This window comes from Pseudomonas abietaniphila, from assembly GCF_900100795.1.
Lineage (GTDB): Bacteria > Pseudomonadota > Gammaproteobacteria > Pseudomonadales > Pseudomonadaceae > Aquipseudomonas > Aquipseudomonas abietaniphila.
In genome coordinates, this window is record NZ_FNCO01000002.1 from 1 (window position 1) to 57,671 (window position 57,671).

Annotated in this window: 37 protein-coding genes and 4 pseudogenes (1 of these 41 running past the window's edge); 18 read left to right on the top strand and 23 right to left on the bottom strand. The window is 58.8% G+C overall.

The window, feature by feature from the left end:
- Positions 1-478: 478 nt before the first annotated feature.
- A complete protein-coding gene (locus tag BLS87_RS03390; RefSeq protein ID WP_074750274.1) occupies positions 479-1,408 on the bottom strand; it encodes a LysR family transcriptional regulator in 930 nt (309 codons plus the stop codon).
- A 477-nt stretch (positions 1,409-1,885) separates the two neighbouring features.
- On the opposite strand from BLS87_RS03390, the pseudogene BLS87_RS35070 reads away from it, so the two are divergent.
- Positions 1,886-2,473, top strand: a pseudogene (locus BLS87_RS35070) (methyl-accepting chemotaxis protein); the annotation flags it as partial.
- A 249-nt stretch (positions 2,474-2,722) separates the two neighbouring features.
- The gene (locus BLS87_RS35075; RefSeq protein WP_425262197.1) at positions 2,723-3,031 is read left to right on the top strand and encodes a PDC sensor domain-containing protein; all 309 of its coding nucleotides are present in this window, start codon (positions 2,723-2,725) and stop codon (positions 3,029-3,031) included.
- A 199-nt stretch (positions 3,032-3,230) separates the two neighbouring features.
- Here the strand turns inward: BLS87_RS35075 and glgX are convergent, their stop codons facing one another.
- From glgX to glgA, 6 genes are all read right to left on the bottom strand, one after another.
- Positions 3,231-5,417, bottom strand: coding sequence for a glycogen debranching protein GlgX (gene glgX / locus BLS87_RS03400; protein WP_074750278.1), 2,187 nt, complete (start codon positions 5,415-5,417; stop codon positions 3,231-3,233).
- A gap of 187 nt (positions 5,418-5,604) precedes the next feature.
- Positions 5,605-6,021 carry a DUF2934 domain-containing protein gene (locus BLS87_RS03405; RefSeq protein WP_074750280.1) on the bottom strand — a complete coding sequence of 139 codons (417 nt, stop codon included), beginning with the start codon at positions 6,019-6,021 and terminating at the stop codon, positions 5,605-5,607.
- 17 nt (positions 6,022-6,038) lie between these two features.
- The gene (locus BLS87_RS03410) at positions 6,039-8,837 is read right to left on the bottom strand and encodes a malto-oligosyltrehalose synthase (RefSeq protein WP_074750282.1); all 2,799 of its coding nucleotides are present in this window, start codon (positions 8,835-8,837) and stop codon (positions 6,039-6,041) included.
- Positions 8,834-10,903: a 4-alpha-glucanotransferase gene (malQ, locus tag BLS87_RS03415; protein ID WP_074750284.1), complete on the bottom strand. Its 2,070-nt coding sequence runs from the start codon at positions 10,901-10,903 to the stop codon at positions 8,834-8,836. The genes BLS87_RS03410 and malQ overlap by 4 nt, the downstream gene beginning before the upstream one ends.
- Positions 10,893-12,707: a malto-oligosyltrehalose trehalohydrolase gene (gene treZ, locus BLS87_RS03420; protein ID WP_074750286.1), complete on the bottom strand. Its 1,815-nt coding sequence runs from the start codon at positions 12,705-12,707 to the stop codon at positions 10,893-10,895. Before treZ ends, malQ begins: the two co-directional genes overlap by 11 nt.
- A 26-nt stretch (positions 12,708-12,733) precedes the next feature.
- Complete coding sequence (glgA, locus tag BLS87_RS03425; protein WP_074750288.1) at positions 12,734-14,320, bottom strand: glycogen synthase GlgA; 1,587 nt, start codon at positions 14,318-14,320, stop codon at positions 12,734-12,736.
- Between the two features lie 601 nt (positions 14,321-14,921).
- Between glgA and BLS87_RS03430 the strand changes: the two genes are divergently transcribed.
- Together BLS87_RS03430 and BLS87_RS03435 are read left to right on the top strand one after the other, a co-directional pair.
- A complete protein-coding gene (locus tag BLS87_RS03430) occupies positions 14,922-15,413 on the top strand; it encodes a GNAT family N-acetyltransferase (RefSeq protein WP_074750290.1) in 492 nt (163 codons plus the stop codon).
- Positions 15,414-15,873: 460 nt separating this feature from the next.
- On the top strand, positions 15,874-17,421 hold the full coding sequence (locus BLS87_RS03435; RefSeq protein ID WP_074750292.1) for a TerC family protein: 1,548 nt from the start codon (positions 15,874-15,876) through the stop codon (positions 17,419-17,421).
- Between the two features lie 127 nt (positions 17,422-17,548).
- On the opposite strand, the gene BLS87_RS03440 is transcribed toward BLS87_RS03435, so the two are convergent.
- Positions 17,549-19,294 (bottom strand): phosphoethanolamine transferase CptA, encoded by a 1,746-nt coding sequence (locus BLS87_RS03440; RefSeq protein WP_074750294.1) that lies wholly within the window; start codon positions 19,292-19,294, stop codon positions 17,549-17,551.
- Positions 19,295-19,631: 337 nt separating this feature from the next.
- Complete coding sequence (locus BLS87_RS34100; RefSeq protein WP_167362028.1) at positions 19,632-19,805, bottom strand: DUF6026 family protein; 174 nt, start codon at positions 19,803-19,805, stop codon at positions 19,632-19,634.
- Positions 19,806-20,080: 275 nt separating this feature from the next.
- Between BLS87_RS34100 and gnd the strand changes: the two genes are divergently transcribed.
- The 4 genes from gnd to BLS87_RS03460 all read left to right on the top strand — a co-directional run bounded on the left by gnd (position 20,081) and on the right by BLS87_RS03460 (position 25,445).
- Entirely contained in the window at positions 20,081-21,097 is a 1,017-nt protein-coding gene (gene gnd / locus BLS87_RS03445; RefSeq protein ID WP_074750296.1) for a phosphogluconate dehydrogenase (NAD(+)-dependent, decarboxylating), read from the top strand.
- Positions 21,097-22,620, top strand: a complete 1,524-nt coding sequence (gene zwf, locus BLS87_RS03450; RefSeq protein ID WP_074750298.1) for a glucose-6-phosphate dehydrogenase — start codon at positions 21,097-21,099, stop codon at positions 22,618-22,620. Before gnd ends, zwf begins: the two co-directional genes overlap by 1 nt.
- Complete coding sequence (locus tag BLS87_RS03455) at positions 22,617-23,435, top strand: Cof-type HAD-IIB family hydrolase (RefSeq protein WP_074750300.1); 819 nt, start codon at positions 22,617-22,619, stop codon at positions 23,433-23,435. The genes zwf and BLS87_RS03455 overlap by 4 nt, the downstream gene beginning before the upstream one ends.
- 195 nt (positions 23,436-23,630) lie before the next feature.
- A complete protein-coding gene (locus BLS87_RS03460; RefSeq protein ID WP_074750302.1) occupies positions 23,631-25,445 on the top strand; it encodes a glycoside hydrolase family 15 protein in 1,815 nt (604 codons plus the stop codon).
- 128 nt (positions 25,446-25,573) lie between these two features.
- On the opposite strand, the gene alkB is transcribed toward BLS87_RS03460, so the two are convergent.
- The 3 genes from alkB to BLS87_RS03475 form a co-directional block, all read right to left on the bottom strand.
- Positions 25,574-26,251, bottom strand: coding sequence for a DNA oxidative demethylase AlkB (gene alkB, locus BLS87_RS03465; RefSeq protein ID WP_074751330.1), 678 nt, complete (start codon positions 26,249-26,251; stop codon positions 25,574-25,576).
- Between the two features lie 29 nt (positions 26,252-26,280).
- Positions 26,281-26,460 carry a hypothetical protein gene (locus BLS87_RS03470; protein WP_074750304.1) on the bottom strand — a complete coding sequence of 60 codons (180 nt, stop codon included), beginning with the start codon at positions 26,458-26,460 and terminating at the stop codon, positions 26,281-26,283.
- 79 nt (positions 26,461-26,539) lie between these two features.
- Positions 26,540-26,845, bottom strand: coding sequence for a DUF1883 domain-containing protein (locus tag BLS87_RS03475; protein ID WP_074750306.1), 306 nt, complete (start codon positions 26,843-26,845; stop codon positions 26,540-26,542).
- Between the two features lie 169 nt (positions 26,846-27,014).
- Between BLS87_RS03475 and BLS87_RS03480 the strand changes: the two genes are divergently transcribed.
- Positions 27,015-27,371 carry a hypothetical protein gene (locus BLS87_RS03480; protein ID WP_074750308.1) on the top strand — a complete coding sequence of 119 codons (357 nt, stop codon included), beginning with the start codon at positions 27,015-27,017 and terminating at the stop codon, positions 27,369-27,371.
- Between the two features lie 30 nt (positions 27,372-27,401).
- On the opposite strand, the gene BLS87_RS03485 is transcribed toward BLS87_RS03480, so the two are convergent.
- Together BLS87_RS03485 and BLS87_RS03490 are read right to left on the bottom strand one after the other, a co-directional pair.
- On the bottom strand, positions 27,402-27,683 hold the full coding sequence (locus tag BLS87_RS03485) for a hypothetical protein (RefSeq protein WP_074750310.1): 282 nt from the start codon (positions 27,681-27,683) through the stop codon (positions 27,402-27,404).
- A 149-nt stretch (positions 27,684-27,832) separates the two neighbouring features.
- Positions 27,833-28,012: a hypothetical protein gene (locus BLS87_RS03490; protein WP_074750312.1), complete on the bottom strand. Its 180-nt coding sequence runs from the start codon at positions 28,010-28,012 to the stop codon at positions 27,833-27,835.
- Between the two features lie 358 nt (positions 28,013-28,370).
- On the opposite strand from BLS87_RS03490, the gene galU reads away from it, so the two are divergent.
- From galU to BLS87_RS03505, 3 genes and pseudogenes are all read left to right on the top strand, one after another.
- Positions 28,371-29,213: a UTP--glucose-1-phosphate uridylyltransferase GalU gene (galU, locus tag BLS87_RS03495; RefSeq protein WP_074750314.1), complete on the top strand. Its 843-nt coding sequence runs from the start codon at positions 28,371-28,373 to the stop codon at positions 29,211-29,213.
- 137 nt (positions 29,214-29,350) lie between these two features.
- Positions 29,351-30,706 carry a glutathione-disulfide reductase gene (gene gorA / locus BLS87_RS03500; protein WP_074750316.1) on the top strand — a complete coding sequence of 452 codons (1,356 nt, stop codon included), beginning with the start codon at positions 29,351-29,353 and terminating at the stop codon, positions 30,704-30,706.
- 170 nt (positions 30,707-30,876) lie between these two features.
- Positions 30,877-32,529: pseudogene (locus BLS87_RS03505) on the top strand (hybrid sensor histidine kinase/response regulator); the annotation flags it as partial.
- Here BLS87_RS03505 and BLS87_RS03510 read toward each other — a convergent pair.
- On the bottom strand, positions 32,526-33,242 hold the full coding sequence (locus BLS87_RS03510; RefSeq protein WP_074750318.1) for a DNA-binding protein: 717 nt from the start codon (positions 33,240-33,242) through the stop codon (positions 32,526-32,528). The pseudogene BLS87_RS03505 and the gene BLS87_RS03510 overlap by 4 nt on opposite strands.
- Positions 33,243-33,591: 349 nt before the next feature.
- Here BLS87_RS03510 and ahpC point away from each other — a divergent pair, with 349 nt between their 5' ends.
- A complete protein-coding gene (gene ahpC, locus BLS87_RS03515; RefSeq protein ID WP_062381274.1) occupies positions 33,592-34,155 on the top strand; it encodes an alkyl hydroperoxide reductase subunit C in 564 nt (187 codons plus the stop codon).
- Between the two features lie 138 nt (positions 34,156-34,293).
- A complete protein-coding gene (ahpF, locus tag BLS87_RS03520) occupies positions 34,294-35,856 on the top strand; it encodes an alkyl hydroperoxide reductase subunit F (RefSeq protein WP_074750320.1) in 1,563 nt (520 codons plus the stop codon).
- A 159-nt stretch (positions 35,857-36,015) separates the two neighbouring features.
- Here ahpF and gloA read toward each other — a convergent pair whose 3' ends face one another.
- On the bottom strand, positions 36,016-36,537 hold the full coding sequence (gene gloA / locus BLS87_RS03525; protein WP_074750322.1) for a lactoylglutathione lyase: 522 nt from the start codon (positions 36,535-36,537) through the stop codon (positions 36,016-36,018).
- A gap of 112 nt (positions 36,538-36,649) precedes the next feature.
- Between gloA and BLS87_RS03530 the strand changes: the two are divergent.
- A pseudogene (locus tag BLS87_RS03530) lies at positions 36,650-37,238 on the top strand (DUF4946 domain-containing protein); the annotation flags it as partial.
- A 456-nt stretch (positions 37,239-37,694) separates the two neighbouring features.
- On the opposite strand, the gene BLS87_RS03540 reads toward BLS87_RS03530, so the two are convergent.
- From BLS87_RS03540 to mexE, 5 genes are all read right to left on the bottom strand, one after another.
- Positions 37,695-38,057, bottom strand: coding sequence for a histone-like nucleoid-structuring protein, MvaT/MvaU family (locus BLS87_RS03540; protein ID WP_074750326.1), 363 nt, complete (start codon positions 38,055-38,057; stop codon positions 37,695-37,697).
- A 368-nt stretch (positions 38,058-38,425) separates the two neighbouring features.
- Complete coding sequence (locus BLS87_RS03545; RefSeq protein ID WP_074750328.1) at positions 38,426-39,523, bottom strand: tetratricopeptide repeat protein; 1,098 nt, start codon at positions 39,521-39,523, stop codon at positions 38,426-38,428.
- Between the two features lie 154 nt (positions 39,524-39,677).
- The gene (locus BLS87_RS03550; protein WP_074750330.1) at positions 39,678-41,075 is read right to left on the bottom strand and encodes an efflux transporter outer membrane subunit; all 1,398 of its coding nucleotides are present in this window, start codon (positions 41,073-41,075) and stop codon (positions 39,678-39,680) included.
- Positions 41,075-44,266, bottom strand: coding sequence for an efflux RND transporter permease subunit (locus BLS87_RS03555; protein ID WP_074750332.1), 3,192 nt, complete (start codon positions 44,264-44,266; stop codon positions 41,075-41,077). The genes BLS87_RS03550 and BLS87_RS03555 overlap by 1 nt, the downstream gene beginning before the upstream one ends.
- 12 nt (positions 44,267-44,278) lie before the next feature.
- On the bottom strand, positions 44,279-45,523 hold the full coding sequence (gene mexE, locus BLS87_RS03560; protein ID WP_074750334.1) for a multidrug efflux RND transporter periplasmic adaptor subunit MexE: 1,245 nt from the start codon (positions 45,521-45,523) through the stop codon (positions 44,279-44,281).
- 609 nt (positions 45,524-46,132) lie between these two features.
- On the opposite strand from mexE, the pseudogene BLS87_RS03570 reads away from it, so the two are divergent.
- Together BLS87_RS03570 and BLS87_RS03575 are read left to right on the top strand one after the other, a co-directional pair.
- Positions 46,133-46,573 (top strand): annotated as a pseudogene (locus BLS87_RS03570) (transposase); the annotation flags it as partial.
- Between the two features lie 279 nt (positions 46,574-46,852).
- Positions 46,853-48,043, top strand: a complete 1,191-nt coding sequence (locus BLS87_RS03575; RefSeq protein WP_074750338.1) for a hypothetical protein — start codon at positions 46,853-46,855, stop codon at positions 48,041-48,043.
- Positions 48,044-48,523: 480 nt separating this feature from the next.
- On the opposite strand, the gene BLS87_RS03580 is transcribed toward BLS87_RS03575, so the two are convergent.
- Both BLS87_RS03580 and BLS87_RS03590 read right to left on the bottom strand, forming a co-directional pair.
- Complete coding sequence (locus BLS87_RS03580) at positions 48,524-49,444, bottom strand: hypothetical protein (protein WP_074750340.1); 921 nt, start codon at positions 49,442-49,444, stop codon at positions 48,524-48,526.
- A 1,193-nt stretch (positions 49,445-50,637) separates the two neighbouring features.
- Positions 50,638-51,228, bottom strand: coding sequence for a hypothetical protein (locus tag BLS87_RS03590; RefSeq protein WP_074750343.1), 591 nt, complete (start codon positions 51,226-51,228; stop codon positions 50,638-50,640).
- A gap of 186 nt (positions 51,229-51,414) precedes the next feature.
- Between BLS87_RS03590 and BLS87_RS03595 the strand changes: the two genes are divergently transcribed.
- Positions 51,415-57,671, top strand: partial view of a phage tail tape measure family protein gene (locus BLS87_RS03595; protein WP_074750345.1) — the 5' portion only. It continues 1,021 nt past the right edge of the window; the window shows 6,257 of its 7,278 coding nt (coding positions 1-6,257); its start codon is at positions 51,415-51,417; the stop codon falls past the right edge of the window.

The following is a 57,671-nucleotide window of genomic DNA, read 5'->3' on the forward strand; positions in this document are numbered from 1 at the left end:
CCAGACCGGGCGGACCAAGGTGTCATGACCGCCGCAAGACCTGTAGGAGCTGCTGGAGGTTACGACAGTGGCGAATGCGGTGGGACAGGTACATCGGCGGTGACTGATACACCGCGTTCGCTGCCCTCGTAACCTCGGACGTCTCCTGCAGGGCCTGCGTTGCACCCGAGCTCTGTGGCATACATCAAACAGTTGGAAGTCTCCCGCCCAGACCGGGCGGACCAAGGTGTCATGACCGCCGCAAGACCTGTAGGAGCTGCTGGAGGTTACGACAGTGGCGAATGCGGTGGGACAGGTACATCGGCGGTGACTGATACACCGCGTTCGCTGCCCTCGTAACCTCGGACGTCTCCCACAGGAACCGCGTCGGCCCACTCATCAGTGTCCAGGCTTCAACTGTTAGCGAAGCGAATGGTTGCACAAACAGGTGCCCATACTTCCGATCGGTGAGCGCCTGCTCGCTGGCCATCGGGCGGTGTCAGCCTTCCCCGATCCAGCTCGCGCCTGGCCACTGTTGCTGACTGACCAGTTGCCGGGCGACGTCGGTGATGACCACGCGGGTCGCCAGTGCCGCCGGTGAGAGTTCATCGTCGGCCAGGGTCGCCAGCAGATTACGTCGTCCCACATGCTCGTCGGCGATCTGTACCAGCGAAAGCCCTGATTCACCCGTGAGCGCCGCCGCCGCGCCCGGCTGGATGGTCGCTGCATGCCCGGCACGCACCGCGTTCATCAACACAGCCAGGCCGTCGATCTCCATGATGATGTTCGGGACGACACCGGCACGTTCGAACGCCGTCATCAAGGTCGAGCGCAAGCCATGCTGCGCACTCGGCGCCACCAGCGGCAGGTGCCCGAGTTCAGCCAGATGAACGCTGTCGCCGCGGGGGGCATCGGGCAGCGAAGGCGAGGCGATGACGAACAGTTTTTCGTCGAGCAGTGGGGTGACACTCCAGCGCTTCCCGCCTTCGAGTTGAAACAGGATCGCCAGGTCGATCTGCCGTGCATTGAGCTGTGCGGCCAAGTGTCCGGAGAGCATTTCCACCAGATGCAGTTGAATGTCCGGATAGCGCTCGCGCATGGCATTGATCAGCGGCAGTGCCAGGACAGTGGCGGTGGTGGGCGGCAGACCGACGCTGACGTAGCCGCTCATGCGCCCGCGATGGGCCGCGAGCACCGCGTTGTCAGCCTGGCGCAAGGTCAACTGCGCGTGGTGCAGAAACGCCAGGCCCGCGCTGGTGGCGGTGACGCCGGTGGTGGTGCGATTGAGTAGACGCGTGCTGAGTTCGCTTTCCAGCTTTGCGATCTGCTGGCTCAGCGCCGAGACGCCAACGTCGAGCTCCAGCGCGGCGCGGCCCAGGCTGCCGAGTTCGACGATCTTCACGAAGTAACGCAGTTGGCGTAGTTCCACAGGGACGGGCTCCATAAGCGTTGAACACGCTGTAGCGTAGAAAAGCGCACAGAGTGTACATGCACAGGTCATCGCCATTTCCGATGCAATGCACCAATACGCGCCTGCCGGGCGCGTCTGACGCCGCAATTCGGGCATTTTTCTGGGCGGATTTTCGATGAGCCAGCGCAGACCCACGAAGAACATTGATGGCACTCTGCTTGCAGTGCTCCCGCTACACACGGAGGGAGATGCCGAATGTTTTCACTGCGCGCCAACAAACGCCGGGCTCATGACGATGATGCCTTGAACCTGTTGTTCGATGACCTGGACCTGACGGTACAGCTCTCCGGGCATTCGCCGCTGAATGCGCGTTTGAACGGCTTCAGCAAGACGTTGCACGAGCGTCTGGCCGAGAGCCTGGCGGCGTCGGTGGACATCGCCGCCCACGCGCCGGAACTGGCGCGGATCGCCCGGGCCACCGAGCAGAGCGGGCAGATGCTCGCCCAGGCCTCAGAGCTAATCGCCAGCGCCAGCGAACAGGTCAGCACTTCGCTGGACACCGAGCTGGTTCCCGGCGCGGCACAGGTGGCCAAACTGTCCAGCGAAGTGACGCTGACCTTGCGCCAATGCCAACAGACGGGCGAACAGGTACTGGATCAGGTTGACGCCATCGGCGCGAGCGAGCAGAAGCTGGAGTCGGTGATCGGGCAGTTGTTCGGTCAGCTCGAGGAGGTCAGCCAGGTGCTCGGTGTGATCGCCCGCATCTCGCAGCAGACGAACCTGCTGGCGCTCAATGCCGCCATTGAAGCGGCGCGTGCCGGTGAGCATGGCCGTGGGTTTGCAGTGGTCGCCGATGAGGTCAGGCGGCTGGCTGGACACACCACAGAGTCCACTGCCCGTGTCAGCCAGATCATCGAACGCTTCCGTGGCGACATGGACCAACTGGGCGCTGCCGGCAAGACCATGCACGCCGCCGTGGCCGATGGGCGCGAGGGCATGACCCGTATGGGCGAGGACCTGCTCAGCACTCAGGCGGCGATGGATCAACTGGATCAGCGGGTCGGTCACATCGCCTCGGGCACCGAGCATATCGGCATCGCCGTTCACGCCATCAACCGCGACGTGCAGAACATCGCCGGGGTGGCGGCCGAGCTTCTCGGCAACGCAGGTCAGGTGTTGACCCACAGCGATGCCGTGCGCACCAGTGGTGATCACCTGTTGAATGGACTGGGCGGGTTCCGCCTGCAGATGCACAAGGCAATACAGGCCAGCGTCGAGCGTCTGGGCAGCGAGGCGGCGATGCACGGCGACGTGCAGGCCGCCGAGCGCTTCATGTCTAACACCCTGCAAAGCGATCAGCGTTTCGAGTTGTTCTACATGGTCGACCGCAACGGCACGCAGATCAGCGAGAACATCGGGCTGGAGAAGGACAGCGCGTCACCCAGTTGCAAGGGCCGTCACTGGGCTCAGCGGCCGTGGTTCCGGGAAGTCGCCGAACAGCTCACCAGCCACATCACGCCGGTTTACCGGTCTTCGGCAACGGATGCGTTCTGCATAACGGTGTCGGTGCCGATCTTTGCCGCGAACGGGCAATTGCACCGGGTGTTGGCGGCGGACGTGAGGCTGTCGGCGTTATTGTGAGACGGACAAACGGGACTTGGCAGGAGGGATGCAAAGCTTGTGGGAGCGAATTCATTCGCGATGCGTCAATACAGACGACAACACTGTGTCGTCTGAAAGCCTTTCGCGAATGAATTCGCTCCCACAGGGTGACAGGAGATGCCGTCGGAACGGTTCTTGAACCCAAGAAACTCTTGAACCCAAAAAGCGTGCGAAGGTGTTAAGCCTGGTCTTCCTTCTGCAGTTCAAACAGCAGCAGTGAGCGCGGCGTCACGGTGTACTCGGTGCCGAATTCAAACGTGTCCTTACCTTTGATGTCGGGCTGATTGGTGTCGATCAGGCTAGTCCAGTTCACACCTTCCGGTACTTCCGGCAGGGTGAAATTGACGCCTTCATGGTGCGAGTTCACCACCAGCAGCAAGGTCGCTTCCGAGCCTCGACGACGAATCCCGGTTTCTTGCGCGCGGCCGTCCATCAGCATGCCCAGGCAGCGACCATTGGCGTCTTGCCACTGCTCGATGGTCATCTCATCGCCACTGGGCGACAGCCAGGTAACATCTTTCACGCCAAGGTCTTCGTTGTAGTCACCGACCAGGAAACGCCCGCGACGCAGAATCGGATACGCCATGCGCAGCTTGATCAGCCGTTTGACGAATTTGTGCAGCGCCTTGCCGTCTTCATCCCAATCCCAGTTGACCCAGCCAATCTCGCTGTCCTGACAGTAGGCGTTGTTGTTGCCGTGCTGGGTGCGGGCAAACTCGTCACCGGCCACCACCATCGGCGTGCCTTGCGAGAACAGCAACGTCGCGAAGAAGTTGCGCATCTGACGCAGGCGCAAGGCGTTGATGTCCGGGTCCTCGGTCGGGCCTTCGACGCCGTGGTTCCAGGAGCGGTTGTCGTTGCTGCCGTCCTGATTGTTCTCGTCGTTGTCCTCGTTGTGCTTGTCGTTGTAAGACACCAGATCGTGCAAGGTGAAACCGTCGTGTGCCGTGACGAAGTTGACCGAGGCGTACGGCCGACGACCGCGCTGGTTGAACATGTTGCCCGAAGCCGTGAGGCGGCTCGCAAGGTCGGCCAACTGACCCTCGTCGCCTTTCCAGAACGCGCGCACGGTGTCGCGGAACTTGTCGTTCCATTCGGCCCAGCCCGGCGCGAAGTGGCCGACCTGATAGCCACCAGGCCCGCAGTCCCAGGGCTCGGCAATCAGCTTGACCTGACGCAACACCGGGTCTTGGCGACAGGCCACAAGGAAGCTGTGGCGCTCGTCGAAACCGTCGTGATAACGGCCGAGGATGGTTGCCAGGTCGAAACGGAAACCGTCGACATGCATCTCGCTGGCCCAGTAGCGCAGCGAGTCAGTGACCATCTGCAAGACGCACGGGTGGCTCAGGTCGAGGGTGTTGCCGGTGCCGGAATCGTTGATGTAGAAACGCTTGTCGTCCGGCATCAGACGGTAGTACGAGGCGTTGTCGATGCCGCGCATCGACAGGGTCGGGCCGCGTTCGTTGCCTTCGGCGGTGTGGTTGTAGACCACGTCGAGGATGACCTCGAGCCCCGCATGGTGCATGTGCGCAACCATTTCCTTGAACTCGGCGATCTTGCCGTGGGCCAGGAAACGCGGGTCAGGCGCAAAGAACGCGATGGTGTTGTAGCCCCAATAGTTCGTCATGCCCTTTTGCAGCAAATGCTGGTCGTTGACGAACGCATGGATCGGCAGCAGCTCGACCGACGTCACGCCAAGGCCTTTGATGTGCTGGATGACATCGTCGACCATCAGGCCTGAGAACGTGCCTTTGAGCTCTTCCGGCACGGACGGGTGACGCATGGTGAAACCACGGGTGTGGGTCTCGTAGAAAATGGTTTTTTCCCACGGCACATTCACTCGCTGATCGCGGCCCCAGGTGTAGGCAGGGTCGATGACCTTGCACTTGGGCACGAAAGGCGCGCTGTCGCGTTCGTCGAAGCTCAGGTCATCGTCCGGGTGGCCGATGGTGTAGCCGAACAAGGCTTCGGACCACTTCAGTTTGCCCACCAGTTGCTTGGCGTAGGGGTCGATCAGCAGCTTGTTGTGGTTGAAACGGTGGCCGTTCTTCGGGTCGTAAGGGCCGTACACGCGATAGCCGTAAACCAGGCCTGGGTGAGCGTCGGGCAGGTAACCGTGGAAAATCTCGTCGGTGTATTCGGGGAGCTCGATGCGCTCCAGTTCCTCTTCACCCGTGGAGTCAAACAGGCACAGCTCGACCTTGGTCGCGTTGGCCGAAAAAATGGCGAAGTTGACGCCCAGACCATCCCAGTTAGCGCCGAGCGGGAAGGGCAGGCCTTCACGAATGCGTGTCGCATTGACCTGCGGGCTGTCAGCCTGGGCGGATTCATTCTGGGGTGTAGTGTTCTTTTCTTGCTTGCTCATGTGTATTCCTGACGTGCGAATGATTTCCTGAGGGCGAACAAAGCCTGTGTCGCAGGCTGGGACTGCGCCATTCCTGATCCATTGATAAAAGCAGGCGGATGGTTGCCGCAGGGGGTAACGATCGTTTTCAGGCGATCCCTGCGGCAAAGGTGTTGCAACGCGATGGTGATTCGTCGAGGACGAATGCTCAGGGCGCGGGTGGCTTGGCAGCCGGTGGTGCTTTTTTCGCTGCCGGCTTGGCTGCAGGTTTTGCAGCAGGCTTGGCGGCGGTCGCCTCAGCGCCGCTGGCGGCTACTTTTGGCTTGGCAGCAGGTTTGCCCGGTGCCTTGGCAGCAGGTTTTGCCGCCGGTTTAGGTGCGGCTTTTTCAGCGGGTTTGGCTGCAGCCTTCGGCGCAGGTTTTGCTGCAGAAGCCTTAGGGTCGGCCTTGCTGTCTGGCTTGGCCTTGGCGGCTTTACCGGCGGCCGGTTTCTTCGGCGCTTTGGCCTCGGCATCTGCCAGTTTACGGGCCATTTCCCAATGACGCGCATCCTGACCGTGCGGCTTGCCTTCCGTTTCCCAGATCTGGTGGGCTAGCTCGCTGATTCTCTTTTCGTCGGCACTCATCTCGACACTCCCGGGTATTACAAGGTTTGAATAAGCAGGTTTACAGAAAATTCCTTGAGCGCTGCGCTGAGCGACAATTCCTTGTTGGTTGTGACTGTAGCCTGCGAAAAAAGTCCCTTCCAATTTGGATTTGAATCAGCGAACGGCAGGAGGATTCGTGTATCGCCCCAATGTGCTGCGTTGATCAATGGAGTTTGCGCGGTGCCCATTAGTTCAGCCGGCAAACGTGGAACCACAACAATAGCCCGCTTACCTCCTTTTTCCCGGGCAAATGCCAGGACGTGCGCGGCCTGTTCGCCGATCACGTCGAGCGGTTGGTATCGACCTTCACTGAACAGGTCAGGGTATTGATTGCGCAGCATGAGCACCTGCGCAATCAGGGCCTGTTTGATCCGGCCGTCCTGCCACTGGGCAAGCAACTCGGTGAGCGCTACGGACTCGCTCAAGGCGCGTTCGCGAGCGGGGTAATCCACCGGACGACGATTGTCCGGATCCACCAAACTGAAGTCCCAGAATTCAGTGCCCTGATACAGATCGGGGACACCGGGCACGGTCATTCGCAGCAAAGTTTGCGCCAGACTGTTCAAGGCGCCTGCCGGGGCGATTCGATTGGCCGTGGCACCAATGGACTGACGCAGCGCGAGGCCGTCGGGGCTCAACAACAAGTGCTGCAAGAACTCACGACAGGCCGTCTCATAGGCTTCGTTGGGCGCACTCCAGCTGCTCTGGAGTTTGGCTTCGCGCAGGGCTTTTTCCTGCCACTGCGTGAGGCGTTTGGCGTAGTCCTGAAACGCGCTTTCACCTTCCAGCCCCAGCGGCCAGCTGCCCAGTATCGCTTGGTACAGCATCATTTCGTCGCCAGGACTGATGGGGGTGTCGCCGGCCTTCAGCGGTGCGGACAGTTGCTGCCAGCGCTCGACCTGCTCGGCGTACCAACCCGCCTGTTCACTGAGCACAGCAAGGCGCGTGCGGGTATCCTCGCCGCGCTTGTGGTCGTGGGTCGCTGTGGTCAGCAGGTTGTCCGGAAAGTGTGCACCGCGTTCGATGCAGACCTGGTGGAACGCTTCCACCGGTGCACTGAAATGTTGCGGATGAAAGCCCACGTCGTTGCGCGACAGCAGCACTGCAGAACGATAGAACGAGGTGTCTTCGACCGACTTGGCCGCGACCGGCGAGGTCAACTGCTGGAAGCGGTTATGGGCTTTTCGGCGCATTTCGCGAAGAGGACCCGTTGGGTAGTCACGCAGGCGCTCGCCCCCCAGCCAGCGCTGAAGGTAATCGAGCACCGGCCAGTCGCCCTCATTGAGCATCTCCCGCGCGCCTGCCATCGCTTGCTGGAAGAACCGCTCATCTTCCTCGGAACGTCCGCTGGCGGTGATGTAAGTGCGATACACCGGGAAGTTGCTGACCAGCGCCAACAAACAACGGCGGATCGCGCCCAGCGTCAGGTCGCGGCTCATGACGTCACTGCGCGCCACTTGCAGCAACGCCTGCGCCAGGTTCTCGAAGTCGCCGGCCAGCGTCCCGTGGAGGACCAGATCGCGAGCCTCCAGCACCTCTTGGTTGAAGTCGGCCGTGCGCCTGCTGACCCGGCTCCACAGCTCGCCCAATACGGCTTCGCCTTTCGGGTCGTGTTGCAGCAGCGAGACCTGGTTCATGAACTCATACCCGGTGGTGCCATCAACGTTCCAGTCCTGGCGCAACGGCTCATCGGCGCCGAGGATCTTCTCGACGAAGATCGGCACATGATCCAGTTCGGTGCCTGCCGGGCGCTGACTCAGCAGGCTGTCGACGCGTCGCCGCAGCTTGCGGCAATAGCCACGGGGATCGGCGAGCCCGTCGATATGGTCAATGCGCAGGCCGTCTACCAGGCCCTCAGCGATGAGTTCGAAAATCTTCGCATGGGTGGCTTCGAACACCTGCGAACGCTCGACCTTGAGGCCGCCCAGTTCGTTGATGTCGAAGAAGCGTCGCCAGTTGATGTCGTCGCCGGCAGTCCGCCAGCTGGCCAGACGATAATCCTGATGCTCCAGCAGGCGGTGCAGCGTGTTGAAGCCTTCCGGCTGACAAGCGTCGAATTGCGCCAGGCCGGTGTCGATGGCGTGCGAAAGGTCCGGTTTGGCCTTGAGCAACTTCACCAGCTCCGCTTTGACGTTCAACGCTTCTTCATAGGCGTCTGAACGTTCGTCGAGCCGCGCGAAACGCTCAGCCAGTTGATCGAGCTCCGGACGGTTGGCGGCCTTTAGCAACGGGCCGTAGGTGCCCGGGTTGATCGGGAAATGATGCTGGTAATGCTCGACGCGGAAACTGCCGTGCTCACTGTCGAAACGCAACGGAACCTCGCCGTTCTGCAGCACGGTGCCGTAGTCGGTGCTCAGAAACGGCAGCAGCAATTGCCCCTTGAGCAGCGGGTCAGGTGAATTCCACTGGATGTCGAAGAACTTCGCGTATGGGCTGCGTTGGCCCCATTCCAGCAGGTCCAGCCACCAGGGATTATCCGCGCCACCCACGGCCATGTGGTTGGAAACGATGTCCAGAATCAGGCCCATGCCGTGTTCACGCAGCGCGGCAACCAGGCGGCGCAATGCCGGTTCGCCACCCAGTTCAGGGTTAATGACCCTCGGGTCGACCACATCGTACCCGTGCATCGAACCCGCTCGGGCCTTGAGCAACGGCGAGGCGTACACGTGGCTGATGCCGAGCCTGGCGAAGTAGGGCACCAGCTTCGCGGCATCGTCCAGTGTGAAGTCCTTATGAAACTGCAGACGTTGTGTCGCACGCAGGGACTTGAGCGATGGATTGACAGACTGACTCATTGATCACGCTCCGCTGCCTGCTGGCGCGCCGAGGCAAGGATTTCCAGGCGTCGTGCAGCGTTGGTGTTGTCCAGCAGGGATGCGCTGTCGCCGGGTAATCGACGACGCCAGTTGGGGTGGCTGTCGATGGTGCCGGGCAGGTTGGCTTGCTCCTCGATACCCAGCGCATCTTCGATGGGCAGCAGCACCAGCGGCGCACGGGTGTGGCCCAGGTAACGCACGCTACCATCGATGAGGTCGCTGTCGTTGCTGTCGTGCATCCCGTAGTTTTCCTTCAGCGCCGCGCGCAGGCCATGACGCTCGCGTTCGCGGCCTTCACGCCAGTGACGTTCAGTGTCGTCGTCGATATGGCCCAAGGTTTTGTTCCATTCGATGTCCAGCTCGCTCAGCCAACCGGTCAGCGTGGGCAGGTCGTGGGTGCTGGTGGTCGCCAACGCGTCGTCAGACCATTTGATGATCGGCTTGAACTGCCCGTTGTCTTGTTCAAACAGCAGCACGCGCATGCCCAGGATGCCCCGGGTAGAGAGTTTCTCGTGCAGGCCTTCGGGCACCGTGCCGAGGTCCTCACCCAGCACGACGGCCTTGTGGCGCCACGATTCCAGGCACAGCAGGCGCAGCATGTCGTCGAGCGGATAGTTCAGGTAAGCGCCTTCGCTGGGCGGCGAACCCAACGGCACCACCCACAGGCGTTGCAGGCCCATGACATGGTCGATGCGCAGACCGCCGGCATGGGCGAAGTTGGCCCGGAGCATTTCGATGAACGCCCGGAAGCCGTTGCGTTTGAGGCCCGTGGGCGAAAACGCAGAGATGCCCCAGCTCTGACCTGAACGATTGAGGATGTCAGGTGGCGCGCCGACGGTGAGCGCCGACAGTAACTCGTCCTGACGGCTCCAGGCCTGACTGCCCGCACCGTCGGCGCCAACCGCCAGATCGCCGATCAGGCCGACGCTCATGCCGCTGCTGCGTGCAGCCGTTTGCGCACGCTCCAACCCTCGGGCGATCAGCCACTGGGCGAAGGCATGGAAGCCGATCTGTTCGCTGTGGCTGGCGGCGAATTCGTCAATCGCCGGGCTGCGAGGGCTCTTGTATTGCTCTGGCCACTCGTGCCAGTTGCCGCTGATGCCAAGTAATTCACACTGATCACGCATGGCCTCGAACCGGCAGTGGTTCTCCAGCGCTTCGCCGCCCGCATGGCGAAAACTGTTGAAATCTTCGTGCAGCGGATGGTCGCTGCCGATAAACGCAGCGTACAGCGCGCGGAACATCTTCCACTTGGCCGCGGCTGCGGCGGGCCAGTCGATCAAGGGCAACGTTTCGAGGCGCTTGAGCTCTTCGCCAAGGCCGGTCTCCTCAATGGCGATGCGCACGGCGCGCTCACCCAGGATTGCACCCGGTGCGGCGTACAGCGCGTTGAGGAACAGGCGGCTGGAAGGGGAATACGGACTGAAGCGTTCGCTGTCATTGGCGAACATGGCGTGGACCGGACTGATCGCGATCGCCGACGCGCCACGCTCACCGGCCGAGCGGGCAAAGGTTTCCAGGGCCTGAGTATCGCCAAACCCGCCATCGCCCTCGCGGCGCAAGTAATACAACTGCAACGTCAGGCCCCATGCACGGGGCACGGTGACGTCGGTGGCCATGGCCAGGGTGTAGGCGGAAGTCGGGGCGACAGCGATGGTCAGGTGTTGGCCATCGATCGCCAGTTGCTGATAACCCACGGTCGCCAAGGCGGGCAACTCGGCCTTGGCGGTGAGTTTTGCATCGAGGCGAGCGCCGTCCGCAAGCTCCAGCACGAAGGGCGTTTCAGGCTTGAACCAGGGTGAAAGGTCAAGGTTGGAACCGTGGTCGACCGTCAGCAGCGGTGGAGGGGTTGTGGAAAGGCTCTGGTCTTGCAGACGCTTGAGGCTTGCGGTGATCTGTTCATCGTTTTCAGCCGGGTAACCGAGGCCGTCGAGGACTTTGCGTAACACCTCTGGGCTCACCCGTTGCGGTCGTGCGTTGGCGTCTTTCCAGTCGACCGACAATCCTGCCTCGGCCGCCAGCATTTCCAATTGCTCATTGCTCATCCTGTTCCTCCACAACGTCACTCGATATCAGGCTGACAATGGCCGTGTATGGATTGAGGTTGCCGTGTTGGGAAAGTTCTGCCGATTTTGGATGGGATTCATGAAGAACATGCTGCACCTGATGCTCGTCGATTTTCACCCCGTGAGCTCCGAGGTTGAGATCGATGCGCAGGGTGCTGCCATCGCCCAGCTGCCAGCGTGCGCTGACGGCCTTGTCTGCGAGTACGTCGGCACCGAGGGCCTTGGCGCCCGGTAGACGCGGCACGATGTGCTCGCGACGGATGTCCAGCAGCGTTCGATACAGTTCCAGCCAGCTGCGATGGTCCTGACCCTTGTCAGTTTCCAGCAGGAGGGCATCCACGGCAGGGCGTGACGCCTCAAAGGTCTGCTCCGCGTTCGGGTCAGGAATGCGTTCGCGCTGGGCCGGGTCTGCGAAGGCCGCGAAGTCGGCGAATTCCCCGCGACGGCCTTCACGCACTGCGTCCGCAAGTTCGTCATGGAAGTCGGTGAAAAACAGGAATGGCTCGCTGGCACCCCATTCATCGCCCATGAACATCAGCGGGATCATGGGTGACAGCAGCAGCAGGGCGGTCGCCGCGCGCAACGCTTCAGGCGGACACAGCTGCGCCAGCCGCTCGCCGAGGGCGCGGTTCCCGATCTGGTCGTGGTTCTGCAGGAACAGCACAAAGGCGGTCGGTGGCAGATGCGCGCTGGATTCGCCGCGGGCGTGACCGTGGCGCGTGGACTCGCCCTGATACACGAAACCTTCGCTCAACAGGCGTGCGAGCTTGTGGGTGGGTTGCTGGGCGAAATCGGTGTAGTAAGCATCCGTTTCGCCCGTCAACAGGACGTGCAGGGTGTTATGGCCGTCGTCGTTCCACTGCGCGTCGTAACCCTGATCCATGCGGCTGGCTTCGTTGAACTCGTTCTCCAGCATCAGCCAGACATGGCGCTCCTGCGGCGTGTTCTGCCGGACCCGTTCCGCAAGCTCCGAGAGGAAGGTCGGATCTTCAATCGCATGTACGGCGTCAAAACGCAGGCCATCGAAGCGATAGTCCAGCAACCACATGAGGCTGTTGTCGATGAAAAAGTCGCGCACTTCTCGACGCCGAAAATCAATGGCGTCGCCCCATGGCGTCTTCTTGTCGCTGCGGAAGAAGTGCTTGGCGTAGCTTCCCAGGTAATTGCCGTCCGGTCCGAAGTGGTTGTAGACCACGTCCAGAATCACCATCAGGCCGAGCCCGTGGGCGATGTCGATCAGGTGCCTGAGCTGTTCGGGTGTGCCATAGGACGACTGCGGGGCGTATGGCAGGACGCCGTCGTAGCCCCAGTTGCGGTCCCCGGGAAATTGCGCGATGGGCATCAGTTCGATGGCCGTGATGCCGGTGTCCGCAAGGCGCTGCAAATGGCGTTCGACCCCGGCGAAACCGCCCAGGGCGCCCACGTGCAATTCGTAGATGACCGCCTCGTGCCAGGGGCGGCCGCGCCAATCGGTGTGGTGCCACGGGTAGGCGTCCGGGTCGATGACCACGCTGTGGCCATGCACCTCGCTGGCCTGAGCCCGGGAAGCCGGGTCAGGTACCAGAAGGTTTTCGTCGATTTTGTAGCGGTATCGCGTGCCCGCCGGGCATCGTGTTTCGAGGACAAACCAACCGTCTTCCTGCGGCAACAGGGCCAATGACGGCCCATCCTCTATCTCGACGCTGACGTAGTAGGCATCCGGCGCCCAGAGGGCAAACCGGGTGTGTTCGGGATCCAGCAAGACGGCGCCGTGGCGCCAGCTCTTATCCGTGCGCGAAGGCATCCGTTACCCCTTTTCCAGTTCATGAATCAGTATTGCAGCGCAGCACCCACGTTCTTCTTCAACAGTTCCTGATAAAGGTCGGCATAGGGTTCAACCGCTTTGTGCCAGTCGAACGGGGCAGCCATGGCGCGGCAACGCATGGCGTTAAGCAGTGGCGGGTTGGCAAAGACTTTGAACGCGCGGGTCAGGGCTTCGGTGTAACTCTCCACCGTGGACTCGTCGAACAGAAAGCCGGTGCAGCCGTCTTCGATGGTGTCGGCCAAACCGCCCGTGCGGCGCGCGACCGGCAACGACCCGAAACGCTGGGCGTACATCTGGCTCAGCCCGCACGGTTCATAACGTGATGGCATCAGCAGGAAGTCGCTGCCAGCGAACATGCGACGGGCATCTGTTTCGTTGAAGCCGACACGCACGCTGATCTGACCGGGGAAACGGGCGGCGAGGGCGCGCATGGCGTCTTCTTCGTCCGGTTCGCCGCGACCGATGATCGCGATCTGGCCACCGTTGTTGACGATGTGCTCGGCGACGCCGATGGTCAGGTCCAGACCCTTCTGATAAACCAGACGGGAAACGACCGCGAACAGCGGGCCGGTCGACGGCTCAAGTTCGAACAGCTCGCGTACGTGATCGGCGTTGATCTCTTTGCGGGTCCACTCGTTGGGGCCAAAGCGGCAGATCAGGTGTTCGTCGGTCGCGGCATCCCAGCTTTCGTCAATGCCGTTGGGGATCCCGCTGAGCTGACCACGGTTGGCCTTGCTTTGCAGGAAGCCTTCAAGGCCGCAACCGAAATCCGCCGTGGTGATTTCCTTGGCGTACGTCGCGCTGACGGTGGTGATGTGACTGGCGTAAGCCATGCCGGCCTTGATGAACGACAGACGGCCATAGAACTCCATGCCGTCCGGCCCCAGCGCTTCATCCGGAATACCCAGTTCACGGCTCGACGCCGTGCTGACAAACCCTTGATACGCCAGGTTGTGAATGGTGAAGATGCTTGGGGTGCTTTGACCGCGCCACTTCATGTAGGCCGGTGCAAGGCCGGCCGGCCAGTCGTGGGCGTGAACGAGTTCCGGGCACCACTGGGTTTTCACAGCACCGGCGGCGAAGTCGGCAGCGGCCAGGCCCAGACGCGCAAAGCGAATGTGGTTGTCCGACCAGTCGCGACCCTGATTGTCGCCATAGGGCGTACCTTCGCGCTCGTAGAGTTCGGGGCAGATCAGAACATAAATGACCAGGCCGTCTTTCATGTCCATCCGGCCGATCTTGCAGGGAGGCAGTGCGGCATGGCCGCTCAGTTCGCTGATGATATGAATCGGGTTACCGCTATTGATGACCTGTGGATAGCCGGGTATCAGCACGCGTACATCGTGCAGGTGGCGCATGGCGCGCGGCAGTGCAGCAGACACATCACCCAGACCGCCGGTTTTCACCAGATCGGCCATTTCCGATGTCACGAACAGGATTTTCTTTCTGTTCGCCATCGACATGCCTGGTTGTACAGGGGGCAGTTGCAGCAAAGGTGCGCTCGTCGTTGCGAAGACCGGCAGATGGGTCAGCTCGCTGGCCGGCTGATTAAAACTCTCTCCCTTCTGGGTTTTGACAGCGGCACTAATCATCGTTTTCTCCCATTCGATACGCAGTGTTGATACAGCACTTGAGTTGTAATTGGCCATGTCCGTTGGCCACGCACACAAGACCTACGCAAAATCGATACCCATTTACCGACTGCATAGTGAAGGACAGGGTGAAAGCGGCCTCTGCTCGGGCTTCAACCAATAGCATAGGCGCTCTATTGTGCTGACCCAGCGCATTTGCAGAAGTTTCGACTTTTTTTCTGGGAAATGTCTGGCATGCGGGCTGGCACCTTTTTGTAGGAAAAAATTCATCGCGCTACACAAACCCCCTGACCGCGCCGTGCGCCGTTCTGGCGCACGCTGAGGGGATAAAAAACACCGATTACCGTCGGTCGGATTGTTCGACAATCAAACCAGTGCGGCTCGGCAAGCATAGTCCCTGCTGGCTTTTTTGCGACCGGGCGGTCACAAACGGGAGCTATCGCCTTTTCTCGGTGCGTCAGGGATCAAATCTTGTGCGTATCGAGAAATTTCCTACTTCTGTATAGGGATATCTTGGTGCGCACCACGGTAGAATCCTCGCCACGCGGCAAACGGCATTTTGGCCTGTTGCCTGATACCCCCTGAGTTGTAGAGGAAGTCAATGCAAGCCCCTGAGGTTCTGGTCCTGCAAGCCAGCTACACCAATCCGGTCCACGCTGAAGCCATCGGCTTCCTGCTTAATCAATACGCTGAAGACGCCATGGGCGGCGGAGAGTCCTTGTCGCTGGACACCCGTCAGCAACTGGCAATCGAGCTCGCCAAACGGCCTCACGCGTTCAGCGTGCTGGCGTTTATCGCGGGTGAGCCGGTCGGGCTGGTCAATTGTTTCGAGGGTTTTTCAACCTTTGCCTGCCGCCCGCTGGTGAACATCCATGATGTCGTCGTCATCGCGTCCGCACGAGGTCAGGGCATCAGCCAGAAAATGCTCACCAAGGTCGAAGAGATCGCCCGGCAGCGCGGCTGCTGCAAGATGACCCTGGAAGTGCTCGAGGGTAATGAGGTGGCGCTCGGCGCCTATCGCAAGCTGGGGTTCTCCGACTACCAGCTTGACCCGCAAATGGGCAGGGCGTTGTTCTGGCAGAAGGCGTTGTAAGCCTCGACAGGCAGCGAGCACTGGATTCATACCTGTGTGCGAATTTAGTCGCGATGCATTCTTACGGACGAGACATCTTTTTCGAGTATCCCAGTGCTTCGCGAATAAATTCGCCCACAGATAATCCGCAGCGCAGGCAGTGCCATCCGATGTCGGGCGGTGACATGACCAAAGTGTTGCTCTGGCAACACGGCTCAAAACATTTGTAACAGTTATGTCCTATAAGACACTTCCCGCAGCGAGATAGGATCGCCTCCCGTATTCAACTCAGGACGCTCATGTCTCTTTCACTGGAACCTCCCAGTTGCCGATCCCGTTCGCTGAACGGTAACGGCCATCTTTCGTTACTCCGCGCTGATCTGCGCCTCTCCAAAACCCGATTTGTGTGCACCGTCCCGCCGAACAGCGCGTCGGTCGTGGGTGTGCCTGTCCTGTTGCCATCGAAAAGGAATCACTGACCATGGAATGGATTGCGGACCCTACGGCCTGGCTAGGCCTTCTGACCCTGATCGTTCTGGAACTGGTGCTGGGCATCGACAACCTGGTGTTCATTGCCATTCTGGCCGACAAACTGCCGCCGGAGCAGCGGGATCGGGCGCGGGTGCTCGGATTGTCGCTGGCGTTGATCATGCGCCTGGGCCTGCTGGCGAGCATCTCCTGGATGGTGACGCTGACCGAGCCCTTGTTCGAGGTCTTCGGCAAGAGCTTTTCAGGCCGAGACCTGATCATGCTGTTCGGCGGCATCTTCCTGCTGTTCAAGGCGACGATGGAGTTGCACGAGCGGCTGGAAGGGCATGTCGCGCAGAAAAGCGGGAGTACGACCTATGCACTGTTCTGGCCGATCGTCGCGCAGATTGTCGTGCTCGACGCCGTGTTCTCGCTCGATGCAGTGATCACGGCGGTGGGCATGGTCGACGAACTGTCCATCATGATGATTGCGGTTGTGTTCTCCATCGCCATCATGATCATCGCCAGCAAACCCTTGACCGCCTTCGTCAATGCGCACCCGACGGTGATCATGCTCTGCCTGGGCTTTTTGATGATGATCGGCTTCAGCCTTACAGCCGATGGACTGGGTTTTCACATACCTAAAGGCTATCTGTACGCCGCAATCGGTTTTTCAATCCTCATCGAGGTGTTCAACCAGATCGCGCGTTCGCGGCGCAAGCGCAGTCTCAAGGGGCATCTACCCCGTCGCGAGCGCATGGCTCACGCCGTCTTGCGCCTTTTGGGTGGGCGCAAGCCGGGCGTTGAGGAGGTGGGCGAGGACATCGTCGACATGCTGGAAGGCGATTCGGAGGAGCCTGTCTTCGATCGTCGCGAACGCGTGATGATCAGTGGCGTGCTGCAACTCGCGCAGAAGCCGATTCGTAGTGTGATGACCGCGCGTACTGACGTCGACATGATCGATCTGGATGACGATGACGCCGTTATTCGGCAGCGGCTTTTGGCTTCCCCTTATTCCCGGCTGCCGCTGATTCGTGGCGGGCGGGTGGACGAGCCCCTGGGCTTCGTGCACAAGAAAGAGTTGCTCAATGGGCTGCTCTCGGGCGTAAACCCGAACCTTGAGCACTTGACGCGCACCACGATCAATCTGCTGGACAGCTTTTCCATTCTCAACGCGCTCGACCAGATGCGTGCCGAGTCCACCCACATTGCTTTTGTGGTGAACGAGTTCGGAGACTTTGTCGGCATTCTGAGCATGACTGACATCCTAGAGTCCATTGCGGGTGAGCTGCCGGATGCGAGTGAGGCGGAAGGTCCGGATCTGGTGGAAGAGGGTGACAGCGTGCAGGTCAATGCCGCGATGAACCTGACTCACTTGCGCGACCGAATCGGCTTCAAGGCGCCCGTCACCGATGAATATCAGACGCTGGCGGGGTTGATCGTGAGCCTGCTGGACCGCCTGCCAACGTCGGGCGATGAGGTGATCTGGGGCGGCTGGAGCCTGAAAGTGGTTCAGGTGCAGGAGCGTCGGGTGACCCGCGTGCGGATGCGCAGGCTGTAAAGGGGTTGGCGTCGATGGCGTAGATAAAAGAAGGCCTGCATTGCGCAGGCCTTCTTTTTAACATCGTATTAACAGCGGAGCTCATTAACGCAGGAGCTCACTAACGCAGGAGCTCAGTGCTGACCGATTACTGGCTAGCGACCTCGGGGGTCGCTTGAGGTTGTTTTGCAACCTTCTCCATCACGGCGAAATCACTCAGGCCCTTCTGAGCATAGGGATCGCCAATCAGACGTGGACGAGCCTTGAAGTCCAGGCTGACAAGGCTCTTGGTGCTGTCCAGCTCATCGAAACTCAGGCCCGCCAGCTGTGCCCAGGTGTGGACCAGATTGGAACTGGTATACGGGCGGTCATGAATGCTGTCGAAGTTCCAGTCATGTGTCTGACGCCATTTGGGTGAGGCGTAGGCAATGAAAGGCACTGTGTACATCGGGATCGTCGGCTTGGCTTCGTTTCTGCCGAGGGTGTTATGCCCAGCGGAATCGTAAACGTCCTCACCATGGTCGGACAGGTACAGCAGGAAGCCGTTGGGGTCGGCCTTGCTGTAAGACTTGATCAGGCTGGACACCACGAAGTCGTTGTACAGCACAGCATTGTCGTAGCTGTTATAGAGCTCGAGTTTGCTGTCGTCGATCGCAGCTGGCACGCCGTCACGGCCGGTGAATTTTTCGTAGTCCTGCGGATACCGGTACTGATAGCTCATGTGCGTGCCCAGCAGGTGGACGACGATCAGCTTGCGCGGTGCGGCATCGGTCAGGGCCTTGGCAAACGGCTCCAGCACATCGCCGTCGTACTGGCGTGCGTTCTGGTTGCGGTTGTTGTTCAGGTAAACCTGCTCGTCAGCCTGTTCGGAGAACGTGGTGAGCATGGTATTGCGCTTGGTCATCGTCTGCTGGTTGGTGATCCAGAAGGTTTTGTAACCTGCCTGTTTCATCACACTGACGATTGAAGGCGTCTTCAGGTAGAGGTCCGGGTTTTCTTCGTCGGCGAACGTCAGCACCTGCTGCAGCGCTTCGATGGTGTAGGGGCGCGGGGTGATCACATTGTTGAACACCTGCAGCTGGTCTTTCATCGCGTCCAGGTTTGGGGTGGTCTGGCGTGGATAGCCATAAAGGTGCATGCGACCCCGGTTGGTGGATTCACCGATCACCAATACCAGCGTGGTGGGAAGGCCGGCCTGCTGGTCCTTGAGATTCTTCAACGGCGGGATGTTGCTGCTGCTGGTCAACATGCTCTGCATGCTGTCCAGTTGCTGCGTGTAGCGGTGGTAGGCCACCAGCATTTGCCATGGCACTGCCGGTTCGATACGTGACTCGAACGCTTCGAGGCCCGAGGCGGCGTCATCGTGACGCGCCATCTGCTTGGCCAGCGGGTAGCCGATGATGGCCACCAGCAGCGCCGTCGAAACCACCCAGGCCCGGCCGCGCGGCATGTAAACCGGGCGCAGACGCGTCCACAGGAAAATCGCGAAGGCGGTGTGGGCGATGAACGCCAGCACGATCCACCAGGCGAAATACTGGGTCATGTACTCGCCCGCTTCAGAGATGTTCGACTCGAACATGATGAAGATGACGCTTTGCGAGAACTCTTGCTGATAAATGAAGAAGTAGCCGAGGCTCGCCATCGAACAGGCCCACAGCACAACGCCTATGACGGCCGCCATGATTCGGGTCTTGTTGGGGAACAGAAGCATGGGCGCGAGCCAGATGCCGCTCATCACGAACGCCTGACGAAACCCTGCGAAGCCGGTGATGCCGGTCAGCTGAATCAGCAGTTGGGTAATACCGGAAAAGTACCAGAAAAAGACGAACAGCCAGACCAGGCCGGTCCAGTCGAAACCCTTCGGAGCCGGTGAGCTCCCTTTCATAGTTGCCATCAAGCGCTCCAGCTATGGATCTTTCGCGCGACTCAGAGAGACTGTCGCGTCGTGCAAATGTGAGGACCGGTCTGAACGACAGTGATCGGCAGACGGCTCACAGGGGAGCGGGAGTATGGTGATCGGCAGGTGAAAAAAATGTGAGCCAGGCGTGACGTTCGAGGCCGAATGCGCTAAATCGCGAATTTCAAAGAAGCAGGAACGTTACAGAGTGTGTCTGGTCCGACCAAAGGCACCTGTCAAAGGCGGCTGTCGTGTCGGCAGGGAGTCACTTGGGCAGGAGGCGGGCAAGCCAGCGGATCGGGCTTGCCGCGAACAGTCAGGGGAAACGGGGTAATCAGGCGTGCAATGCGGTGCCGGGGGACGCGAGTTGGGCGTGCTGCAACATCAACGTCAACTGGGCAACTTTCTTTTGCAACTGATCACGTTCGGCCTTCAGCTGGCTCAGCTCGTCGCGACGAACGGTAACGTACAGAGTCTGTGGAACGTTTGCAGGTAGTACTGTGCCCATTGCTCACCTCGCAAATGGCGGGATTCAACTTCGTAAGGTTCAAGCAATGACGCTATCGCTACCCGACGTGTCCATGCTCCTACCTCTATCGGCGCGAATTCTGATTTCTTTTGAGGAAAAAAGGAACTTTTTTATTTTTTAATGTCGCGAACGTTTCCTGATCGCGAAAACCGGCGTCATAGGGCAGGCTTGACGCTTGAACATGAAACTATTTTCACCGGGAAACCTTCGTTTGCCTCCCCGGACTAACCCTACATGCGGCACTGGGCTATAAAATGAGGCACCCCTGTTTACGAATTAAGGAGCACCTCTACATGCAACTCGGGATTGTTGGACTAGGCCGCATGGGCGGCAACATCGCACGTCGACTGATGCTCAATGGCCACACCACTGTGGTCTATGATCGCGATGAGCAGTCTCGCACCGTGCTCGCCAACGAAGGTTCGACGCCTGCCAATGACCTCAAATCACTGGTCGCCGCGCTGGAAAAACCGCGAGCCGTCTGGGTGATGTTGCCTGCTGGCGCTCCAACGGAAGACACGATCAATGTGCTTGCCGACCTGCTCGATAAAGATGATGTGATCATCGACGGTGGCAACACCTTTTATAAAGACGACGTTCGTCGTTCCATCGCGCTCAAAGAAAAAGGCCTGCATTACGTCGATGTCGGCACCTCTGGCGGCGTCTGGGGCCTGGAACGCGGTTATTGCATGATGATCGGCGGTGAGACTGAGGTGGTTGATCGTCTGGACCCGCTGTTCAAGACGCTGGCACCTGGCATCGGCAATATTCCGCGCACCAAGGACCGCGCCAAGGATGCTGATCCGCGTGCCGAGCATGGTTACATCCACGCCGGACCACCGGGTGCCGGGCACTTTGTGAAGATGATCCACAACGGCATCGAGTACGGAATGATGCAGGCCTTCGCCGAAGGCTTTGACATCCTGAAGACCAAGAACTCGGACAACCTGCCGGCCGAACAACGCTTCGATCTGAACATGGGCGACATTGCCGAGGTGTGGCGTCGTGGCAGCGTGGTGTCTTCCTGGCTGCTGGACCTGACGGCCGACGCACTGGCAACCGATCCACAACTGAATGCGTACTCCGGCTCCGTGGCCGACAGCGGTGAAGGCCGCTGGACCATCGAAGCCGCCATGGAGCAGGCGGTACCGGTTCCGGTGCTGTCGACTTCGCTGTTTGCCCGCTTCCGCTCCCGTCAACAAAGCACGTACGGCGACAAAATGCTGTCCGCCATGCGTTTCGGATTTGGTGGTCATAAGGAACCAAAATAATGGGTTTGTCCCGCAGCAAGCAAAAGGCTCCGGTCGCTCCGGCGACCACGCTGTTCCTGTTCGGCGCCCACGGCGACCTGGTCAAGCGGCTGTTGATGCCGGCGCTCTACAACCTGTTCCGTGACGGACTGGTGGGCGAGAACCTGCACATCGTCGGCGTTGACCACAACACCGTCAGTGACGCCGACTTCGCCAAGAAGCTTGAGGACTTCATTCGTCAAGAGGCGGCCAACAAGGTCGCCCAAGGTGGAGAAGAACCCTTGGATCCGGCGCTGTGGGGCAGCCTTGCCAAACGGATCACCTACATCACAGGCGATTTTCTCGACGATGGCACCTACGCGGACATCGACGCGAAGATCAAGAACACCGGCACGCAAAATGCGGTGTTCTACCTGGCGACCGCGCCGCGTTTCTTCAGTGAAGTGACCAAACGGCTCGGCTCCTCGGGGCTGATGGTCGAGGGCGAGGACTATTTCCGTCGCGTGGTGATCGAGAAACCGTTCGGCCACGACCTGCCGAGTGCGGTCGCGCTGAACAGTTGCTTGCTGAAGGTGATGAGCGAGAAGCAGATCTACCGGATCGACCACTACCTGGGCAAGGAAACGGTTCAGAACATTCTGGTCAGCCGGTTCTCCAACGGGCTGTTCGAGTCGTTCTGGAACAATCACTACATCGATCATGTGCAGATCACCGCGGCTGAAACCGTAGGCGTCGAAACCCGCGGCAGTTTCTATGAAACCACCGGCGCGCTGCGGGACATGGTGCCCAATCACCTGTTCCAACTGCTGGCCATGGTTGCCATGGAACCTCCGGCAGCGTTTGGCGCCGACGCGGTGCGGGGCGAGAAGGCCAAGGTGGTCGGCGCGATTCGGCCCTGGTCGGAAATGGAAGCGCTGGCCAACTCGGTGCGCGGTCAATACAGCGAGAGCACGATCGGCGACAAGAGCGTGCCCGGCTACCGCCAGGAAGACCGGGTTGACCCTGAGAGCAACACGGAAACCTACGTGGCGCTCAAGGTCATGATCGACAACTGGCGCTGGGTCGGCGTGCCGTTTTATCTGCGCACCGGCAAGCGCATGAGTGTGCGTGATACCGAGATTGCGATCTGCTTCAAACCTGCACCGTATGCCCAGTTCCGTGACACGGACGTGGACCGGGTGGAGCCTAACTTCCTCAAGATCCAGATCCAGCCTGACGAAGGCATGTGGTTCGACCTGCAGGCCAAAAAGCCGGGGCCGACCCTCGACATGCAGACTATCGAACTGGGTTTCGCCTACAAGGACTTCTTCGAGATGCAGCCGTCGACCGGGTATGAAACCCTGATCTACGACTGTCTGACCGGAGATCAGACCCTGTTCCAGCGTGCCGACAACATCGAAAACGGCTGGCGTGCGGTGCAACCGTTCATCGATGCATGGGCCAAGGATCCGCACGTCGAGATGTACAACGCCGGTGAAGACGGCCCGTCAGGTGCCGACGAGCTGCTGGCGCGTGACGGTCGCAGCTGGCAACGACTCGGATGAGTGATTCCACGCAACCCCTCATCCGTTTCCTGTTGTCAGACATTGATGGCACGTTGCTGCGGCCCGATCACAGCCTGAGCCAGGCCAACATCGACGCTGTGCGTCAATTGCGCGAATCCGGCATCCATTTCACCATTGCCAGCAGCCGTCCGCCGAGGGCCATGCGTCAGCAGATCGAAGCCTTGGGCATCGATCTGCCGACCGTGGCGTTCAACGGCGCCAACATCATCAGGCCCGATGGCAGCCTGCTCAAGGCTCACCGCATCGCGCCCGAGGCGGCACGGACCAGCCTTGAGCTGTTCGCCGCAGAGCGCGTGTCGGTGTGGGTGTTTGCCGACGATCAGTGGCTGTTGCTCGACCCGCAAGGGGATTACGTCGAGCATGAGCGCAACACGCTGGGGTACGACTTCGTTCAGGTCGAGCATTTCGAGGGTTACATCGATCGCATCGACAAGATCGTGGCCGCCAGCAAGGATTTTGAGCTGCTCAAGCGGCTTGAAGTCCAGCTCAATCCATTGATTGCGGACGCGGCGCGCGCCGCCCGCTCTCAGTCCTATTACCTGGATGTCACCGCGCTCGATGCCAATAAAGGCACGGCGCTGGAGACGTTGTCCGAGGAATTGGGCGTGGCGCTGGCCCATACGGCGGCCATAGGTGATGCGGGGAACGATGTGGCGATGTTCCTGCGTGCCGGGCTGTCGATTGCGATGGGTCAGGCAGAAACAGCCGTCAAAAGCCAAGCCAGCTACGTCACCGGGAGCAACCTCGAGGACGGCCTGGCCACGGCCATTGAGCGCTACATCCTGCCGCGCTGACGGCAGTACCCGGATGATCTGCGGGCGGGAGTGTGCTCTCGAGGCCGGCACTTCGTTGCCTCTCTGGCAGTGAAGCGTCGGCATTGATGCGCACGCTGACGTCCGCCGGTTCTCCGGTTTCTTCGCGACCGAAGTCGTCGGCACAGCGTCTTGCTGTGACCGATGGTCGTGTACACCAAGAGGGAACATTGCCCCATGGCTGTATTGATTGAAGATTACGCGCTGCTCGGCAACTGCCGGACGGCGGCGCTGGTGGCCCGCGACGGGTCGCTGGACTGGTTGTGCTTTCCGCGCTTCGACGCACCTGCCTGCTTTGCAGCCCTGCTGGGCGACAGCGACAACGGTCGCTGGAAGATCGCGCCCACTGAGCCTGGATGCCAGTCACGGCGCAGCTACCGCGACGGTACGCTGATTCTCGAAACCCTGTTCACCACTGCCACCGGTCAGGCGATGCTGATCGACTTCATGCCCATGGAAATGGAGAGCAGCGTTGTCCGTGTGGTGGTGGGCGTGGAGGGGACCGTGGATTTCTCGATGGACCTGGCGATCCGTTTTGACTATGGCAGCACCGTGCCGTGGGTAGAAAAGCGAGACCCGCACACCATGACCGCCGTGGCAGGTCCCGAGATGCTGGTGCTGCGCACGCCTGCAGAACTGCACCCGCTCGATCACCACACGCAAAGCCGGTTCACTGTCAGTGCGGGGCAGCGCCTCGGCTTTGCGCTGGCGTGGCAAGCGTCCCACGAGCCTGTGCGGGCGGCGTTTGATGTCGAGCAGGCGTTGAAGCAGACGGAAACGTTCTGGCGAGAGTTTTCGGATCGCTGCCCCGATGTCGGGCCCTGGACCGATCAGGTCAAGCGCTCACTGATCACCCTCAAGGCCATGACCTACGCACCTACCGGCGGCATCGTCGCGGCGGTCACCACCTCGTTGCCGGAGCAGTTGGGCGGCGAGCGCAATTGGGATTATCGGTTCTGTTGGTTGCGTGATGCGACCATGACCCTGCTGGCTTTCATGAACCTGGGCTATTACGAAGAGGCCACGGCCTGGCGCAACTGGCTGTTGCGGTCGGTGGCGGGGAACCCGGAACAGGTTCAGATCATGTATGGCCTGGGCGGCGAGCGGCGTTTGCCGGAGTACCAGCTGCCGTGGCTGAGCGGCTATGAGGGATCGCGCCCGGTGCGGATCGGTAACGCGGCGGCCACGCAGATACAGCTGGACGTGTACGGGGAAGTGGCCGATGCCATGACGCAGGCGCTAAAAAGCGGCTTGCCCCGTCTGCCGCGCAGCACGGAGATCCAGAAAGTCATCATGCCGTTTCTGGAAAGGGTCTGGCACCTGCCGGATGCGGGGATCTGGGAAATTCGTTCCGAGCCTCGGCACTTTACGCACTCCAAGGTGATGGCGTGGGTGTCTTTTGATCGCAACGCCGGCGTGTTGGCGCAGAGTGATCACCCGGAAGACCGCGAGCGCGGTCTGCATTACCGCAGGGTCGCCGATGAGATCCATGCCGATGTCTGCATGAACGGGTTTGATGCCGAGCTGGGCAGTTTCGTGCAGACCTACGGCGGCAAGGAACTGGACGCCAGCCTGTTGCAGATCGCGCTGACCGGATTCTTGCCGGTGGACGATCCACGCGTGAGCGGCACCGTGGTCCAGATCGAGCGGTCTCTGATGCAGGACGGCTTGCTGCTGCGCTATGACGGCGAACGCAGCACCGATGGCGTGTCGGGCAGTGAAGGCACGTTTCTGGTCTGTTCGTTCTGGTTGGCGGACGTGTATGTACTGCAGGGTCGCGACAAGGAAGCACGCGATCTGTTTGATCGCCTGTGCGGTCTGTGCAACGACGTCGGCCTGCTCGCCGAACAGTACGACCCCCGCGATGGCCGCATGTTGGGCAACTTCCCCCAAGCGTTCAGCCATATCGGGATCATCAATACGGCGTTGAACCTGCATCGGGTGGTGTGCCCGGTCAAGACCCGGGCGACGGCAGAAGTCGTCACCCCCTGATGCGACGCCAAGCCTGTAGGCGTGAGCGTGCTCGCGATGACGTCGGCACGTTCAACTCCGAATTCGTCTGACGTTTCGCAATCGCGAGCAAGCTCACTTCCAAAGGGAGTGCGCCTTACTCGCGACGTTCACCGTGCCTTGCGAAACGTGAAGTTGATGCGCTGTTCGCCCAGTTGAGGGTGTTCGGCCTGCTTGACTGGCATCACGCCATGAAACCTCAGGCGGTCTTCACCGCCCCATACCACCACATCGCCATGAAACAGCGGTACGCGTTGAGTCGTGTCGCTGCGGGCGTGACCGCCGAACAGGAACATCGCCGGGATGCCGAGCGATACCGACACCACTGGCCATTCATACCCTCGCTCGTCCTTGTCCTGATGCAGCGACATTTTTGCGCCCGGAATGTAGCGGTTGATCAGGCAGGCGTCAGGAACAAAATCGGCGAAGCCCGCAGCGTCAGCAGCCGCGCGCGCCAGCTCCATGAACACCTCGGGCATCTCGGGCCAGGGCTGTCCTGTTTGCGGATCGATTCGGGTGTACTGGTAGCCGCTGCGATCAGTGGTCCAGCCAAACTGCCCGCAACTGCTCAATGCCACAGACATGGTGTGCCCACCGGGCGTGACCATGTTGCGGAAGGGCGCGCGGGTGAGCACTGACTCAAGCGAGGGCAGCAAGCGGTCAATGAGCGGCAGCGCGAAGCCGCGAAACACAAAAGACCGAGGGCCAATCTGCTCGGACGTAGAGGATTGCCGCGTGTCGTCGGCAAACAGGTCGAAGGTGGTGGGTGTCGTGCCTTTGCGTTGCATCATCGCGGCGTTACCGGTTATCAGGTGTGTCAGAGTGCCTTGCTGACTTTGACATCGCTGATCACATCATCGCTGCCGCTGTGCATTTTTTGCAGTGCAGCCAGGGCTTCTTCGGCGGAAGGCGATTGCAACAACGCAAACTCGAAGCGGCGCTCGCCATTCAGTTTGTAGCTGATGGCATATTTGACGACAGGGGCGGATGCGGTCACGTTGGGTTCCTTGAAAACGGAAGGAGGAGGGCGTGGCGACAAAGCTTTCACGCCTTACAGTGTTTAATGAACGACAGGATCAGCTCAGCCGCGAAGATGTCCGGCGTACGATTTTAATCGAATGAGTGAACGTCGTTTTGCGGCCGCCATTCGTGTCCAGCTTGCGCCCGGCGGTGTCGATGGTGATGTTCCAGAACCCGGTACTGGGCACCGCGATCTTGGCCGGGAAGCGGTCGAATGCGCCGCCGTGATAGGTGTGGCGTCCGCCGTTTTTAAAGCTGCGGAAATTCGCGTCGCTCATCAGGCGTATGTTGCAGAGCTGGGAGCACTCGATGACGACCAGGTCGTCTTCGTTGAGGTGCTCGCGCTGGTGTACGAATTTCATGGGTGTCTCCGGAGACAGGGCATTCTCGAAAACCCGAAACGATAGCACGGTGGGCACTGGCATTGTGCGCGAGCGCGGTGCAATCGCCGGATTTGCGGCTAAAAAAGTGAGACGGGCACGGACTTTATCGAGCTCCGGCTTGTCGTAGGACCTTTACTGGAGGGATTGTATGAAACTCGCTGTTGTTGTTCTGGCCCTGGCGATGACCGGTTGTGCTTCGGTGGCAGACATCGAGCACACGCCGCCCACCATGAGCGTGATGTCGGGCAAGAACCCTCAGGAATACACCGAGTGTTTTATCGCCAGGATAGGTGACAGTCGCAAGCCTCCACAGATTGAGGCTCACCACGAGGGTATGCGCATCATCGTCCCGCAAAAATTCACCAGCGAGACGCCAACTGCGATCGTGGATGTGGAGAAACGCTCAGGGGGCAGTTCAATCAAGCTGTTTGAAAGTGGCGGCAACAACCCGTTGAGACCCAAGGATATTCAGCACGCGGTGACCGCCTGCATTTCAGGGGAATGACGCTGCGTTGATCGTCCGCCCCACCGCAGGCTACTTGCACACCACGAGTACGTTGCGCGTCTTGTAGTTGCCGACATCGACCCCCAACGTCTTGTCGGCGTCCTTGGGCTGGGGCGTGCCGTTGGTGCTGACGATGTTGTAGCCGGTTCCCGCGCACGAGGCGTCGGCTTTTTCATAGCAGGCGGCCCAGGACATGGCCTCGCCGGAGCAATCGATGCTCAGGGCTTGTTTACCGTCTTTCAGGTAAGTGTCTTGCGCAGTGGCGCAGCCGGTCAGGCCCAGTACAACAATGAGGGACAGGTTCTTGATCATTTCTAATGCTTCGCGATGAGGGCCGGGTTGATAAGCAGCTTTCGTGAGACTGACGGGTTGTGCCATCGTTCCGGCATCACCCAATAAATTTCAGTTTGAAGCCCGATCAGGCCCGCTGGCCAGGCCTGATCGGCAGCCTGCCAGGCAGACTATTTATCGCTGCGACGACGCGGCGCAGGCGTGTCTTCGAACACGGCGGCGACTTCGACAGCGCTGCTTTCGCTGTCGAATGGGCCGGCAACGGCTTCCTGGTCGTGGCCGACAAGCCACCATTTGCCATCCTGGAGTTTCTTGATCTGGTACCCGTTTACAGTTTTGACTTCCGACATCGATCCATCTCGATTAGTGATTCAGGTCGCCATGATACGGCGCAACGGCATTATTTTCCTACGCAAACGGATGAAGCGGGCTACGCTTGCTCCTGTCATGAACCGGTGGTTTTGAGGGGAGGGATGTCCTCATACGCGTGACGCCACGGACAATGAACGGCCATTCGGCGAGCAAACGTCTGCGAGCAATTTCCGGCGGTTTGCAGATGTTCTGTGGTCGCAATATCCGTAAACGTGCGGAACTATCTGCGCAACTATTCCTCTACCATGGCAGCGAACGGCCAGTGGCGGGCATTGTAAGGTGATCAACGCCTGATTAGACTGCGCCGCAACACCCCCAGCCCCATCAAGGACTTATATGATCAAGAAATGCTTGTTCCCTGCAGCCGGTTACGGCACTCGCTTTTTGCCAGCGACCAAAGCCATGCCTAAAGAGATGCTGGCAGTTGTCAACAAGCCACTGATCCAGTACGGCGTGGAAGAAGCACTTGCTGCGGGTTTGAATGAAATTTCCATCGTCACCGGTCGCGGCAAGCGCGCGCTGGAAGATCACTTCGACATCAGCTATGAACTGGAACACCAGATCAAAGGCACCGACAAAGAAAAATACCTGGTCGGTATCCGCCGTCTGATCGACGAGTGCAGCTTCTCCTACACCCGTCAGACCGAAATGAAAGGCCTGGGTCACGCGATCCTCAGCGGTCGTCCGCTGATCGGCAACGAAGCATTCGCCGTGGTATTGGCAGACGACCTGTGCGTCAACCTTGACGGCGACGGCGTTCTGGCCCAGATGGTCGCGCTGCACAAGCAATACAAGTGCTCGATCGTGGCCATCCAGGAAGTCGATCCGAACGAAACCAACAAGTACGGCGTGATCGCGGGTGAAGAGATCAAGCCGGGCCTGTTCCGCGTGACTGACATGGTCGAAAAGCCAAAGCCGGAAGATGCACCGTCGAACCTGGCGATCATCGGTCGCTACATCCTGACGCCGGACATTTTCGAAAAAATCGAAAACACCGAGCCGGGCAAAGGCGGCGAAATCCAGATCACCGACGCCCTGATGAAACAGGCGGCCGAAGGCAACGTGCTGGCTTACAAGTTCAAAGGCCAGCGTTTCGACTGCGGTGGCGCTGAAGGCTACGTCGAAGCGACCAACTTCTGCTTCGAGCACTTCTACAAAACCGGCAAATCCACTCAGTGATTTGGCTGTGTCGGTGAATTGACCGACAGCTGTACTGCAAACAAGGCCACCTTCGGGTGGCTTTGTCGTTTCTGTCCTACAGACCTTGCCGAGCGCGCTGGAGCGGTTATGCTAGCCCTCCTGTCAAGGAGAAAGAAATGAGCTACGACTTCGACCTGTTTGTGATCGGCGCCGGTTCCGGTGGTGTCCGCGCTGCACGTTTTTCCGCAGGCTTCGGTGCCCGCGTGGCGGTCGCTGAAAGCCGCTATCTGGGGGGGACGTGTGTCAACGTCGGTTGTGTGCCGAAAAAGTTACTGGTCTACGGTGCGCATTTCTCCGAAGACTTCGAGCAGGCCAAGGGGTTTGGCTGGACCAGCGGTGAAGCCGAGTTCGACTGGCCGACCCTGATCGCCAACAAGAATCACGAAATCCATCGCCTTAATGATGTGTACCGCAATCTGCTGGCCAACAGCGGTGTGACCCTGATGGAAGGGCACGCGAAGTTGCGCGGTCCGCACGAAGTCGAAATCAACGGCCAGGTGCACACCGCCGAGCACATCATGATCGCCACAGGTGGCTGGCCGCAGACGCCGGATATCCCGGGCCGCGAGCACGCCATCACCTCCAACGAAGTGTTCTTCCTCGAGCAGATGCCCAAGCGTGTCGTGGTGGTGGGCGGCGGCTATATTGCCGTCGAGTTTGCCTCGATCTTCAATGGCCTCGGTGCCGACGTCTCGTTGATGTATCGCGGTGAATTGTTCCTGCGCGGCTTTGACGGCAGCGTGCGCACGCACCTGCACGAAGAGCTGGCCAAGCGCGGCATGGACATTCGTTTCAAGACCGAAATCGAGGCGATCGAGAAGCTCGCGGACGGCACCTTGCAACTCACGCTCAACGACGGCAGCAGCTTCAATACCGATTGCGTGTTCTATGCTACCGGACGCCGTCCGATGCTGGACAACCTCGGCATGGAAACCGTCAACGTCCAGCTCGACGAGAAGGGCTTCGTCAAGGTCGATGAGCGTTATCAGACCACCGAGCCGTCGATCATCGCCGTGGGCGATGTCATCGGCCGGGTTCAGCTGACGCCGGTGGCGTTGGCTGAGGGCATGGCGGTTGCTCGACGCCTGTTCAAACCCGAGCAGTACCGTGCTGTGGATTACAACCACATCCCCACTGCGGTGTTCAGCCTGCCCAACATTGGCACCGTCGGCTTCACCGAGGAAGAAGCTAAAAAAGCGGGCCATGACGTGCAGGTGTTCGAAAGCCGCTTCAGGCCGATGAAGCTGTTGCTGACGGATAACCAAGAGCGCACGCTGATGAAGCTGGTGGTCGACACCCAGACGGATCGCGTATTGGGCTGCCATATGGTCGGTCCGGATGCGGGTGAGATCATTCAGAGCCTGGCGATTGCGCTGAAGGCTGGCGCAACCAAGCAGATTTTCGATGACACCATCGGCGTGCACCCGACGGCCGCCGAAGAGTTCGTCACCATGCGTACCGCCACACGCTGACACTGGCGTCATGGCGCTGATGTAGCCCGGCCTCATGGACGAGGACCGGGTGAGCACTTGTTTTTGAAGGACGGACCCACTTTTTGACCAGCAAGAGTTTTTCGGCATCCATGCCCTTGAATCCCTCTGCGCCTGACGATCCATCGACCGATCAGCCGTCGCTCGCCGTTGAAAAAGCGTTGCACGAAAGTGAGCGGCAATTCCGCACGCTCGCCGACAACATGAGTCAGTTGGCGTGGATTGCCGATGCTGGCGGATGGATTTATTGGTACAACGCGCGCTGGTACAGCTACACCGGCACGTCCCATGAGGCAATGATGGCGTTGGGGTGGCGATCGCTTCATCACCCCGATCATCTGGAACGTGTCGACTCGCGTTTTCGCCGTTGTTTTGCAACAGGGTCTATCTGGGAAGACACTTTTCCGTTGCGTGGCAAGGACGGTTTGTACCGTTGGTTTCTCTCGCGAGCACTCCCCATTCGTGACGATTCCGGGAGTATTACTTACTGGATCGGCACAAACACGGATATCACTGCGCAGGTCAAGGCCGAAGACGCTTTACGTGAGCTCAACGAGAGTCTTGAGCTTCGTGTTGCGGAGCGCACTCGCGAACTGGCCGACATCAACGAGCGTCTGCAGGTTGAGATTGCCGAGCGCGCTCAGGCCGAAGAAGCATTACGTCACGCACAAAAAATGGATGCCATCGGGCAACTCACTGGCGGCATTGCCCATGACTTCAACAACATGCTCACGGGCGTGCTGGGCGCATTGGACCTGATTCGGCGTCGAGTTGCGGCCGGGCGAGTGTCAGAGATTGACCGCTACATCGAGGCTGCGATGAGCTCGGCGAATCGTGCGGCCTCGCTGACCCATCGACTGTTGGCGTTCGCCAGGCGCCAGTCGCTGAATACGCGCGCGGTGGACATCAATCACATGGTCGTGTCCATGGAGGAGCTGCTGCGGCGAACCATTGGTGAAAGCATTGAGCTGGAAATCGACCTGAACAGCTCGCTGCGTTTGACCCACACCGACGAACACCAGCTTGAAAACGCACTGCTGAATCTGGTGATCAATGCGCGCGACGCCATGCCTGACGGCGGCCGCTTGCTGATCCAGACCGAAGTGGTGCACGTGGCCGTGCTGCACGATGCGCTCACGCCGGGCGATTACGTGCGCCTGAGCGTGCAGGACACCGGCACCGGTATGTCCAGCGATGTGATCGCCCGCGCCTTCGATCCTTTCTTCACCACCAAGCCGATCGGCCAGGGAACAGGGCTTGGTTTGTCGATGGTGTACGGCTTCATCAATCAGACAGGTGGCCAGGTTCAGATCGACAGCGTTGAAGGGCAGGGCACGCGCATCGACCTGTACTTGCCGTGCCACTTCGAATCGAATGAGGGGCAGGTCCCGGCGAATGAAGATCCGGCCCCGCCTCGGGCCAGTCAGGGCGAGCGTGTGCTGGTCGTTGAAGACGAGCCGGATGTGCGGATGTTGGTGGTCGATGTGTTGCGCGAGCTTGGCTATTCGGTAGAAGTGGCGCCGGATGGCGCAGCGGCGTTGCCGATCCTGCTGGGGGCTGGCCGTATCGATCTGTTGGTGACCGATGTCGGCCTGCCGGGCATGAATGGAAGGCAACTCGCGGAAATCGCCCGCCAGCACCGGCCTGAGCTGCGCGTGCTGTTCATGACGGGTTACGCGCGCAATGCCCAGGTGCGGGGCGATTTTCTAGACGCTGGCATGGACATGCTGACCAAGCCATTCAGCATCGATGAGCTGGCACAGCGGGTGCGTGGGCTGATCGAGGCGCCGTCTGACAGTGCTTAGCCCTCGCGGGAGGGTGGCGCGGCAGGCTGCCCCGCTCGTACGTTTTCCAGTGCCACTTCGGTCTTGATCAAGATGAGTTCCAGCACCCGGTTCTGCTGGTCGCGTTCGGTCAGGCGCTCCTGAATTTTTTCGCTTTCCTTGATCGCGTTATTCAATCGCTCCTGAAGCAATGCGCATTGGGTGTGGGACTGCAGGTGCTGTTCTTTCAACGAACGAATCTGCTCGTCCTTGTCTTGCAGGCGAGACTCAACGTCTTTGGCTGCTTGAACCAGGCGCGCGTTGTGTTTTTGCTCTGTTTGCAATTCGTGTTGCGTGCTGAGCAAGGTGGCTGTCTGGGTGCCCAGCTTGGTGGTTTGCAAGGCGTGGCGCTCAATCAGGTCGGCCAGTTGGCGTTGGGTCTGTTGCAGCGTGTCTTGCAATGCTTTCTTTTCGGCGTCGAGTCTGGCCTGTGCTTCGTCGATGTGTTCCTGCGCCTGCTCCCGCAGGCGACTGGCCAGGCGACTGACGAGGGCCAGTAACTCGTCGTCGATTTGTGGAGGTGAGGCGCCAGTATCATGCTCATCCAGTTCACGCATGAAACGGTGGATGGTGGTCTTGGAGCCGGTATTGCCCATCTCGATACGTACTGCATCGATACTGGGATTTTCGCCACGCGCGATCAACGCCAGCCTTGCCGCCTGAACTTCTGCCTTGCTTACACCGCTGCGCGCCATGCATGCTCCTGTCAAAACGTACGGCGTTACGTATGTAGTGTTACATACCATCAATGAGCGCTATTGTGCTCGATCTTGGGCCAGATGTCTTGGCGACTTGAACACATCAGGAAGAACTCGCTAGGCTGTGTTCGCGGTTAAATGGCGGCGGCGGACGGGGCCATTCGTCTTGATAAGAGCGAGGCACGAAAAGGTGTCACTGATTTCTTCTATTAATAGAGTGGTTCTATAGCGAAAACCAATCACCAGCATGAGGTTTGCCAATGAGCCATCGCAGGTGATTGTGAGTAATATCCTCCCCATCGATTTGACACACACCCGATTTTCCAACCCTAAGGAGATCCACCCGATGCCTATCATTAACAGCCAAGTAAAACCGTTTAAAGCGACCGCTTTCAAGAACGGCTCTTTCGTTGACGTTTCGGATGCTGACCTCAAAGGCAAATGGTCTGTGGTGTTCTTCTACCCAGCCGACTTCACCTTCGTCTGCCCAACCGAACTGGAAGACCTGGCTGACAACTACGACGCGTTCCAGAAACTGGGCGTGGAAATCTACTCCGTTTCTACCGACACCCACTTTGCTCACGCTGCCTGGCACAACACCTCGCCAGCGATCGGCAAAATCCAGTACACCATGATCGGCGACCCAACCCTGACCATCTCCCGCAACTTCGACGTTCTGATCGAAGAAGCAGGTCTGGCTGACCGTGGCACCTTCGTGATCAACCCTGAAGGTCAGATCAAAATCGTTGAACTGAACGACGGCGGCGTTGGCCGTGACGCTTCCGAGCTGCTGCGCAAGATCAAGGCTGCTCAGTACGTGGCTGCTCACCCGGGCGAAGTCTGCCCAGCCAAGTGGAAAGAAGGCGAAGCGACTCTGGCTCCGTCCCTGGACCTGGTCGGCAAGATCTAAGTCCCCATGACACTCATGGCCGGACCGGGAGCGATGAGCTCTAGCACGTAAACCGCATCGCCCCCAAAAAACGCCCGGGCGGTTATCTCCTGGGCGTTTTTATTTCCAGATTTAGAATATTGAAAAGGAAGCCGAATCATGTTGGACGCCAATCTTAAAGCTCAGTTGAAATCGTACCTGGAGCGGATCACTCGCCCAATCGAGATCGTCGCGTCCCTTGATGACGGCGCGAAATCGCAAGAAATGCTGGCACTGCTCAATGACATCGTCAGCAGCTCCAATCAGATCACCCTGAATACCGATGGCAACGATGCACGCACACCGTCTTTCGCCCTGAACAGCCCGGGCCAGGACATCAAGCTGCGTTTTGCCGGCCTGCCAATGGGCCACGAATTCACCTCGCTCGTACTGGCCTTGCTGCAAGTCGGCGGCTATCCGTCGAAATCCAGTGAGGACACGATCGAGCAGGCGCGCGCCCTGACCGGTGAGTTCAAGTTTGAAACCTATTTCTCGCTGACCTGCCAGAACTGCCCTGACGTGGTTCAGGCGCTGAACCTGCTGGCTGTGCTGAACCCGAATGTGCAGCACGTTGCGATCGAAGGCAGCCTGTTCCAGCAAGAAGTCACTGATCGCCAGATCATGTCGGTCCCCAGCATCTACCTGAACGGCGAGCTGTTCGGTCAGGGTCGCATGAACCTGGAAGAGATTCTGGCGAAGATCGACACCAGTGCCGGTGACCGCCAGGCTGAAAAGCTCAACGCCAAAGAAGCATTCGATGTGCTGGTCGTCGGCGGTGGCCCGGCGGGTTCCGCTGCGGCGATCTACGCAGCGCGTAAAGGTATTCGTACCGGTGTCGCCGCTGAACGCTTCGGCGGTCAGGTGCTGGACACCCTGGCGATCGAAAACTTCATTTCGGTGCAACACACTGAAGGCCCGAAACTGGCGGTCGCCCTTGAAGAACACGTCAAGGAATACGAAGTCGACATCATGAACCTGCAGCGCGGCGACCAGCTGATTCCTGGCAAGGATGGCGAGCTGCATCAGGTCAAGTTCGCCAGTGGTGGCGTGCTCAAGGGCAAGACCGTGATTCTGGCGACCGGTGCCCGCTGGCGCGAAATGAACGTGCCGGGCGAACAGCAATACCGCAATAAGGGCGTGGCTTATTGCCCGCACTGCGACGGTCCGCTGTTCAAAGGCAAACGTGTCGCGGTTATCGGTGGCGGCAACTCGGGCGTCGAAGCGGCGATCGATTTGGCCGGTATCGTGTCGCACGTGACGCTGCTCGAGTTCGACAGCACCCTGCGCGCTGACGCCGTGTTGCAACGCAAACTGCACAGTCTGCCAAACGTGACCGTGCTGACCAGTGCGCTGACCACCGAAGTGACGGGTGATGGCCAGAAGGTCAATGGCCTGCGCTACAAGAACCGCACCATCGGCGACGAGCTCAACATCGAGCTGGAAGGTATCTTCGTGCAGATCGGCTTGCTGCCGAACACCGAGTGGCTCAAGGGCACGATCGAGCTGTCGCCACGGGGTGAGATTGTTGTCGATCAGCGCGGTGAGACGTCGATCCCCGGGATCTTCGCGGCCGGTGACGTGACCACGGTGCCGTACAAGCAGATCGTGATCGCGGTCGGCGAGGGCGCAAAGGCTTCCCTGAGCGCATTCGACCACTTGATCCGCACCAGCGCACCGGCTTGATGCCTGGCTGAGTCAGCAGAAACAAAAAAACCTCATGAGCGATCATGAGGTTTTTTTATGCGCGATTGCTTTTGCAGGCGCGCGGTCAGTCAAGGCCGAGTGAGCCGGTCCGGCGCCATTGCGGGCAAGCACGCGCCCACAGAGCGCGTTACGCGGGGCTTAAACCGGCGTTGGCTGGATGATCTCGACCCAGTAGCCATCCGGGTCCTTGATGAAGGCCAGGCTCTTCATCCGGCCGTCGGTCAGGCGTTTCTGGAAGTCGACACCCAGTTCCTCAAAGCGCGCGCAGGCGACGTGCACATCCGGTACGGAGATGCAGATGTGGCCAAAACCGCGGGGATCGGTGTTGCCGTTGTGGTACGAGAATTCGGGATCTTTCTCGGTGCCATGGTTATGGGTCAGTTCCAGGATGCCAGGGATGCCTTTCATCCAGACATTGCGTGCCGCGTCGTCGGACGGGATCTGCGCCTTGTCGACCAGGGCCAGGAAGTAGAGGCTGAACTCCGCTTCGGGAAAGTCACGCTTTTCGACCAGGCTGAACCCCAGCACGCGGGTGTAGAAATCCAGCGAGGCGGTGATGTCCTTGACGCGTAACATGGTGTGGTTAAACACGAATTGCGCAGTGGCCGCGTCAGGTTGGGCAGTGACGCCAGGGAAAGTGTTCAGTTCGTGCAGGCTCATCGATGACTCCAGGGTGGTCCTGTAAATGTTGCCTCATGATACGGGACGCGGCGCGTGAGCCAAAACCCAATGTGCAGAGTGCGACGCCGGGCCTTGTGACCGTGGCGCGTCTGGCTCACACTTTCCGGCTCGACGTTCAGGTATCGGTCATGTTCTTTACGTTACGCACGTTCTTCCTCGCAGGTCTGTGCCTGCCCTTAGGTCTCAACTTCGCGTCGGCGTCCGACGCCATGATCGTCTGGCCGAGTGACTGGGAAGTGGAAGCCTTGCCTCAGCCGCCTTCAACGCCTGTCCATCCCTCGGTGCAAATCCGTCAGCGAGCCGTCAAGAATGATCAGAACGGTGATCCGGCGATGGTGGTGGAGCTGACGCAGACCCGATTGCAACCCGGTCATGACGTCAACGTACAAGGCGTATTGCTGGAAATGCGCAAGGCCGTGCAGGTCAATTTCGTCCGCAGCGGGTTTCAGAGTGTCTGCACAAAGATGAAAGACAGCACGCTGAGCGAGGTTCCCGCCATGGAGACGACCTGCACGATCACGCAGAACGGGGCGCACGTGATGACCCAGACCCTCGTGGCGGCAGCCAATAAGGAGATGGCCTGGTCGTTGTCCTACGCGGGGTCGGCGGATGGCTATGCGGCCAACAAGGAGGAAGTTCTGCGGATCCGCGACAGCCTGCGTCTGGATGTAACGCCGTGATCGAAAGTGAACGGGTTCAAATCGCAGGCATTAAGAAGCCCGCCGAAGCGGGCATGGGGTGCTAATCCTTTAGCTGTGTCCATCGTGTAGAACCGCATGTGAAAAAAGTGTGAAGATTCGCGCCCTTTGCCAGCCAAACAGATGAAGGGGCCTTCATCGTCAATAATGCGCGTGTCAGCGAATTATTTTGGCGCCTGAAATCAGTCTGGCTGATAACACGAATTCATTACTCCTTTGTATAGGGTGCAATGGGGGGTATGAACATCAAAGTGTCGAACAGTGAGTCGGCGCGCCTCGACGGGATTTATACGAAGTTGAACTCTGGCTCGCAAACCATCCACTATCCAGACTTGCCGTTTCACCGCCTGTCAATTATTTGTCTGCTTAAATACGCTTATAAAAAAGCCCCGAAGAACGGGGCTTTTTTATAAGGCTTTGGTCGTGCAGCCGTGACGATCAGCCACGCAACCAGGAATCGACAGTCTCGGCACCGTACTGTTCTTTCCAGGACTTCAGGCCGCGGTGATTGCCACCTTTGGTTTCGATCAGTTCGCCGGTGTGCGGGTTCTGATACACCTTGACCACACGGGCGCGGCGGCGTTTTGGGCCCGCCGGTGCAGCGGTGGCGGTGGATGGGTTCGGATCAAGGATGGCGATGATGTCACGCAGGCTCTTGTCGTACGTGTTCATCAGGGCCTGGAGCTTCTGCTCGAACTCGATCTCCTTTTTCAACCCGGCGTCATTCTTCAGGCTTTCCAGCTGAGCCAGCTGTTCCTGAAGGGCTTTTTCTGCTGCGCGAAACTCGGCAAGTCTGGACAAATATAGTACTCCGGCGATAAATGGCTGTTGTCAGCCCAACGCAAGCTACATGGACGCACGTCAGGGTCCTGTGCTCATTTTGTCACTACCCCGATGCCTTGACGGATCAAGATTTGAAGAAACTAACGTTGCGCTGTCAGCTTCACGTCCGTGGCGGGGGTAGTTGTGATGCGCGACGGACAAATAATGCACGTTTTTTTCGAGTTGTAAAATAGGTGAGGTGCAATTGTTAAATGAAAGATCACGGCAAACATAAACCGGTCTGACAAAAACTGACAACACGGGTGTAAAGCCTTGTAAGTAATTTCTCAAACTAGGCCAATACGGGAAACTATCGGTGCTGCGCCCAATGCCGCTGTTTTCGCCATCTACAGGCCTTGTTGCAAGGCCGGGTCATCGGGATTGAGCTGCTCGAGCTCTGCGAGGAGTACCTGAACTTTCTGCAATTGACCGTTTTCCTGCCAATAACGAATCAACAGCGTTCGGGCGCGCCGATTGGCCGGTTGCCGCTGCAGGATGTCTTCAAGCTGACGCTGCGCCGGCTCCAGTTGGTGAAGGTCATGCAGAGCCGCCGCGAGATCGTATCGATAAACAGTGTTCTCGGGTTCCAGCTCCACCGCTTTGGCCATGGCCAGCAACGCATACTCATTCTGCTGATGCCGCAACAGCCACTTGCCGAGCTCATATTGGAGTAATGCCGACTGTGGGTGCTTCTCAAGCAACTGAGCGAGTTGTTGACGCGAACGGTCGGTCTGGCCGCGCTGGTCCAACAGTTGAACCTGGGCGACTGCTGCCTGAAGGTTGTTGGGCTCCAGTTTCAGCGCAAGGTCCAGCGCATCGAAGGCTTTTTCAAACGCGCCCGTGTTCACGAACAGCTTCGCCAGTTCCAGCTGGCTTTCACCGTTGGGCGGTTGAGAGGCCAGGGTGTTCTGGTATTGCTCGGCGGCGTCCTGAACGCTTGCGTAATACAACCCCAGATCATCAGGGGTCAGCCCAAGCAGTGCGCGGACTGCGCAGAAGCGTACGCTCTGATCGGGATCGTCCAGTAAGGGACCTATCAGGACGCTGCGTTGAGCGTCTGGCACCAGGGCGGCGACGGTGTCGATGGCGGTTTGCTGGACAAGCGGAGCAGGGCGCTTGAGGTCGCCGTCGAGAATTTTCAGCGCCTGGGGGCTGGGGTAATTGGCCAGCTCAGTGAGCAGGCCTGAGCGCCGAATGTCCGACAGGTCGGTTCGGCTCAATTGCTGATAAAGGACACGCGCCGCGCCGGGTTTACCGTTGTGGGCTTGTTCCAGTGCTTCGGCATAGCTGTGATTGACCACCGGCGCGGGTGGCGGTGCGCGCCAGCCATGGACCAGCAAACCGACAGCGATGATCAGCGCCAATGCGCCCAGTGCGATCACATTCAGCCAACGGCGGCGATTTTTTAGAGGGGCCGGAGGGTGCGGCGAAGACGGGATAGGCATACCGATTTCCGTTTCTGCGTGAGCAGCAGCTTCGGGGAGAGTGGGGCGAGTGTCAAACAGCAATAACGCCCCCGGAAACGGAAAAGCCCCGAACCTTGTGAGCCCGGGGCTTTGAGGGGCGGTGGGTGAACCGCCCCGCAACGGTTTCCGCGTGTCAGGCGTTTGGCTGCCAGCCGCCACCGAGCGCTTTGTAGATCGCGACGATGCCGCGATACAACTCGATCTCGGCCTGGGCCTGACTGTCCTCAGCCGCCAGACGTTCACGTTCGGCATCCAGCAGTACCAGGAAGTCAGCCGTGCCTTCCTTGTATTGAATGCTCGCCAGGTTGGCCGCCGAGCGACTCGCCTCGCTCTGACGCACCAGCGACACCAGACGTTGCTGGCGCTTGTCGTAATCGCTGAAGGCGTTCTCGGTTTCTTCCAGTGCCAGCAACACCTGCTGCTCGTAATTGGCCAGGGCCCCTTCGGCGTCGGCGTTGGCGCCCCGGATGCGCGCTTTCACGCTGCCCAGGTCAAATGCCGCCCACGTGATGCTCGGGCCAAGGCCCCATGCTTGCGCGGCACCGGAGCCGATCTGCGAACCACGGCTGGCGGTGAAACCCAGGAAACCGCTCAGGCTGACCCGTGGAAACAGGTCGGCGGTCTGCACGCCGATGCGCGCGGTCTGAGCCGCCAGTTGCCGCTCGGCGCTGCGCACGTCGGGACGGTTTTCCAGCAGTTTGGTGGGATCGCCAATCGGCAATGCCTTGGAGATCGCGGGCAGCTTGGCAGGCGCCAGGCTGACGGTCATGGCATCCGGGCGCTCACCGAGCAGGGTGGCGATACGGTTGCGCTCACGGACCTGTTCGGCCTGCAACTGCGGAATGGTCGCCTCAACAGCGGCCAGCCGTGCATCGGCACGCACCACATCGATTTCGTTGCCCACGCCTTCATCACGCAGTTGCACGGTCACGTTGCGCGAGTCCTGCTGGTTTTTCAGGTTGTCCCGGGCAATGTTTTCGCGCAGTTGCGCGCCACGCAGCTGGCCATAGGCATCGACCAGCTCGGCGATCATGGTGACTTGCAGCTGATACAGGTTGGCCTCGGCCACTTGCTGATCGGCCTCGCTGGCTTCCAGTTCGCGCTGGATGCGACCGAACAGGTCGATTTCCCACGCCATGTCCAGGCCCAGGTCATAGCGTTCCTGGTTGACCCGGTGCTCGGTTTCACCCGGCACCTGAGCGCGGCCGATCTGGCTGCTGGCGCGGCTGGTGACCACCGGCATGGCATCGTTGCTGATGTCATCGCGGATAGCGCGAGCCGCTTTCAGGCGGGCGAATGCCACACGCAATTCACGGTTGCCTTGCAGGGATTGCGCAACAAGCTTGTTCAGGGTCGGGTCGTCGAACTGCTGCCACCAGATGGTTTCGGTACGGCTGCGGTCGTAGGCGCCCTGGGCAGCGGCCTGAACATTGGCCGCCGCGGTGTCCGGCTTCTTGTAGTCAGGGCCGACGGCACAGGCCGCCAGCGCCAGGACCAACAGGCTCGGCAGGAAGAGTTTTGCAGCCTTCATCAATGAGCCTCCGAAGAGATGGTCTGAACCCGTTGAGCCTTGGCCGCCTTGCGTGCCTCTTTGCGTCCAACGTAGTTACGAATCAGCACATAGAACACAGGCGTCAGCAGCAGACCAAAGAAGGTCACGCCGAGCATCCCCGAGAACACGGCCACGCCCATGGCATGACGCATCTCGGCACCGGCACCGCTGGACAGAACCAGGGGCACCACACCCATGATGAACGCGAAGGAGGTCATCAGGATCGGACGCAGACGCAGGCGGCACGCTTCCAGAACGGCTTCCAGCGGGGTTTTGCCTTTTTCCTGTTCATCCTTGGCGAACTCGACGATAAGGATCGCGTTCTTGCACGCCAGGCCCACCAGTACGATCAAGCCGATCTGGGTGAAGATGTTGTTGTCGCTGCCCGCGATGATCACACCGGCAATGGCCGACAGCAGGGTCATCGGTACGATCAGGATCACCGCCAGTGGCAGGCTCCAGCTTTCGTACAACGCCGCCAGTACCAGGAACGCCAACAGTACGCAGAGCGGGAAGACCAGCAGCGCCGTGTTGCCCGACAGGATCTGTTGGTAGGTCAGGTCGGTCCACTCGTAGGTCATGCCGTTAGGCAATTCCTCTTTGAGCAGCTTGTTCATGGCCGCCTCTGCCTGACCCGAGCTATAGCCAGGGCCCGCCGCGCCGTTGATTTCGGCGGTGATGAAACCGTTGTAGTGCATCACGCGGTCCGGGCCGGACGAATTGGTGACGTGCAGCAGGGTCGCCAACGGGATCATCTCACCCAGGTTGTTACGCACTTTCAGCTGACCGATCTGCTCGGCGTCCTGACGGAACTGTTGTTCTGCCTGAACGTTGACCTGATAGGTACGGCCGAAACGGTTGAAGTCGTTCGCATACAGTGAACCCAGGTACACCTGAAGGGTGTCGAAGATGTCGCTGATGGCCACGCCGTGCGTCTTGGCTTTCTCGCGGTCGATGGCGGCGTCCACTTGCGGCACGTTCACGGTGTAGCTGGTGAACAGGGCTGCCAGTTCCGGCACGCTGCGGCTCTTGGCGATGACGTTCATCGTCTCTTTATAGAGTTCGTCGTAACCCAGGTTGCCACGGTCTTCGATCTGCAGACGGAAACCGCCGATCGTGCCCAGGCCCTGTACCGGCGGCGGCGGGAAGATCGCCATGTAGGCTTCCTGGATCGACGCGTATTTGCCGTTGAGCGCACCGGCGATGGCGCCAGCGGACTCACTGGCGTCCTTGCGCTCGTCGAACGGCTTGAGCGTCACGAACACGATGCCGGAGTTCGGGCTGTTGGTGAAACCGTTGATCGACAGGCCCGGGAAGGCCACGGCGCTTTCGACGCCCGGTTGCTTCAGGGCGATATCGGACATGCGCTTGATCACGTCTTCGGTGCGGTCAAGGCTCGCGGCGTCCGGCAGTTGCGCGAAGGCCACCAGGTACTGCTTGTCCTGCTGCGGCACAAAGCCAGTTGGCGTGCTCGAGAAACCCAGCCATGTCATGACGATCAGGCCCGCGTAGACCACCAGCGCCACGCCGCTGATGCGGATCACGCGGCCAACCGTGCTGACATAGCCGTTACTGGCTTTGACAAAGAAGCGGTTGAAGGGACGGAACAACCAGCCACCTAACAGTTTGTCGAGGAAGCGCGAGAAGCCGTCTTTCGGGGCATCGTGAGAACGCAGCAGCACGGCAGCCAGGGCGGGCGACAGGGTCAGGGAGTTGAACGCCGAGATCACCGTCGAGATCGCAATGGTCAGGGCAAACTGTTTATAGAACTGCCCCGTGAGACCGGAGATGAAGGCCGCCGGGACGAACACGGCACACAGCACCAGCGCCGTCGCGATGATCGGGCCCGTCACTTCGCGCATGGCGATCTGCGTGGCTTCCATCGGCTCGTGGCCGAGTTCGATGTTCCGCTCGACGTTTTCCACCACCACGATGGCGTCGTCCACGACGATACCGATCGCCAGTACCAGGCCAAACAGCGACAGCGCGTTGAGGGAGAAGCCGAACAGGTGCATGACGGCGAACGTACCGATCAGCGACACCGGCACAGCGGCCAGCGGGATGATCGAGGCGCGCCAGGTCTGCAGGAACAGGATCACCACCAGCACCACCAGAATCAGTGCTTCGAACAGCGTGTGAACAACCGCTTCGATCGAACCACGGACGAAGATGGTCGGGTCATAGACGATGCTGTAGTCCATGCCTTCCGGGAAGTTCTTCTTGAGCAGTTCCATCTCGCCGCGCACTTCGTTGGAAATGTCGATGGCGTTGGAGCCCGGACGCTGGAAGATCGGGATCGCGACCGCAGGCTGGTTATTCAGCAGCGAACGCAGCGCGTACTGGCTGGAGCCCAGTTCGACCCGTGCGATGTCTTTCACGCGGGTGATTTCGCCGTTTTCGCCAGCACGAACGATGATGTTTTCGAACTCTTCCTCAGAGACCAGACGGCCTTGGGTGTTGATCGACATCTGGAAGCTGGTGGCGCTCGGAGAGGGCGGCGCGCCCAACTGGCCGGCGGCGACCTGACGGTTCTGTTCGCGGATCGCGTTGACGACGTCGGTGGCGGTGATGTTGCGCGAAGCGGTTTTGTTCGGGTCAAGCCAGACGCGCAGCGAATAATCACCCATACCGAACAGCTGCACGTCACCGACACCGTTCAGGCGAGCGAGCTCGTCCTTGATGTTCAGCACCGCGTAGTTCGACAGGTAGAGCATGTCGTAGCGTTTGTCCGGCGAGGTCAGGTGGACCACCATGGTCAGGTCAGGGGAGGCCTTGTCCACGGTGATACCGATGCGGGTCACTTCTTCCGGCAGTTTCGGTTCGGTCCGGGTGACACGGTTCTGCACCTGTACTTGCGCGGTGTCCAGGTTGGTGCCCAGCGCGAAGGTAATGGTCAGGGTCAGTTTGCCGTCGGCGGTCGCCTGCGAGGACATGTACAGCATGTTCTCAACACCGGTGATCGCCTGTTCCAGTGGCGCGGCCACGGTTTCACCGATGACTTTCGGGTTGGCCCCCGGGAAGTTGGCGCGCACGACCACGGTCGGCGGCACGACTTCCGGGTATTCGCTGATCGGGAGCTGGAACAGCGAAATGGCACCGGCGATCAGGATCAACAGCGACAGCACCGCTGCGAAGATCGGCCGCGTGATAAAGAATTTGGAGAAATTCATTGAGTGAGTCCCTTAACCGCGTGGCGTAGCGGCAGCGGCAACCTTGGCGTCCAGTTTTGACTGGGCTTTGGGTTGATTGCTGGCTTCAAGTGCTTGGCGTTGTTGTTGCAGCGCAGCGAGTGTTTCAGCACTGGCCATCGGGGTGTCTTGCGGGTCAATCGGCGAACCGGGACGCACGCGCTGCAGGCCGCTGACGACGATGCGGTCGTCCTTGGCCAGACCGCTGCGCACGATGCGCAGGCCTTCAAGCTTCGGCCCCAGGTCAACATTGCGATAGGTCGCTTTGTTGTCCTTGTCGACCACCAGCACGAATTTCTTGCCCAGGTCGGTGCCGACCGCTTCGTCTTTGATCAGCATGGCCGAGTAGGTGCCGCTGCCGACCAGCTTCAGGCGAGCGTACAGGCCCGGGGTGTATTCACCCTTGCTGTTGTCGAACACGGCGCGACCGCGAATGGTGCCGGTCCGTGGATTGACCTGGTTGTCGATGAAGTTCATCTGGCCCAGGTGCGGGTTCTCGACTTCGTCGGACAGTCCCATGTACACCGGCGTGGTGGCGCCACGTTTGCCATCGCGCGCCAACTGGTTGTATTTGAGAAACACGCGCTCGTCGGCGTCGAAGTAGGCGTAGACCTTGTCGGTGGAAACGACGCTGGTGAGGATGCTCTGATCGGCGGTGACGATGTTGCCGGCGGTGATTTCCGCACGGCTGACGCGACCGGTGATCGGCGCGGTCACGCGGGTAAAGCTCAGGTTCAGACGGGCCAGATCTAACTGGGCCTGAATGGCCGCGACTGCCGCCTTGGATTCTTGTGCGGTGGTGGTCCGCGAGTCGGCCAGTTCGGCCGAGATGGCGTTGTTGGTGCGCAGACGTTCACCACGCTGGGCTTCGTTGTTGCTGCGCACCGACGCGGCCTTGGCCTGTTGCAGCTGTGCGTCCAGGCGATGAACTTCGGCTTCGAACGGGCGAGGGTCGATCTGGAACAACAGGTCGCCTTTCTTCACCAGTGCGCCGTCAGTGAACGCTACCGAGTCGATCTGACCGGAGACACGAGGACGAACCTGCACGGTTTCCGGCGCTTCCAGACGCGCAGTGACTTCGTCCCATTCATTGACCGGCTGCTCAAGCACCTTGGCGACGTTGACTTTGGCCGCAGCCGGCGCCTGAGCTGCCGATTCCGGGCCTTTTCCGCAAGCGCTGAGTACCACCAGAGCCAACGCGGCAAGGGGGTAGCGCAAAGGAGTAAGTGACTGAACCATGGGAAAATCCGCCGATGTTATTTGAGATGGGCGGATTCTGTTCCCGGGGGTTTTATTGCACGAATCGAATACGACGAAGGTAACTATCAGTGGGAATGATATTTGCCAGCGTGAAGGCTCTGGGACGGGCGATTAGACGAGACTGTCCGGGTCGCCAAAAAACATTTTGACTGGGCTCTAGCACGGTGTTTTCAGGCCGAGAAAGTTTTGGTTTGCCCCCAATTGTGCCCCCATTCACATCGGGTGTGCGAGCGACCGCGAATGGCGACTTCTGATGGAGTCCAGTATGGCAGTGGCTGGTAATCAGCGCGCCTCCGTATACTGGATAGCAACTCGTATCGGGATCCTTGGTCGTTCGGCAGCTATCCAGAAATTGACTCGTGAGATGCTCTTACATCTGTGTAATGTAGTGAGGGCACTGGTTGCTAAGGGCGTCGATCCGGGTGTCTATCGACAGCCGGAGCGTAATGCCCGGCGCCTGGCTGCGGAAAACGCGTAAGGTTGAGATAGTTCCCCGATTGCCAGATGAACTGGCCGTAACCCAGTTCACAGGCGATATCGAAGTCCTCGGAGAGGTTGAAATCACGGAGTTGGTTGCGGATATTGTCGAAGCACGACGGTACGTTCGACCGGATACTGGAGCGCTTGCACATCCTATTGAACCGGGAAGGACTGATCGATCATGCCCAGCCGCTGCTGGATCAGGTACGAATTGCCGGTAAGCCGGGACGACCACGCAAACGCAGTCGCTGGTTACTGGCTGACAAAGGATATGACGCAGAACACCTGCGCCACTACTGCAACCGGTACCGAATGCAGCCGGTGATTCCACTGCGGGCTATGCCACGCAAGCCTCGGCCAGGCTTGCCCCGGCTCCTTGATCGTCCAAAGTATCGGCAGCGGAACATCATTGCACGGATTTTGGGCTGGCTAAAAGAGAACCGCAGAATAGGTACCCGCTACGACAAGCTGGCCAGTAGCTTTGCAGCTATGGTCACCTTGGCCTCGAGCCTACGTTGCATAAGGCAGTACTTTTCGTACAAAACCTAGCCAAGTACCACGATGACCATCCTCTTTCGTCCACTGGGTGCCTTCGGTTGGTTCAGTTACACCACTTCTCGAGACACAATTGTCAGGCGTTAAAGCATTTAATCAAGTATTTCAATTAACTTTTGCTCATTAGCTACATCGGGCTTCCACTACCACTTAGCCATCGTCGATGGCGCTTTATCGTTAACTTCCTAAAGTCTTAAAAAATTGGGAAAACATCCTATGCAGAGTTTTTTATCTGATTTAAAATTAGGGCTTTGATCAGCTTGAGATACTCATATGGATAACAGGTACGACAAAGGTAAGTTGGCAAGAGACGCTCAAGAGAACCAATACTTCGACGTTCCCTGGATCAAAGACCTCGCTGAGATCATTGTAGCGGATCTGGTAAAGTGGTCTAATGACGAGATTTATACGAGTTTGGGAGGGCGGCTTGAATGTGAGTTGCCTTTTGATGAAGCGGTAAACGCTTCAGCGATAGTTTCTCCAAGCAATGCAGCCAATCCTCGTATTGAGATCTTCATGGGTTTGGTGAGGGAGATATATCGTGATTCATTCACTTTTCCCCTCTTGGCAAATCAGATTTCGAATAGTCCTGATTACGGTGATCCGCTAAAGTCCGAGTTTTCAAACACCCCTGCTTTTTTCGAAGGTGGAGTGCCAGATATCCCAGAGTCTCAGTATACTGAGATTTATAAATCTATAAAAAATCGTATTGAAGAAGAGGGGGTTTATTCAGACATTCCCGAAAACGCGTTGGCCTGTCGTTTTTTGATGTTTGAGGTAATGCTCACATGGGTATTCTTCCATGAGCTTAGCCACTTGGTGCAACGACATTATCTTTTCAGATCTGGGACTGCTACATCTAACAATTTTGAGGTTGTTTATCACGAAGTAAGTAGTGACGAACCTATTGGTGAGGATTGCCTGGCCTCACAGGCAAGAGAGGTACTAGCGGATGTCGAGGGAAGTGAGCTTACCATAAGATATCTTCTTAGGAAGAAGAGATTCCACTTTTCATCTATTTATCTTCTTTTTTGTGCTCAATATTGTATGTTTAATAGATTTTATAAGGCGCATGAAAGCAATTTGAAGCTTGTCAAGGGGGATCATCCCCATCCGGTTATTCGGAATGAGATGACATCGCAGTTCGTTTCAGAGTGGTTGGTGTTGTGTTTGGGTAATATGGAAGGGGCTGTCGAGCGCGATCAGATAATACGTTCCGTTGCATACCTGAATGTGAAGTCTTCTTTGATTTCAGGCGTTTTTTGGGGAAACAGGTATGAAAAAATGGATGGTTCGCTCACGTCCTTCATGAAGCTTTCGACGGGCGAATATGTACAGGAAAGAGACGAGTACTACGCCTTGTTGAAGCGCTCCATGCTTGAGCAACTAAAAACAATTAAAAGGCATCATATGCATAAGCATAACTTTACCGATTTTATGGGGCACATCGCTTTCTTGTCCTGATAAAGGCGCGGGGAGCTAGGTTTTGTCGGGCGCTCAGGGTGTGTCTGAGTATTCATGCCCTTCACTTCGTGGCAAGCCTATTGCCGAGGCGAGGTGCCTCTGAGGGCACCTCTAAAAACTACCTGCTTTGTCATCGCTGCGTTAAAAACAGGTCTGGAAATGCTCATTTACAACCCGTAAACTTCGCTTCCTCGCCTGTTTTTGCGTTGCGCTGACTGCCTCGCCTATGTTTTTAGAGGTGCCACTGAGGCAAGCTACCTCGCTTCGAGACATGGCTCGTCAGCTTCCATTCGACTGATCAAGCTAGGCGGTTTGCTTTTTCTTTACCCAAGGAAGTGCCTAGGATAGAAGCATTTCAGGGGGGGGGATGCGCGGCGGTCGAAAAATAGTGCCTCGCTGCAGACAGTGCTGTTCGTTGCCTCCATGCGCAATGCTCGTTCTAGGAAAATGCAAATGGGCTAAAAAGAATTATAGTTTGCATTAAATATCTAGCTTTAGGATGTAAAGAAGCTCTGGGTCTGTTGATTTGTTATTCTCTTTGAGGTCGGCAAGGTTTCCGGTTTGCATATAGTCAGCCCAGATTTCGTCATAAAATTTCTTTGCTAGTGAGTTTTCATCAGTCCAATCACTGAATAAGGCTAAGCCTGCATTGCCATCAACGCATACGGTAATTACCTGTTGCTGGCCCCCAAGATCTCGCGCGACAAAAGCACCCGAAAAATCTAATTTCCCTTTTGCTTGCAGGTTAAAGCAGGCGTTAATGGCACCATCCAGCTTGACGGAAGGGTAGCACCAGCCATCAAAGCCGCCTAGGTGGATTTCTTTGGCTATTATATTGCTAATAATATATATGTCATCTTTCCGAAAGCTGGTATTTATGAAGTCAAGGATTTCTCTAGCTTTCTCGGCGTGAGCACCAAAATACTCTGGTATAGTTTCGTCTTGCCATCCTACGTCAATCAGCTCAATGTCATCGATAGACTTGTAAAATATAAGAAGGTAGGGGTCGCCTTCTTCTATACCAACTTCCAGCTTTGGTGCTTTGGTTTGTCCCTCTGTTGTATATAGAAATTGCTCGCCCGTAACGTTAAGCCTACCAGGCTTTACATGTTTTGCAGGCGCTTCCCACATGTCACCGATGAAGAGCTCCTTCTCTGTAGGTTCGTCCTTTAGATTTCTAACTCTGATAAAATTTGTATTTCTTGGATAGCTCCTCCGCGATATCGGGATTCGCGGTGTTCGTGCATATCCTGATTGCCCCATTGCCAGGTCGAGTATGAAGGCAAGCGTCTCATCAGTTTCCCAAGAAGCAGAGTGCTCTTCGAATATTGCTATGCGCCTGCGTATTTCATCGATGGTTATGCCGCTGAACGCTCTGTCATACATTCGTAGTAGATTCATATTTCCTCCTTGAATTTTTTGCTCAGGCTAGGTAGAACAGGGTTTTAGCATGGTGGCCCCTGTTTTGGCAAGGTTCGGCAATCTAGACTGATGCAGCGCTTTGAAACTATGGTTTTAGGCATAATAAAATAAGGAAACAGACGAATATGCAAAGAGTAAGTATCTATTGAGAGTGACTGAATAGATTTAGAGTGCAGTATTTAGTTGTCGGTTGCTCACGCACATGGGCAGAGGAGAGCAACTCATCGGCCTACCTTCACTCCGCAGTGTGTGGGAACAACAACGGGTGACTTTTTTAGAAGGGAACTGTTGGACCTCAGGCTGGGGCATCCTTTTCAAACCATCCAAAGCATGCCCTCAGATGTGCCCCCAATGTAGAAATCCACTGGAAGTGAATGGAGCTCCATGGTTTGTGGAAAGGCAAAAATGATCAGATGAACAGCCTGCCCGACAGCGCCTAAAGACTCTCAGGGTCGCCAAAGAACATTTTGACTACGCTCTAGAACAACATTTTCAGGCAGAAAAATTTCAAATATGCCCCAATTTTGCCCCCAACTGCATAAGGTTTACGAGCGATCGCGAGTGGCGTTTTCTGATAGAGACCAAGATGGATTCAGATGGCTTTCAGTGTAACTTCTTATTGCATCTGGAGGGAGGGTGCAGGGCTCATCAAGGACAAGCTAATCCGCTCTCGGTCGAGAGCAGCAACTCCGATCGGCTGTGTTCGACCCAATATTTGCATCCGCGTAATTGGTTTGCTGGGCTTGGAGGTGTCTACGAAACCAGAGGCGATTCAGGAGTACCGCGATGACGACCACTATCTCGATTCCGATTTGAAGGCGCGACTGGCGAAGACGCAGGTCATTGATGGATTGTTTCGCGTGATTTGAGCGAGGAGGGCACCGATCGTCTTGCCTGAACTGTAACCTTGCGTCGCGCCGAGTGTTGTAATCGATTGGAAGGCTGCAAAAGTAAGTGTTTTTGCCCCCCTGGTGGAGCCCACGGACGATCAACGCATCAACGCAACATGGAACCCCGCAGATCCGAGCTAGCAGGATACTCCGCGCCGAGCTTTCTACGGCTGCGCGGTTATCCAGAGGCCATTCGAACGGCATACATCTCTGCAAGTTGAATAATCTCCAGCCAAGTTCAAGCAATTTCCGGGCGCAATCTCGAGTTCGACCATCAGATCGTCATAGTGTCTTCCAGGCGATCTTTATACTTTGATCGCCTGTACCTCCCAGGGCAGATGGATCTTCACCCTGTTTTACGGCATCCCACTCGTAGACCGTTTTGCCATTGATCTGCAGCGTGTAGTTGGGAAATCCGTCATGTATGCCGTCGACACTGAACTGCACGTCACCTGCGGCCTTGCGCAGGCCGACAATGATCGTGGCATCGATATGGGGTGCCACGGCCAATGGATTGCCACCGTCGATGATGAATTTCACAGCATGGCTGGCGCCGTCGAAAGGCGTCCAGACCGCGTTCAGGTTGTCCGTCGTTCGCGCCAGGGTTGCCGTCCCGATTGGCTGCGCGCCCGGGCGCAGGGAGCGGAACCACGCCGGCTTTCCTGCGCTGGCAGCCAGTACATCGTCACTGTCGTACTCGCGGGTGGTGCCCCAGGCCAGCGCGGGAACCTTCAACGATGTCGGGCCCGCCTGGTCGAGGTCCAAGGTCACACTTGGGCTGCACTTGGTGCCGCCATTGTAGGCATATGTAAGGTAATAAACGATTTCACTGGGGATGCCGATGGTGAGTTTGACGGCGATGTTGTTGGCCACGGGATCATTCCTTGAAAGTCGACACGTTCAGGAAATGTAGCCAAAAAAAATTTGTTTGCTTGCATAGCGCGAAAGAAAACGACGACTAGCATTGTGCTATCAATGCAGCGTCTGTTCCAGCAAACAGCCGAGGCGCCCGAACACGCCGTTCTTTGGCAATTTTCCGGGCTCACAGGGAGGTGGACAATGTCTGACCGATTTCTGGCGTTTCGTTGTTTCGGTACGTTCTCATGGCCGCCATTGAGGTCGGTCAAGCCCGAAGTACCGGCAGCGGAGGGGGTGGTCGAGATTCATTACGTTCTCGATGCCAAGAAGGCCGCAATGGTGGGATGCGCGCGCTGGGTACCCAAGGACGCCTGGAAGCCAGATCTGGAATTCACGGACTCACTCACCAACATTCAACCCGTGCCGAAGAGCTCTGATGCTGCCAAGGCCGTGTTGAAACATGCCGCCGACAAGACTCTTTCGTGGCGTTTCGATCAATCGGGTGCCGTGCTGGCGTTCGAAGGCGTGCAGGTATTCGAGCAGTATGCGGTGCGCAAAGACCAGGCAGGGGCATTTCATCAGGAACTGGACCTGCGGGTTCCTGTGGTCCGAGAGCATTTTCCTTCCGGTTCTACGAGTCACTACAAGAGCCGGGTACTGATAGGTCAGGACAGCAATCCTCTTTTGCGGTTCGACCTGGCGCTGCCTCTGCTGTCCCCCCAGGATGATGAGCAGTTCAAGGCGGAACGAGCGTTTGTCGCGTTTTCCGCGTTGTATAGCCCCCGTGTGGCCGTGTCCAGTTTCACAGCGATTGCGCAACCGTTGCTCGTGGAAAACATGGAGTTCGGTCGCCAGGACCGCTCGACCGGTAGTGTTGGAGAGAACGGCATTTCATTCAGCTCGTTGCGACCACCTTCGATGAAGGCTATTGGCCGCTTCGGCTTCGCGTGGGACACCTGGCCGAAAACCAGGAACGTAGAGTCCTGGGTCGAAATTAGAAAACCGGATTATTGGCCCTCTGCGAAATCGATCCTGGGGCATTTGCTACCTGCCCTGGGTGTGCGTACACCCCCCGATAGTGCTAGTTTCGACGTTCGCTTCGAAGAGGGCGATATCGGGCCGCTGTTGCCCGCGCTCGGCATTGCGATCAGAAGTTCAGGGAACGGTGACCGCCTTGGTTATCGCATCGAACAACGTTTTGCCTTGAACTCCCAGCTTCCATCTACAGATAACGACAAAGTTGCAGATATCCGGGTAAGAAGCAGACTTATCGAGCTGCGTGCTGAAGGCATGGATGGTACCTGGCTCAGCTTTGGCAAGCAGTTGCATATCACCGTGGTCCTTACCGGAACAGTTACTGATGTCTGGAGCGAAAAGCACGAAATCTCCGTGCAAGCGAGCATTGGCGGTATCACGGAGTACAACGCCATCGATTTGGGGAAGGTGAGCGGCAACTTTGCCCCAAGAACTCAGGGCACGGGCTTTCTGGAACTGATCCATGCCTCCATTTCCTCCATGAACCGTGCACGGTTTTCACTACACCAACTAGCGCCGGACCAGCCCCAGTCGAGTCTGCCAAAGCTTGAAGTGGCGTCCCCCTCAGGCAACGGGCTGATGCATTTCGGGCTGTACGCCAGACAACGCAGCGGTTCCCTGTCCGATGGCAGGCTTGAACTCGAGAAGAAGCCGTGGATCTGGTCGGCGATGCTGTCGAATCCCGAAGACACGAGCATCTTCAATGACCGCGTAATGGCCGAGAAGCAGACACGTATACCATTGCGGGTCAGTTGGCCTTCATTGCATCGGCAATCCATTTCATTGGGATGCTATTTGGCTCATGAGACAGACGTTAAGGGAGACGATCTTCGCGGTATCTGTTTGAAGCTGGTACAAATCGAAAACCTCACCGGCAAGGTCCCACTCACCGCCTCGCTGGGCGGCCTGGAACTGGTCCACGACAAGCCCGTTTTCATCGAATCGACCTCGATCCGCATACGTCTGCGCGACGATCCGGGCGTCAGCGGCACCCCCGCAATGCTGGGCATCAAGGTAGCCTTGACCCTCGCTGTGGCGAGAGTCGATCCGTTGGCCGTGGACGTCCTGCGTGGGGACCGCAGCGGGCGTGCCCAGCCATTGTTGTACCGCGAGCCCGGTGCCACGGCCGGCAGCGGCCAATACCTGCTCAAGTGCACCGAAGAAATCCGCGGCGATCGCCAATGGCGCCTGCTGGCCAATCTGGATGAAGACATCGAGAGCAACTCGGGGGCGCAGAAGAGCCTGCTGATCGGCGAGCAACCCTTCACCATCCAGCGTTTCTATTCCACGCCGCTGGAAATGCTCGGAGGCGAGGACAGCGCGACCATCGCCAGCTACGACAGCGACGACCGGGGTTGGAAGTTCAGGCAGTCCACCGGGCTCTATCACTACGTGCTGCCCCCGCAGGTCATTGGCGAGAGCATGGACAAGCCGCGCCGGCTCGAACTGCAGGATGCCAAGGTCGAGACAGAATTTGCCGCCAATGGGTTCGTTCGCCCGATCGATGCAGACCAGGACCCGACCGTCACCCGGTCACACCGGCGCGCCGTCGAATTCCGCCTGACGCCCGCCGCCCACCTGTGGATCCAGCCGGCGGATGTGGAGCGTAACTACGTGCTGCCGGAGTGGGCCGCGGGCGATCTGTTCAACCAGCGCGGCGAGCTGGGTCTGGGTTGCGCGCTGACCTCGCTGCATGGGGAGTTCCTTTATGGCCTCGCCTTCGGCGTGACGCCGAGACTGGAGCAAGGCACAGCGCGACGCACCCGGGTCGCGGAAATCGAGGCACTGACCGGGCGTCCGGTGCCCCTCTACGAAGAGCGCGATCAAGACCGCTGGAACCTGCTGCACAAGGCGATGCAGACACGCCCCCGGCGCCTTGAACTGTGGGCGGACGATCCTACGCAGCAAATGCAGTTCGCGCCGGTGCGCTTCAGCGCTGGCGCGCGCTTCGCCTTGCGCACGACGGCGCTGCACCGGGCCGCCGTGGCAGCGCTGGAGGCACCGGTCGACGCGGACACAGTGCCGGGTTCGCCAACCCAGGAAACGCCCGACCTGTCGCCGCGCCTGCACCCGAACGGATTGTCCGGGGGCGCGTTGTGGCCGATCGAATCAGCCAACGTGCTGCGGCTGGTTCTGGCCCAGCCACGAGCCAGCGGCGGCTCGATCGAAACCATCGCCTTGTCGCCCCTCGGTGGCGATGCCGACCAGACGGTCAAATTCAACAACAACCGCGTGTCGATCATCAGCGAGACCCGCGGCGGCTTCGTCCAGCGCCAGAAGGTCGAGGTGCTCGGGCGTATCGCGGTGTTCTGGCACCGCGCCAAGCATGTGGTGGTGTACGAACGCACGGTCAACCCTTCGGCGCAGTTCACCCCGGAAGGCGGGTTGGGAACCCGGACCCGCCGGCCGGTGCTGCGCAAGATCAGCGAATACATTGAGATCCTCGAGCCAGAGCGGCAGTATCCGGACATGCCCACTGCCGCCGCGCACACCAGCAGCTTCCTGCGGGCATTGCGCTTCAACAAGCGGATCATTCCGGTGGACAGCTTCTGGGCCGAGGACGTGGGCACCAGTGGCTGGATCGTCCCGCTGTGGAACCGCCATGCCGCCAGGCAGCGGCCCCAGGTCTATGCGATGCCTGACATCGCTTTCGTCACCGCCGCCGAAGGCGATGGAGACAATCCCCTGGCTGCCCAGGAGTGCCTCAATCCCGACAACCTGTACTTCTTTGCCGATACCACCCCGGAGCAGACCGACGATACCAACGCCTGGGCCGTGCGTCGGGGCATCGACTACGCCGACCTGCCTCCGCCACGGAACGATGACGCCACGATCAAGGTGCCGACAGGCTTTGCCCGATTCACCTGGCGTCTGGCACCGGCGACGCAACGCACCACGATCAATGCCGGACGGGCCGACAAACCGGTGTATGTCGGACTGGAAACACTGACCTTCATGCGTGCCGGGCGGCAGGAAAGCCCACTGAACCTGCCGGAGAACGCTACGCGGATACTGCTGGATAAGCTGCCCACCGCCCTGAAGCAAGGCGACCTTACCCAGGAATTGTTCGAAGGGGTGCTGAGTAAGGGGAGAGTGGTTACGGGGCCGTTGAGGGAGTTGTCCAGCTGCCTGGCGAACGTTGGCGATCTGCCGGCGAAACGTCCGACGGATGCTGCGGAACGGGACGCCCTGAAGGCGCGCCTGGTTGCGCTGGGTGCTGCGGCAACACAGGATGCCATCGCCCAAAGTGGCATTGAGCAGCACTTCGATAAACTGAAAACCGGTTGCGACAAAGTCTTCAAGGCTCTTGACTCGCAATTCGTACAACTGGACGGTTCGGTACCTTCGCCCTGCGCCGCCTTGCAGCAGAACCTCGGCAGCGCAATCACAGCCAGGCGCATGGCCATGGTTCAGGAACTGGATGCCTGGCGGCAGGAACAGATTCAGATGCTGTCCCAGGCGTTACCCGGCGAGTTCGCCCTCCGTAGCGACTTTGACTTGTACCTGCAAAGTGAACTGAAAAAGCTGCTGCTGCCCCTGTTCGAGTCGACCACGGCAGAACTGGGCAAGTTGCGGCGCGGTATCGAAATCACCCGTCTCACCGTGAACGGGGCAATAGCTGCCGGGCATGACGGGTTTGACCGGGCACGCGCCGAACTCGATGCCCTGAGTAAGACCATCGACCAGGCCAAACCTTGGTCAGCCAGCCGAGGGCAAGACCTGGAGCAACAGATCGCTTGTGCGCTGACGCGCACAAGCGAGGTGCTTCGGGGAGAACTCAACAGTGCCCGGCAGCGTCTGTCCGTGGAGCTCGACGACTTTGCCCAGCGTATCGGGGCGGTCGCTACCCGGATGATCGAACAGGCTCTCAAGGGGGCAATGCAACTGCAATTGTTGGCCCGGTTCCTGGCTAGCGTGAAAAGCGTTTTGCCTGACGCAGCCGTCGTGACGGCATACGTGGCGAACGTCGAAAACGTACTGCTGAAAATCGAGACGACGCCCGAGCGGGTCGAGGCGCTCAAACCGGTCCGCAGCGCATTGAAGTCGATTGGCGAAGGGTTGGACAACGCTGTAAAGGTTTTCGAGGAGCTCGCCAGGAAGCTTGCCAAGGAAGCTTCTGTGTCGGGCAAACTGCTCTCGCAAGAGACAGTGGCAATCGCCGGCCAACTGGTGGATGCGCGGGAGCGTCTGAAAACGGGGGCGAACACCCTGAGCGACGATCTGAAGAAGGCGGTTTCCGACGTCGGCGATGATTTGCTCCAGGCGTTCGACACGGCGCTGACCTCGGTGTCGATTTCCGTTCCGGCCGAGGTCGAGAAATTGCTTTCGGTATTTCCGCAGGCAGAGAAGTGGGCCGACCATCTGTTCGAGCAGGCCAGGATTTCCCTTGATGACGCCGAGCAATGGCTTACAGGCCAGACCAGGCCGTTGAATGAGGAGCTCGAAAAGGTTATCGAGACAACCCTTGGAAAAGTGAAGGAGGCGGAGAACGCTTTAGGCAGCAAAGTGCTGGTAGAGCAACTGGTCAAGGGCCTACTGGGTTTGCCGGCAGTCGTACTGGTTCTGGACCGGGTGGGGCCTCCGGTGTTCGACACTGCGCAAGCGATCGAGAATCGTCGTAAAGCGGCCATCGACCTAATTGACACTTGCACCGACGAACTGATCAGCAGTCTAGACAACGCGGCGGCGTTGTTCGGGGGCGTCAATGATGCGGTCCAGGACGCTTGCCGAAACGTGGCTAGCGGAATCAGTGGGTTGCGGGATCGACTTGTCCAGGAAACTACAGTCACATTGCAGCCTCTTAAAGATCGCCTGGAAAAGGCAAAGACAGAACTGTTCGACAGCCTCGACGACATGCTGGGTGATGACGAAAAGTACAAGACACTGCTGAATCAGGTCGAGACCTTCGGCCACGACGTCCGCGGCCTGTGCAACGACCTCGCCGCAACCCGCAACCTGGTCGAAGGCTACGGCGACCGAGTGATCGACGCCGTCGGCCGCCTGGGTGAGGGCGGCCTGCTGGCTGTCCCCAACAACATCCTGCGGGCCATGGCGGCCTTTGGCTCCACGCCTGAATTGCCCTACCTGGATTTCTCGCGCCTGAACTCATCGTACTTCTTCGGCTGGGTCGAGGATCGGGTGGACATGCCGCAGATCAATGCCTGGTTCGGTCGACTGGGGGATGATCTCAAGGCACTGGGCCTGGACATGCAGATCGACGGACTCGGTGAACGCCTGATCCCGGTCGACCTGTCGAAGCAGGACATCGGCAAGGTCCTGCAGAACCTGGCTGGGCTCGACCTGCGCAAACTCCTGCCCGGATACATGCTACCGGCCGCGGCCAAGGATGCCATCCGCGTCACCCATGAGTTCGACAAGAAGAACCTGCGAGCCTGGGTCCAGGTCGATGTCGACCTGCCATT

Excerpts from the sequence above, each read along its gene's own strand:
- BLS87_RS35075 (WP_425262197.1), top strand. The coding sequence starts at position 2,723 with ATGTCTAACACCCTGCAAAGCGATCAGCGTTTCGAGTTGTTCTACATG.
- glgX (WP_074750278.1), bottom strand. The coding sequence starts at position 5,417 with ATGAGCAAGCAAGAAAAGAACACTACACCCCAGAATGAATCCGCCCAG.
- BLS87_RS03405 (WP_074750280.1), bottom strand. The coding sequence starts at position 6,021 with ATGAGTGCCGACGAAAAGAGAATCAGCGAGCTAGCCCACCAGATCTGG.
- BLS87_RS03410 (WP_074750282.1), bottom strand. The coding sequence starts at position 8,837 with ATGAGTCAGTCTGTCAATCCATCGCTCAAGTCCCTGCGTGCGACACAA.
- malQ (WP_074750284.1), bottom strand. The coding sequence starts at position 10,903 with ATGAGCAATGAGCAATTGGAAATGCTGGCGGCCGAGGCAGGATTGTCG.
- treZ (WP_074750286.1), bottom strand. The coding sequence starts at position 12,707 with ATGCCTTCGCGCACGGATAAGAGCTGGCGCCACGGCGCCGTCTTGCTG.
- glgA (WP_074750288.1), bottom strand. The coding sequence starts at position 14,320 with ATGATTAGTGCCGCTGTCAAAACCCAGAAGGGAGAGAGTTTTAATCAG.
- BLS87_RS03430 (WP_074750290.1), top strand. The coding sequence starts at position 14,922 with ATGCAAGCCCCTGAGGTTCTGGTCCTGCAAGCCAGCTACACCAATCCG.
- BLS87_RS03435 (WP_074750292.1), top strand. The coding sequence starts at position 15,874 with ATGGAATGGATTGCGGACCCTACGGCCTGGCTAGGCCTTCTGACCCTG.
- BLS87_RS03440 (WP_074750294.1), bottom strand. The coding sequence starts at position 19,294 with ATGGCAACTATGAAAGGGAGCTCACCGGCTCCGAAGGGTTTCGACTGG.
- BLS87_RS34100 (WP_167362028.1), bottom strand. The coding sequence starts at position 19,805 with ATGGGCACAGTACTACCTGCAAACGTTCCACAGACTCTGTACGTTACC.
- gnd (WP_074750296.1), top strand. The coding sequence starts at position 20,081 with ATGAGGCACCCCTGTTTACGAATTAAGGAGCACCTCTACATGCAACTC.
- zwf (WP_074750298.1), top strand. The coding sequence starts at position 21,097 with ATGGGTTTGTCCCGCAGCAAGCAAAAGGCTCCGGTCGCTCCGGCGACC.
- BLS87_RS03455 (WP_074750300.1), top strand. The coding sequence starts at position 22,617 with ATGAGTGATTCCACGCAACCCCTCATCCGTTTCCTGTTGTCAGACATT.
- BLS87_RS03460 (WP_074750302.1), top strand. The coding sequence starts at position 23,631 with ATGGCTGTATTGATTGAAGATTACGCGCTGCTCGGCAACTGCCGGACG.
- alkB (WP_074751330.1), bottom strand. The coding sequence starts at position 26,251 with ATGCAACGCAAAGGCACGACACCCACCACCTTCGACCTGTTTGCCGAC.
- BLS87_RS03475 (WP_074750306.1), bottom strand. The coding sequence starts at position 26,845 with ATGAAATTCGTACACCAGCGCGAGCACCTCAACGAAGACGACCTGGTC.
- BLS87_RS03480 (WP_074750308.1), top strand. The coding sequence starts at position 27,015 with ATGAAACTCGCTGTTGTTGTTCTGGCCCTGGCGATGACCGGTTGTGCT.
- BLS87_RS03485 (WP_074750310.1), bottom strand. The coding sequence starts at position 27,683 with ATGATCAAGAACCTGTCCCTCATTGTTGTACTGGGCCTGACCGGCTGC.
- BLS87_RS03490 (WP_074750312.1), bottom strand. The coding sequence starts at position 28,012 with ATGTCGGAAGTCAAAACTGTAAACGGGTACCAGATCAAGAAACTCCAG.
- galU (WP_074750314.1), top strand. The coding sequence starts at position 28,371 with ATGATCAAGAAATGCTTGTTCCCTGCAGCCGGTTACGGCACTCGCTTT.
- gorA (WP_074750316.1), top strand. The coding sequence starts at position 29,351 with ATGAGCTACGACTTCGACCTGTTTGTGATCGGCGCCGGTTCCGGTGGT.
- BLS87_RS03510 (WP_074750318.1), bottom strand. The coding sequence starts at position 33,242 with ATGGCGCGCAGCGGTGTAAGCAAGGCAGAAGTTCAGGCGGCAAGGCTG.
- ahpC (WP_062381274.1), top strand. The coding sequence starts at position 33,592 with ATGCCTATCATTAACAGCCAAGTAAAACCGTTTAAAGCGACCGCTTTC.
- ahpF (WP_074750320.1), top strand. The coding sequence starts at position 34,294 with ATGTTGGACGCCAATCTTAAAGCTCAGTTGAAATCGTACCTGGAGCGG.
- gloA (WP_074750322.1), bottom strand. The coding sequence starts at position 36,537 with ATGAGCCTGCACGAACTGAACACTTTCCCTGGCGTCACTGCCCAACCT.
- BLS87_RS03545 (WP_074750328.1), bottom strand. The coding sequence starts at position 39,523 with ATGCCTATCCCGTCTTCGCCGCACCCTCCGGCCCCTCTAAAAAATCGC.
- BLS87_RS03550 (WP_074750330.1), bottom strand. The coding sequence starts at position 41,075 with ATGAAGGCTGCAAAACTCTTCCTGCCGAGCCTGTTGGTCCTGGCGCTG.
- BLS87_RS03555 (WP_074750332.1), bottom strand. The coding sequence starts at position 44,266 with ATGAATTTCTCCAAATTCTTTATCACGCGGCCGATCTTCGCAGCGGTG.
- mexE (WP_074750334.1), bottom strand. The coding sequence starts at position 45,523 with ATGGTTCAGTCACTTACTCCTTTGCGCTACCCCCTTGCCGCGTTGGCT.
- BLS87_RS03575 (WP_074750338.1), top strand. The coding sequence starts at position 46,853 with ATGGATAACAGGTACGACAAAGGTAAGTTGGCAAGAGACGCTCAAGAG.
- BLS87_RS03580 (WP_074750340.1), bottom strand. The coding sequence starts at position 49,444 with ATGAATCTACTACGAATGTATGACAGAGCGTTCAGCGGCATAACCATC.